The organism is Thiothrix eikelboomii (genome assembly GCF_900167255.1).
GTDB classification, from domain to species: domain Bacteria; phylum Pseudomonadota; class Gammaproteobacteria; order Thiotrichales; family Thiotrichaceae; genus Thiolinea; species Thiolinea eikelboomii.
Genome location: NZ_FUYB01000019.1, coordinates 1 through 55,138, shown reverse-complemented (window position 1 = coordinate 55,138; position 55,138 = coordinate 1). Strand labels below are relative to the sequence as shown.

Sequence of the window (55,138 nt, the reverse complement as noted above, 5' to 3'; positions counted from 1 at the left end):
TTACCGTTATGGCCAGTGTTATCTTTGCTGGATTGATCGGTTCGGTAGAGGTGCCACTTACTGGTGCACTGGGGCTGAACTGGGTATTGGCCGCCCTGATAGTCATCACCATCGGGGCAGGGTTTGGTGCCGTAAACGGCGGACTGGTACGTGCCGGTGCTGACCCACTGATCGCTACGCTCAGCTTGGCAATCATGCTGGGTGGTCTTGTCAGTGGCTATGCGCAAGGTCGTGCTATCGTTGCGGGTATGCCTGCTGGCTTGACCGACCTTGGGCGTTTATCCTTTGGTCCTTTCCCGATGCTCTTCCTCACTGCGGCCGTAGTCTCCATCGCGGTTTGGTTTTTGCTTGAGCGTACATCGTTTGGGCGTCGTCTCCATGCGATTGGGGTCAATCCGACAGCAGCCCATCTGATTGGAGTTCGGGTAGACCGGACGATATTTATTGCTTTCGTTTTAGGTGGTCTGATCGCAGGTATCGCGGCGGTGGTGTTGACGGCTAGACAGGGCGGCGGTGTGCCAGTGAACGGGCTGAATCTTGTGCTACCAGCACTGGCCGGTACCTATTTGGGTGCCACGACGATTCGCCCAGGCGAGTTCAATATTCCTGGCACTTTTATTGGTCTCCTTTTCGTCAGTGTTGCTGTATCTGGGCTGACGTTGCTGGGTGTTGATGCTTGGGTACAACCGGTCTTCACTGGTGGCGCGTTGGTTGCTGCGGTATTGATTGCTCATTGGTTTCAGAAACTAGCTAGCAAAGACAGCTAACACCTTTCATACGAGGACAACAAGATGCTCGACGACAAGACCCTTGGTCACTTACGCCACATCGTGAACCTGTCTCGCCAGATGCCAAACGATTGGTCCGACATGGGACCCTATGACCCCAGTCAGGAAGGCGACGACGCCTATCGTTATCAACTGGCCTACATGACCTATACATTGTCATTGACACAGTTTCATCACACCCCAGCCTACCGCGAACTCTGGCGCGACACGATGGCTCGACTGATTGGCAAAATGATGCGCTGGGAGGTCTGGGGCTATTGGGAGCTAACCAGCCGTGGCAGCAAGGTGCTTGACCCCGATATGAGTGCGCTTGGTGAAGGGTGGATCGACCCGGTTATCCGCCAGAATGTCATGTATTCAGGCCACCTTCTCATGATGGTAGGTCTTTACGACATGTTTTACCGTGATAGGCGGTTCGATACACCCGGTTCGTTGACCTTCCAGTTCCGCCCAGTTTTCCGAGGCATGGGCCCAGAAGATTTCCCCTATGATCACAGCAAACTTGCACAGGTGATCTATGATGAATTCGCACGTAACGACTTCATTGGCTGCGAGTGCGAGCCGAATGGGATCTTCGTCTATTGCAATCAATTCCCGATCTTGGGATTTATGCATTATGACCATACCCACGGCACAGACTTGGCGACCCGCACAGTGCCTAAGTTCAAGGATCAGTGGCAGAGGCGTAGCACCATGTTTGGCAAAGACCCTAAAGCCGATCTTCCGATATTGTTCCGCAAACGGCAAAACGACTTCATCTATGAGGAATCCGAAGATAACAATGAAGGCATTACGGCTGTTGCTTGGGCTTCGGTCATGCACACTTGGGCACCAGAATATGTTGAGATGGTCTATCCGCGTGCTCGTGACCAGATTCTACGCCGTATGGACGATGGCACACTGGGCGTGAATCTTGCGGGCTACTTTGCTAAGTACAAAGAATACCAGCACAATCCAGGTCACCATGCGACTGATCCGATGATGGTCGGGGTTCATATTTTTGGGACGTTGGCACTCGCCGCCGCTGAAGTCGGTGACACAGAAACGCTGAACGGTCTTCTAGCCTACGCCGATAAATATCTCGCACCAACTTGGAAGAATGGCGGTTACTTCTATCCGCGTAACGATGACCTTTCAAGCGTAGGTTACACAACTGCCCTGATCGGTAATGCCCTGATCGCGGGTGCACGGATTTGCCCCCGCGACGGATTTCGGCAAATGTATGATAAGCCGTGGAACGATGCCATGCTTGCCGCTCCCGAAATCTGCGAAGTAGATTTCCCTGCCGTTCTCGTTCGCGAAGCCAGCTACCCAAACGATGGAACGCTATTGCGCATCATCCTCGCTCCTGGTCGTGCGGGATCCGAGCATCAGAGGGTGGCGTTCCGTGGACTTGACCTGACACGCACTGTTCGGATGATTGTGGATGACGTAGAACTGATCCTGCCCGCAGACCAAAACGAAGTCGCGACTCAGGATCTCTCTCTACGTTCAGAACGCACCGAGGGGATATTGCGATTAACCCTCATGGTGAACCGAGACCGTAGGATCGATGTCCGCTGAACTCGATAAAGTGGCGCAAGATTGCCCAGCAGATGCCATTGCCAACCCCGCTAAAATTTTTGTAAAGGCAGAAGGTGTTGAAATTACCGATAACCAAGGACATACCGTTCTGGATGCTGCAAGCGGTCTGTGGAATGTCATTGCCTAACATCTTCAAAAAAGACCGATGAGGTATACGGATCAGCAATCGGATGCAGTGTGGTTGGCCTCATTGATGGTATCTTGGTTAAGGATGTGCTGATCCCCAACACCCGTCCGGTATCCCGTACACCCGAGCCATACCATGACGATAGACCCACTCACCTTGGCAGAACCAGAACCGGATATTTCACCTGAATGCTTGCCATCAGAACCTCACAGGAAAAAATCCTCCTCTTACTGCAAGTCCGACTTCAACTCATCTAAATCATGACTCTTTAATCTTGTGGTCAGCTTGAATTTCCTCACACCTCATCTACTTGATCTTTGCTTAGCTCATATCAGCAAACTCATCTAGAGGTGCTCCTGCCAAACGTTGATGTAGATTTTTGTAGGCAGGCTCGTTGCTATTAAAATAAGTGATTTATGAATGAAGATAAGGAAACCACATGATCGTTACGACTACTTCCAATGTTGAAGGCAGAAAGGTTATTAAATACTGTGGTGTGATCGCCGGAGAGGCAATTCTTGGTGCGAATATGTTTAAGGACTTGTTTACGGGGATTCGTGATTTGGTCGGTGGGCGTTCAGGGACTTATGAGCGTGAACTCCAACGTGCACGGGAAATTGCTCTGAAAGAGTTGCAAGAGCGTGCGCAAGAATTAGGTGCGAACGCAGTGATTGGAGTAAATATTGCTTATGAGGTCTTGGGTTCGGGGGCTAGTATGTTGATGGTTTCAGCGAGCGGTACGGCAGTTGTTTTAGAATAAGCTCTGTCCAATCGGTAAATTAGTCCTATTGCTACAAGCTTCATGAGCTGCGTATGATGCAGTGATGAGTGTAACAATTTTAGTAGCAGTGATTTGCCAACCACACATGGAGCGTGTATGAGTTCTCAAAGCGGTATTTTGCGCAAAATGCATACTCAACTCGCTGATCCGGTTGAGTATCAGTTGGTACTCAATAATACCGAGTTCCCCTTAGCTCCTTGGCTAGGTAAGCCTATTGCCCTCAAGCATACGGGTAGAATTTATTGTATTCATTGTGAGCGGCTGACCAAAAAGAGTTTTAATCAAGGCTATTGTTATCCTTGTTTTATGCGCCTAGCCCAGTGTGATACTTGCATTATTAAGCCTGAATTGTGCCATTACGCAGCGGGTACTTGTCGTGAGCCAGCTTGGGGTGAGCAACATTGTATGCAGGCACATTTTGTCTATTTAGCGAATTCTTCGGCCTTAAAAGTCGGCATTACTCGCCAAGGCCAAATCCCTACCCGTTGGATTGATCAAGGCGCTGTGGCAGCTTTACCCATACTCAAAGTGCAGTCACGTTATTTATCCGGTTTAATGGAGGTCGCTTTTAAAGCGCATGTTGCGGATAAAACCCATTGGCAGCAAATGCTCAAAAGTGAAGCGGAGTTTATTGATTTAGTGGCAGCACGAGATCAACTGTTGCCACAAGTACAGGATGCCCTCAGGGATTTACGGCATCGCTTTGGCGAAGTGGCAGTGGAATTACTACCAGAGGCAGCAGTGACGGCTATTCGTTATCCTATTTTACGTTACCCGAGCAAAGTGAAATCTTTAAGTTTTGACAAAGATCCACACGTGGCAGGTAGTTTAGAGGGAATCAAGGGGCAGTATCTAATCTTGGATACGGGCGTAATTAATCTGCGTAAATTTGCGGGTTATGAGGTCGAGTTTTCTACCTCAACTTGAGGCTGTGGGCGGGTAGCGAGTTTTTCTAATACGTGGCTCACCGCAAATAAAGCGAAGCTAGCGGTGACGGTCATGACTGACCCTAAACCACCCGCACAGCTCAAGCCCGTCGCAGCGTTATCACTCGGTCGCTCTGTGCTCATTGCACCTGCTGCGGTTGGGAAGCGCATTTGCTCTTCTGACCACACACAAGCGACCTCAAACCGCCGTTTGGGATTGCGGCTGAAATGATAGTCTTGACGTAATTGCTTGCGAACTCGAGCTAATAAAGGATCTTGTTGGCTGCGGGCTAAATCACCGACCCGAATTTGACTTGGATCACGCTGCCCACCTGCACCACCTAAACTAATAATACGTATTTTATGGCGTTTGCAATAAGCGATTAACCCAGCTTTAACTCGAAAATTATCAATACAGTCGATAACATAATCCATTTCTGTGTGAATAAACTGTGGAATGGTCGCTAGTTCGATAAAATCTTCTATTAAATCGACTTGGCAACTTGGATTAATATCAAGAATGCGAGCTTTTAATACTTCAATTTTTGGTGCACCAATCGTACTCGATAAAGCGGGTAATTGGCGATTGATATTTGATTCGCTAACATTATCTAAATCAATCAGCGTTAATCGACCAATGGCACTGCGGGCTAAGGCTTCGACGGCCCAAGAGCCAACGCCACCGACCCCTACCACACAGACATGCGCAGCCTGAAAACTGTCTAGTCCTCGTGCTCCATACGTGCGTGCAATACCACCAAAGCGGCGGCTAATATCCAGTTCGTATTCTGTTTGCATGCGTTAAATTTAGCATTTTGGTACAAACTTGAATAGTAGGGTAGCGCATTAGCTGTTTTTAATTCAGTAGGGAGTTCAGTTTATCGCCTTAGTTTGGCAGTTTGTCGGAATTAGACTTGGGCTTTAGTTTGTTAAACATAGGTGAAGCTAGTAGGCTCTAGGCTATTGAGCATCAAGATTAATTGGGATTCGTTGGGCCATCATTAGACTGAACCTAGGAGTAAGCGGTGAGGTTTTATCAGCGGTTAATAATAAAAATATCAATACTATCCGTGCTCTTGAGTTATTCACTAGCACAAGGAAGTGATGGGCGGTTTCCGATTCGGTCTTTCCAAATTGCCCCTGCAAAGGATTTAAAGGTTTTCAATGACCACTTAAAAGCGGTGATAGTCCAAGACGCTCGGGTGAAGAGTTCGCCCCTCGCTTTACTCAAACGCTTGACGGTCGAGCTAGATGGAACAATCAAGGCCTATCATTGGTGTGGCAAAGCGAAGGCAGGGCAACAGATTTGCACTCTCCGTGAGGAAAATATTCCTAATCGTTCGGTGGCTGGCGTTTTGCAGAAAATTACGTTTAAAACCACGCAAACGGGTTGGTATGCGGCTAGTATCCAGCGTGCTTGGCGTTGCCAACCGGGTAAAGGTGAGTCTAAGTTTTATCAGACCAAGCTCTGTGATTAGGTGTGATTAGACGGTCGTTGCAAATGTTGGGTGAGATTATAAGCCAGAATCTGCCAGTTTTGTTGTTGGCATTGAACCAAGGCGAGGCTAGCATTCTGTAAGACGGTTTTACCACTACCGATTTCACCGCCACTGAACCGAGCCAGTAGGCTATTAATTAAACCACCGTGAGTGACAATTAGAATACGGGCTTGGGGTTCATCGACTAAGAGTTGTAAACCTGCTAAAGCTCGTTTTTGTAAAGTTTCGAGGGTTTCTTGCTTAGGAATCACCCCATCAGGGAAGGAGTGCTGGCGTTGTGCCGTGGTCATGCCAGAGCACTCGCCGTAGTCTCGTTCCATAAAAGCATCCATGATGTGCACTGGGCTTAGCTTAAGCTGATCTGCAATAATTTCAGCCGTTTTATGCGCTCGTTTTAACGGGCTAGTGATGATTCGGTCCCAAGCCCATTGTTGTAAATACTCACCGGTTTGCATGGCTTGAAGGCATCCAATGGCATTGAGTTCCGTATCTTCATGACCTTGAATACGTCCGGCTGCATTCCAATCGGTTTGCCCATGACGAATTAAGCAGATGCAAGGTGCATTCACATCGGCGGGGGGTAAATGCTTAAACACTGGCTAAGTTTCCTTTATCTTCTAGCCACGCTTTGCGATCAGCAGCACGTTTTTTCGCAAGCAGCATATCCATCATCGCTTCGGCAGCGGCACTATCTTCTAGTGTGAGCTGCACTAAACGGCGGGTATCCGGTGAAATAGTCGTTTCCCGTAATTGTAGCGGGTTCATTTCCCCTAAACCTTTGAAACGGGTGACGCTAATGATGCCACGTTTTTTCTCTGCGGCTAATAAGTCTAAACGCGCTTGGCGCTCAGCATCATCCAAAGCGTAATAGACCTCTTTGCCTATATCAATCCGGTATAACGGGGGCATCGCCACGAACACATGACCCGCCTCGACTAAGGAACGGAAATGACGTACAAACAATGCACAGAGGAGGGTAGCAATATGTGCACCGTCTGAATCTGCATCCGCGAGTATGCAGACTTTGCCGTAACGTAATTGGCTTAAGTCAGCATGCCCCGGCTCGACACCAATCGCGACCGAAATATCATGGACTTCTTGCGAGGCTAACACTTGATCCGAATCGACTTCCCAAGTATTAAGAATTTTACCGCGAAGCGGCATGATGGCTTGGAATTCACGATCACGCGCTTGTTTCGCAGAGCCGCCTGCTGAGTCGCCTTCAACTAGGAATAATTCAGTACGGCTAATATCTTGTGAGCTGCAATCGGCAAGTTTTCCGGGTAAGGCAGGGCCACTCGTGACTTTTTTGCGCACGACTTTTTTACTCGCACGCTGGCGGCGATTGGCATTATTAATCGCCATTTCTGCAAGTTGCTCGCCCATACGAGTATTTTGGTTTAGATAGAGGCTAAACGCATCTTTCAGCGAGCCTGCTATGAAACTGGCGGCCTCCCGCGAGGATAAGCGTTCTTTGGTTTGCCCTGCAAATTGCGGTTCTTGCATTTTGAAAGACAAGACATAACTAATGTTTTCCCAAACATCATCCGGTGTTAGCTTCAAGCCACGTGGCAGTAAATTACGGAACTCACAAAACTCGCGTAAAGCATCCGTGACGCCCGTCCTTAGGCCATTCACATGCGTTCCCCCTTGCAGAGTGGGAATCAGATTGACATAGCTTTCTTGAGTGAGTTCACCACCGTCAGGTAGCCATAATAAAGCCCAGTCGACGGCTTCACGGGTTGCTTTTAAGGCGCCAGTAAAAGGTTGTGTGGGTAGTAGTTCAAAACCTTTGACCGCTTCCATCAAGTAGTCACGTAAACCATCTTGATAATGCCACTCGCTGGTTTCCTTGCTTTCTTCATCGGTAAAGCGAATTAATAAGCCGGGGCAAAGCACGGCTTTCGCTCGTAAGTTATGCTTGAGTCGGGGGATCGAGAATTTGGGTGAATCGAAATACTTAGGGTCAGGCCAAAATTGTACTGAGGTGCCGGTTTCTTTCTTGGCAACTTTGCCAAGGGCTTCGAGTTCACTGGCTTTATTGCCGTCAGCAAAGCTCATCGACCAGAGTTGACCGCCCCGCTTAATCTTGACGTCTAAGCGTTGGGATAGTGCATTCACCACCGAAACTCCGACACCGTGCAAACCGCCCGAGAATTGATAGTTTTGGTCAGAGAACTTACCACCTGCATGTAAAGTGCAGAGAATCACTTCCACCCCCGGCTTACCTTGTTCCGGGTGAAGATCCACGGGCATCCCTCGTCCATTATCGGTCACTGTCACCGAACCATCGGTATGTAGAGTGACCTCGATGCGATTAGCATGACCGGCGAGTGCCTCATCCACACTATTGTCGATGACTTCTTGGGCGAGATGATTCGGGCGCGTGGTGTCGGTATACATCCCCGGACGTTTGCGCACGGGGTCAAGACCCGTCAAAACTTCAATTGCAGAGGCGTCGTAACTCGTGCTCATAAGGAGGGCTTTACCTTTAAATTTATACTTGGTTTTTGCATAGAGCCGCGAATTATAACGAGTTTTCGGGGCTAGGGGTAATTAGTGCTATAGTTTGGAAATTAGTTTTTTTCGGAGCCTGAGTATGGTTGCTACTGCGCTATCTACCTTACTAACAGTAGATGCTTATTTGCAAGGTGAAGCCGATGCAATGATTCGTCATGAGTATGTCCGTGGTGAAGTGTATGCAATGGCGGGAGCAGGGGATGGGCATGTACGCATTAGTGGTAATGTATTTGCTTTATTGAAAGCAGATTTGCGCGGTTCAGGTTGTAGTGTCTACATGGCAGATATGAAAGTTCGTGTGAAGGAAGATGAAGCATTCTTTTATCCTGATGTGATGGTGACTTGTGATCCGGCCGACTTAAAACGAAATTATACGAAGCATGCACCGCGTTTAGTCATTGAGGTTTTATCAGCTAGTACCGAAGGTTATGACCGTGGCTTGAAATTTGCCTTGTACCGTGAAATCAGTAGCTTGCAAGAATATGTGCTGATTGATCCGCGCAGTTATCGGGTTGATGTGTTTCGGCGCAATGTACATAATCGTTGGGAGTTGTTTGCATTTACGACGATAGAGAGTCAAGTGGAGTTTGCCAGCTTGAATTTCAGAGTTGCCATGCAAGCGATTTATGAGGATGTGGATTTTGAGTTGGTTGGGCAAAAAGATTAATACCGAACCCAGCACTGCCTATTATTAAACCGAACTACTAGAGCGAGCCTAACTCCTAAATTTTGGCATGAATATCAACCCCGAATTCCACTTTGTTGATGAGCAATCCAATTACGGTATCGTGCATCAGCTCATCCTTTGAAAAGCAGAGGGTCTTACGCGCCAAACGCTTGACCCACGTCCCTCACGTCCTCAGATTGAGGTTTGTCCGCTCGATTTTCTGGGTATTACGCTTGCCAACTGCGTGCGGGTCAGCGTCCAAGTGGCGTTCATAAGCACCCCAATCATCGGTCTAATAACGGGCAATCCCAAAGGGGTCGATCCGTGCTTTGAGCTGTTTAAAAACGACATCATGATGGGGATTGTTTTTACTTTCGCAAGAGGTCTAGTGTTATCTGTGCTTTTTAGATGTCAATAATGCATGCCAAAACCCGTCAAATTCTCGCTGGGCTATTGCTAGGAAATAGCAGTATATCACCAACAGCCTTGATGGTTATACCACGTGAGGATTCGACCAAACCGTTTAATCTAACTGGAATTTTGTTTGGCTTTGAAAACGGGTCAAGTGTCAAAATGGTCCATCGCATAGTCAAATTATCTTCAGACATAATTGGTAGAAGAAAATCAAACTCAAAATGAGTACCAACCATAGGGCAGAGTTTTGAAAAGTGAGATGCCACCATTGAGGTGAACAGGCTCATAATGTGGGGACCACTGGCGATAATGCCGCCAAAGCGTGAGGCGGCTGCATAGGCTTCATCATGGTGTAAGGGGTTTTCATCCTGCAAGAGCGTCGCAAATTTTGAAATATCTTCCTTAGAAACAGCAACCGACGATTCAAACGAATAGCCTTGGTAAATAGAGGTTTCATTAAGGATGATCGTATGATTTTCTGTGCTGGGTATTTGCATGCATCAACTCCAAGAATAAATAGAAAGTCTTCAGTATTTATGAGTGGGTGTGGTGCATCAGTGGCCACTATAGTTGACTAGTGGTGTTGCTACATCTTGCTAGACTAGTCATCTAAGTTCCATCCGTATTTCCAAGCAAGCACCTACTTCACAAAACTTTACAAACCCGCCGTAATCCAGCAATACAAAGTTTGCAGAATAGTTCCATGCCAGCAAGACAGCTGGCTCAGCCAAGCAAGCTGATTTAATTAAGCAACTGGAGTTACTCTCATGAACGATGTAAAAAATACCAATGAAACCAACCCCGAACTTGCGACTGAGGGTGTAAATGCTAAGCTCAATACCGAAGCCGCCACTGAGGCGAGCCAAACAGGGAACTCGAACAAACGGGGTGGCTGTGGCGAATGGTCTAAGTGTGGTGGTTCTTGGCAGCAAGGTAAGCGGCGTTGGAAAGTATTCGCAGCGGCAGCTTTGATTGCGGTGTTTGGGTTTATGCTCGGTAAAGCAAGTAGCCATCATCACAGTCGACATCATGGCTACCAACAGTCAATGCAATCTTATGACAATCTGGGGCAGAAATTACCCCTGAGTATGATTCTAGATGGGATTGAGGCTACCCCTGCCCAACGGGCTAAAGCCGTCGAGTTACTGCGCTAATACCAACGATTAGTGCTGAATAACAGGGTTTAAATAGCAAGCGGAGCTAGGTGACTGGCTCTGCTTTTGTAATGGATAATGAATGGATGCCTGAGCGACTTTTACTTATTGACGATGATCTGCGGTTAAGCCAAATGCTGGTGCAATATTTAGGCGATGCAGGCTATTCTCTGATTTGTGCATCGACAGGGCGAGAGGGTTTAAAGCTGGCTCAGCAAGACGAATGGTCGCTGATTATTTTAGATTTAATGTTGCCGGATGCAGATGGCTTAGATTTGTGTCGTCAGTTACGGGTGGGAAGCACTGCCACCATTCCTATTTTGATGCTTACCGCCCGGGGCGATGCCACGGATCGAATTATTGGCCTTGAAATGGGAGCAGATGACTATTTACCCAAACCCTTTGAGCCTCGCGAATTACGTGCTCGGATTAAGGCTATTTTGCGTCGTGGTTTGCGGGATACGACCCAACGTCAAGCTTTGCGTTTTGGCCGCTTAGAGCTAGATCGAGAGGCGCGAGAGACTCGGGTTGATGGGCAGTTACGTGAATTAACCAGTTACCAGTTTGATCTATTAGTCGCTATGGCGGAGCGAGCAGGACGGGTCTTAAGCCGTGAACAATTAATGGATATGGTGAAGGGTGAAACACTCGAAGCCTTTGATCGTTCAATTGATGTGCATATCTCAAGAATTCGCGCAGCGATTGAGGATAATCCCAAGCAGCCAAAACGGATCATTACCTTACGCGGGGCAGGCTATATCTTTGCACGCAGCCAAGACGGCGAGGATCAGTGATGAAGCGGCGGCCTTGTACTCAAGAGTTTCACCCGTTTCGTCATCCGTCTCAACGCTGTGAGCCACGTCGCTTTGGACGTTTGCGGCGGCGTTTATTTTGGCAAATCTATCTAGTCGTGATTAGCAGTGTGGTGCTGGTTTCAATGCTAGCAGGGGCTGTGTTTCATTTTCGTGAGCAAGGTGCTCATTTACCGTTATTCCCGTTGTTATTAATGACGGCGCTGATTGTATCTTTGGGGGCTTATCCGATTGCTAAGCGCTTAACTTACCGCCTAGAAGCCTTAAAGCAAGGGGTAGAGGCTTTGGGTGCTGGGCAATTAGCGACGCGGGTTGCTGTGCAGGGTTGCGATGAGGTGGCGATTTTAGCCACGAGTTTTAATCAATCGGCTGAGCGGATTCAGGCTTTGCTGGCCAGTCAACGCCAATTATTGGCGAATGCCTCACACGAATTACGCTCGCCCTTAGCCCGTATGCAAATGAGCCTAGCCATGTTGGCTGAACAACAAGGTTTAGAGCAGACGGTTCAAGTACAAACCCTGCGCCAAGATATGCAGGAGCTGAATCAATTAGTCGAGGAAATTTTGCTGGCCAGTCGTTTAGATACTTTGGAGATCCCATTAGAGCAAAAAATGGTGGATGTCTCGGCTTTGCTTGCTGAGGAATGTGCACGGTTAGACCTAGACTGTGACGCAGAAGCTTTAGAACTAGTCGGCGAAGAACGTTTGCTCCGGCGTTTAATCCGTAATCTTTTAGAGAATGCAATCCGGCATGGTGGCGGGCAAGTGGATGCTCGTTTGGTGAGCAAACCGCCCGCCCACGTGAGTTTACAAGTCTTAGATCGTGGGGCGGGTATTTCGCTAGCTGCTCAAGCACAGATCTTTGAGCCTTTTTATCGACCCGCTGGGTATGGCGAAGGGCAGGGTGGTTGGGGTTTAGGCCTCAGTTTAGTGCGGCAGATTGCCCTTCGGCATGGTGGTTCAGTGGCTTGTAGTTCGCGTGTTGGTGGCGGAACAGCCTTTGAGGTTTTATTGCCGCATCAACGCCGTGAATCTGCTTAAACGGGTATTTAAATCCTGTTGCACCGCCTAACCGCTCGCGCCACAATGCATCGCATGAAAATGTATGAACACTACTCATTAAAAGCACTCAATACCTTTGGGGTTGCCGTGCAAGCGCGTTATTTCTGTAGCTTACGCACACTCGGTGGGCTTAAATCAGTGATGTTGTGGCGACGTGAGCATCCCGAGCTACCCGTGTTGTTCTTAGGCGGTGGTAGCAATATGCTATTTATTGCAGACTTTCCGGGTCTAGTTGTGCAAGTAGGTTTGGAGGAGCGTCGGCTGCTTGCTGAGGATAAAGATTTTGTCTATGTGCGAGCTGGTGCAGGTGAGAATTGGCATGAGTTTGTGCGCTGGACGATAGCACAAGGTTATGCGGGTTTAGAGAATTTATCGTTGATTCCGGGGACAGTCGGGGCTGCTCCTTTGCAAAATATTGGTGCGTATGGGGTCGAGCTGAAAGATCATTTTTATGAATTAGATGCCTTGGATTGGCGTACTGCCGAGCTGCGTAAATTCAGTTTAGAAGACTGTGCCTTTGCTTATCGAGATAGTCATTTTAAATCCGTCGAGCCGGGGCGTTGGCTGATTGCCGCAGTAACTTTCCGCTTACCTAAACAAGCTAGCTGGAAAACAAATTATGCCGGTGTCAGTGAGCAGTTAGCAGGGAAAACCCTCGATGCACGCACGATTAGTGCGGCGATTATTAGCCTACGTCAAAGCAAGTTGCCTGATCCAGCGGTGATTGGGAATGCAGGTAGTTTCTTTAAAAATCCCTTAGTGTCGGCTGCAAAGTTTGCTGCGCTTAAAGCAAACTATCCTAACTGTCCGGGTTGGGTACAGGGCGATCAGGTAAAATTATCGGCAGGTTGGTTGATTGATCAAGGTGGCTGGAAGGGTAAGCGCGTAGGCGATGCAGGGACTTATGAGCAGCATGCTTTGGTGCTAGTTAATCACGGTCAAGCCAGTGGCGCTGAAATTTGGCAGTTTGCACAGCGGATTATGGCTGCTGTGCAAGAGCAATTTGGCGTGAGTTTAGAACCTGAGCCGAATCTGATCGGTGGCTGAGTATCATTTGAGGTCTGAAACGATCTTAAGGTTCAGCTAGTGGCTCAGAGGCGCTGAGGTGGATTTGTCCAACCGGATGACGGATCATTAAGGCTTGGTGGCAATGAGGGCAGTTTAGATGGGTTTGTAGCCAAGCGGTTTGTTTGACCTCTTCAAAAATTAAGCGTGCATCGGCATGGCTAATGCCAATCTTTAAGCGTAAGTGTTCCAAATGGCGTAGATCGGCAAATTTTAAATGATCTTGCTCTAAAGCTTGAATGACTTCCATTCGAAAGATATTCCGGCGATGGATGAGTTCATTCATAAAGCCTGAAGCGAGAATGGCCGTGGGTAAAGCGGCAATCGCTACTCCTGTGATAATAATAAAACTAGCTAAGAGTTTGCCTAAAGGAGTAAGTGGTACCACATCCCCATAGCCAATCGTGGCTAAAGTCACGGTCGACCACCAGAGCGCACGCAAAACGCTGCCAAACTCTTCGGGTTGTTGTTCGCCCTCAACAAAATGCATGCTCGCCGCTGCCAGTAAAATTAATACACAGAATACTAAAATAGCCGAGATGAGGTTTTCAGCTTCTTGCTGTAACACTTTGATGAATAAGGCTATTGATTGAGAGTGGCGGGTGAGTTTGAAAACCCGCAATAAACGTAAGCTACGCAGGATACGTAGATCTGTCACTCCAAACATTGTACCTAAATAAAAAGGTAAAATAGCCAATAGATCAATCACAGCCATTGGCGTGATCAGATAGCGTAAGCGCCCCCATAGCGCTGACTGGTATTTTTTCTGGGGTGATTGTGGGCTTAGCCAAACCCTAAGGACATATTCGATAGTAAAAACCAGCACGGAAAAAAGTTCAAAATAGTTAAAAGCCTGAGCGAAGCGTTGGTAGATGGCCGCTTCAGAGGCCAAGACAACAGCAATCACATTCAAAATGATTAAGCTGGTCAAGCTATAATCCAGCCACCGAGCGATGGGGCTACTATCAGCTTGCTCTAAGCAAGTATACAATTGCGAGCGTGTCGGCCACATGGGTGTTGTTCTCATTTAGCTACGGGGGATATAGATAAGATAACGTGATTTTGTGGTATAAGACCAACATGATTTATAGACCTCCAGCCGATACTGGCTTAGACCTTTACTACCTAGATGAATACTTGCTCGTGGTGAATAAGCCAGCCGGTTTATTATCGGTTCCAGGGCGGGGCGAAGATAAACAAGATTGTCTGATTAACCGTGTCATGCAAGCTTATCCTGATGCGTTGATTGTGCATCGCTTGGATATGGATACTTCGGGTTTGCTACTGATGGCACGTGGCAAGGCCATGCAAAGTGCTTTAAGTATTTTGTTTCAACAACGAACGGTACATAAGCGTTATCTCGCGGTAGTGGGCGGGCAACTCAAGCAGGAGGAAGGTGAAATTAATTTACCACTGCTGTTAGATTGGCCAAATCGTCCTAAGCATAAGGTCGATTTTGAACAGGGCAAGCCTTCACTGACCCGTTATCGCTTATTATCCTATGATGCGAATACAGATCTAAGCCGTGTTGAGCTAGAGCCTTTTACGGGGCGTTCGCATCAATTGCGGGTGCACCTGATGAGTTTAGGGCATCCGATCGTAGGGGATGAGTTATACGCCCCTGCTGAATTAAAAGCTAAAGCAGATCGCTTGTTATTACATGCTTGGCAGTTAGGATTCCAGCATCCCGTGACGCAAGTAGACTTGAAGTTTGAATGCTTGCCTGCGTTTTAATGGTCATTTTCAAAAAATAAGCCTTGTGAAAATCAACGGTCATTTACCTTAGTTCAGGCCTCGTGTTGGTTACATCTTATTCGCTCGTACCCATCTCTAAGTATTTAGCTTTTCGATAATCACTCGGTGGTAGACCCGCTAATTTTTTAAAAAAGCGTGAGAAATAAGCGGGATCTTTAAATCCTAAAGAGTCGGCAATTCGCTCTAAAGACTCTTGGGTATAGATTAAACGTCGTTTAGCTTCTAGCAATAAACGTTCTTGCAGCAGACCTTTAACGCTACTCCCCGCTTTTTCTTGGCATAAGCGATTTAAGCTAGATACCGAAGTATGTAAAGCATCCGCATAGGTTTGTACCTCCCATTGCTCACGATAATGAGCCTCTAGTAACTGCCTGAAGTGTTGAAAGGTTTGACTACTTTTCGGATTGCTGTGCATTTGTGTATCGGTGTACTGCAATTGTCGCCACAAACTCATGAGCAGGGTCGCCAGCAGCCAACTCAGCATGGCTTCTTGACCGGTATAGGCTTGCTTTAGTTCTTGGCGAATCAGTGCTAAATACGTTTGAACTTGCGCAAAAAGTACATCTTGTTCTTCAAAGTTGACCGTATGTGGGTTGGTTAATAAGGCGGTTAGACTTTGGAATTGTTGGGTCTGTAAGCTGAATAAAGAGGCTTCTGCACTCAGGACGATACCTTGGGTATCGGCTGGAAATTGAAAGCTATGCACGCAACCGGGGGGAATGCTAACCGCCCAATTACCCTTGAGTTCTTGACTAGATTCATCTAATTGAACTTGTAACTTACCCTTGATTAATAACAAAATTTGAAACAGTCGTGTATGTCGATGGGGCTTGATTAACCAATCATGTTCGCGGCTACGATCAGCAATATCTTCAATATGGACTAAGCCGGGCTGTTGTTTTAGGCTGCTTTCGCCATAGAGGGCAAATTGTGGGATCGGCTGTTGTCGAACACGGCGCATAATTCTCTCTCATCCATCTTACTAGGCTTAGTTTAGAAGATTGCTTCAAAAGTACAAGCGTTTGCTAAGCCTGTTCATTCTTTGAATAGAACTTATACCCGATGATGCAAGCTCATGTTTTAGGAGGAGTTAGATGAATATTTTAAAAACTCAAGTGGCAATTATTGGCGCAGGACCGTCTGGTTTATTACTCGGGCAATTACTGGCTAAGCAAGGCATTGAAACTGTCATTTTAGAGCGCGTAACCGGTGATTATGTGTTAGGGCGGATTCGTGCGGGTATTTTAGAGCAAGGCTTTGTGGATTTAGTGCGTGAGGCGGGTGTGGCTGAACGTATGGACCGCGAAGGTGAGGTTCATGAAGGGTTTGAAATAGCAGTGAATGGCCAGACCACGCATATTGATTTAAAGGGTCTCACGGGTGGTAAAGTAGTCGTTTGCTATGGGCAGGTAGAAATCACCAAAGATTTAATGGATGCACGCGCTGCCGCAGGTCTAACCACTTATTATGAAGCAACCAAAGTGCAACCACACCATGTCAAGTCTGAACAACCCTCGATTAGTTTTGAGTATCAAGGCGAGCAATATGAGCTGCAATGTGATTATATTGCGGGTTGTGATGGTTTTCATGGAGTGTCGCGTCAGACGATTCCTGCTGAGCTTCGTACCGAATATGAGCGTGTCTATCCATTTGGTTGGTTAGGTCTGTTAAGTGATACTCCGCCTGTCAGCGAAGAGCTGATTTATTGTAAGCATGATCGGGGTTTTGCTTTAGCCAGCCGTCGTTCGGCTACTCGCTCACGCTATTATTTGCAAGTACCACTCACCGATAAAGTCGAAGACTGGACAGATGCAGCTTTCTGGGAGGAGTTAAAACAGCGCTTACCACCGCAGGCAGCTGCAGCCTTAGTCACAGGGACTAGCCTTGAAAAAAGTATTGCGCCCTTACGTTCTTTTGTGTGTGAACCGATGCAATATGGACGCTTATTCTTAGTCGGTGATGCCGCGCATATTGTGCCACCTACGGGGGCGAAGGGCTTAAACTCGGCAGCTTCAGATGTAGCGACCTTGTATAAAATCATGCAGCGGGTCTATCAGCAGGGCGATCAAGAGTGCATTAGTCAATATTCACCGATTGCTTTGCGTCGCGTTTGGCATGCAGAACGCTTTTCATGGTGGCTAAGTAATATGCTGCATAATTATCGTGATATGGATTTGAGTGATATGAAAAGCGGTACTTTTAGTCGGTTTATGGATTCAGAGTTGGATTATTATTTGAGTTCAGATCTAGGGCGTAGAGTGATTGCTGAGCAATATGTGGGCTTGCCGTATGAAGAACTAGCCTATTAATTGCATCTAGGTTGTTCCGCTATTAATAGACTGACTGATTGGGTCGAGAGCAAATAGTGTAGATAAATGCGTCATATCGGGTTCAGCAATCATTTTCTCAGGCCCGCCATGAACGGTATCGAAGTCCTCTAGCCAAACTCGTCCAATTTTATCGCGCCGAATATGGAATTTACCTGTACAGACGCGGCAGAAGGTCGCGAGTTGATCATCCGGTGGCATCTCGACGACAGGGCCGCAATAGGGGCAGGACAGCAAAGGTCGGTTTAGGTCACTGTGCCCAATGATGTGCAGCAGTTGCTCTTGATCAATCCTCAAGAATTCATCCACTATAGTGGGGTCAAACTGGATGTTTCGCGCACTCCAGATGAGTTCTAGAGCCTCTTTCAGCGGCATACCGTCACGATAAGGACGGTTGGAGGTCATCGCATCTAAGGTATCGCACAGCCCGATGATCCGAGCACCTAGGATAATACGAGTGCTGTCTAACTGCTGCGGATAACCACAGCCATCCCAGTGTTCATGGTGATCACGCGCCAGAATAGCAATAGGCTGTGAAAGCTCATATCGAGCTAGCATTCGATAGCCAGCTAAACTATGTGCTTGCATTTGTAGGATCTCGCTAGATTCCAAGCGTCCTTTCTTGTTCAATACCTGATCTGGAACAGTTATTTTGCCTAGATCATGTAAATAAGCACCGAGTGTCAGTTGGAATAAGTCGGTACTGTTCATGCCTAAACTTTGCCCTAATCGTTTAGAAAACTGAGCAACACGCCAGAGATGACCAGCAGTATAAGGATCACGTGCCTCAACGATTTGAGCCATGTATAACAGATGTTGCAGACTGGCATCTGCCACTTTAGATTCCATCATCATTGTTATTTATTTTGCATGAGAAATTTATATTGAAAACAATATCACTATTATCTAAGCAAAAAAAGTTCGTAACAAAAAAAATTTGTTAAATATTTTAAATTCTAAAGTAAATTGCTCAATAAAAAGCCTACCGGAAGCTAGGCTTTTTTATACTGGAGCGAGCTGAGTTAAACTACAGAACCATCAGGATTAGCCCCTTCAATCACATTCTCTTTTGGAATCAAATGCTCACGTTTTAGGCCAAATAACATGACTAAAGGTGAAGCGACTAACACCGAAGAGTAAATACCGAACATAATCCCAATCGTCAGTGCAAGTGAGAAATTATGCAGAGCTTCACCACCAAAGAAAAACATCGCTAAGACCATAATTTGGGTCGAGGTATGCGTAATAATCGTTCGGGACATGGTGGCAGTGATCGCATTATCAATAATATCGAGAATGCTGGTATCGCGCATTTTGCGAATATTTTCCCGCACCCGATCAAAGACGACTACCGATTCGTTCACGGAATAACCCAAAATCGCCAAGACACCCGCTAAGACGGTTAAATCAAACTGCCATTGGAAGAAGGCAAATACACCAAGAATGATCACTACGTCATGCATATTCGCAATGGTGGCAGCCACTGCAAACCGCCATTCAAAGCGGAAGGAGAGATAAATAATAATGCCCGCCGCAACGAGCAGTAGGGCTAAGCCACCATTCTCATACAACTCTTGACCGACTTGGGGGCCAACGAATTCGACGCGGCTGAGTTGAACATCCGGTGCATCGGCCTTGAGGGTTTTCATCACCTGATCACTGACTTGAGCACCAGATTTGCCTTCTTCAACGGGTAGGCGAATCAAGACATCTTGAGTGGAGCCGAAGTTTTGGACAAAGACCTCTGAGAAGCCTTGATTTTTCAGGGTTTCTCGAATGTGCTCAATCGGTGCAGCCTGTGCATAACGAACCTCGACCACGGTGCCACCAGTAAAGTCGACCCCTAAGTTGAGGCCACGATATAGCAAGAAAAACACCGCAAAGATAAAAGTACCTAAAGAAATTAGGGTCGTTACCTTCCCATATTTCATAAAGGGAATGTCTTTTTTGAAATGGAAAAATTCAAGCATGATCAATCCCTTATATTGAAATATCAGTTAAACGTTTGCGATAGCCATACACTAAATTGGTTAAGGCACGCGAAACAGTCACCGCACTAAACATGGAGGTCAAAATACCTAAGCAGAGTACCACCGCAAAACCACGGACTGGACCAGAACCCAACATAAAGAGGGCAATCCCTGCAATTAAATTAGTTAGATTCGAGTCTAAAATCGTGCCCCAAGCGCGTTCATAACCCGCATTAATGGCCACTTGTGGGGATGCACCACCCCGTAGTTCTTCACGAATCCGTTCATTAATCAAGACGTTGGCATCAATCGCCATCCCTAGGGTTAGGGCAATCGCTGCCATACCCGGTAGCGTTAAAGTCGCTTGAATCATCGAGAGCAGTGCGAATAATAAAAAGCCATTCACTGCTAAAGAAATACTCGAAATAACCCCAAATACACGGTAATAAATCACCATGAAAATAACGACCGCTACAAAGCCCCAAATATTAGATTTAAAACCTTTTTCGATATTCTCTTTGCCCATGCTTGGGCCAACGGTACGTTCTTCAATAATATAAAGCGGTGCAGCTAAGGCACCTGCCCGCAGTAGTAAAGCTAAATCACGGGCTTCTTTGGTTGAATCCAGCCCAGTAATTTGGAAGCGCTTACTTAACTGCTCTTGAATACGTGCTACATTGATGACTTCTTCCGTTTTGACAGGCTTACGGACTTTCTGTCCATCTACTTCGACTTCTTGGAATTTAGTTTCAATATAAACCACGGCCATGAGTTTTTGGACATTCTCACCGGTCGCTTTACTGAAACGGCTAGCACCATTGCCATCTAAAGTAATATTCACTGAAGGTTGGTTATTTTGATCAAAGCCAGAGCTAGCATCAGTAATGTATTCACCCGTGAGCATGACTTTGCGCTTTAAGAGAATCGGTGTGCCGTCACGCTCTTTATAGAGCTGTAAACCAATCGGCGCACGTCCAGAGCTTTGGGCTTGTTGAGGATCATTGCCAGCATCATCGACTAAGCGAAACTCTAAAGTGGCGGTTGCCCCTAAAATTTCCTTAGCACGTACAGTATCTTGCACCCCGGGCAATTGCACCACAATCCGGCCTTTGCCTTGTTGTTGAATAACCGGTTCAGCGACCCCTAATTCATTGACGCGCTTACGTAAGGTGGTGATGTTTTGTTGAATCGCAAAGCGTTCAATATTTAATAGATTCTGGGGGGACATGGTGGCGGTGAGGATAAAGACACCATCCGCTTCTTTCCTGTCCCAGATCAGCTCATTATTGATATAGGGCTTACTTAATACGGGGGCTGCTGCATCCCGCTCTTGCTCAGTTTTGAATTTAGTAACTAGTTGATCCCCTTCACGTGCGATGCCTAAATAGGTTAATTTGGCTTCACGTAAGCTATCACGAAATTCATCTTCATAGCGCTCATAGGCTTTGTCCTTGGCTGCATTCATATCCACTTCCATTAAGAAGTGCACCCCACCACGCAGGTCTAAGCCTAAATACATCGGATTAGCATGCAGAGCGCGTAGAAACTGCGGAGTCGATTGAGCCAGATTAAGGGCAACGATATATTTATCACCTACCGCTGTCTTTAAAGCTTCTGAGGCTTGCAATTGCACATCAGTATCTGCGAAGCGGAATAAGGCCTGTGAGCCATTATTTTCACTGGCGCGGAAGCTTAAACCTTGATCTTTTAAAACTTGTTCAAAGCGCTGCATCTCAGCTGGATCAATGGGCTGTTCAGTTTTAGCGCTGATTTGAACAGCGGGTTCAGAAGGGAAAAAGTTAGGGATGGAGTAGATAATGCCGATCAAAAGAATGATCGCAATCATCACATACTTCCAGACTGGATAGCGGTTCATTGTTATATTCCAAAACAAGCCCCTAGGCTGAGAAGCTCAACAGCACAGCCTAGGCGAGCGGGTCTAAAAGGAGAAAAATCAAGCGTTTTTCAAAGATCCTTTGGGTAGTACAGAGGCAATAGCTTGCTTTTGTACTTTGATTTGCACATTGTCAGCGATTTCGACTTGGATAAAATTATCACCAATGTGTGCAACTTTACCTAACATCCCGCCGCCAGTGACGACTTCATCCCCTTTGCTGAGCGCTTCTAACATAGTTTTATGATCTTTGGCACGCTTTTGCTGGGGACGAATGATCATAAAATACATGATGGCGAAAAACACGCCCATCATCAAGACCATTTCAATTAAACCACCTCCTGCAGGACCGGCTGGTGCTGCTTGAGCCATTGCATCAGAAATAAAAAAACTCATAACTATCTCCTTAAAACTCAAAATAGAAGCGCGCATTGTGCAGTTCTATAGGCACTTACGCTAGTTCCCACGCAAAACTAAGCAGGCTTGGCAATTGCTTGGCTTGCAGGCGGCACAATAAAATTCGATCTACCCCTAAAGCAATGCCTGCAGAAAAAGGCAGACCTGCTTGTACGGCAGCAATAAAGCGCAGATCCAGCGGCAGCGCTTGGGTTTGCTGCTTGGCATCTGCGACTAAAACACGCTCTAATTGCGCTGCATCTGTCTGCTCTTGATAGCCATTGCCCAGCTCTAAAGGCCCTAAATACACCTCAAAGCGCTCAGCGACCCATTGACCCTCTTCTAAGCGCACCCGTGCTAAAGCCGCTTGCTTAGCAGGATAATGACAAATAAAGGTCAAACGGTCGTTTGGAAAGCTGGCCTCAATACAATGAGTAAACAGTAAATCCAACCAAGCTTGCTGACTTAGCTCACCTTGAACATCAAGTTGCTGTTGTTGAGCGCAAGCTTTTAATTGCTCAATAGAGGCTTGATGGGGATCAAGTCCTAAGATTTCAAGAAAGGCTTGGCGATAACTGAGAATACGCGGTTCAGTGGTTAACTGTGGCAGCACTAAATGCAAAAGCTCAGTGACTTCCTGCATCAGTTGCTGATAAGTAAAACCAACCCGATAATATTCCAGCATGGTAAATTCTGGATTATGTTTGCGCCCCGCTTCGTCTTGCCGCCAGACTTTACAGAGCTGATAAATATCACCGCTACCCGCTGCTAATAAGCGTTTCATGGGATATTCAGGGGAGGTATGTAAATAGCGCAAGCCTTGCGGAGTATTAACACTAAAACTACTAATCTGGGGGTCGGTATTGCCCGCTTGTGATAGCGCAGGCGTTTCAACTTCCAAGACTCCACGCGCATGGAAAAAAGCGCGTAACTGCTGATAAAGGCAGGCACGCGCTTTGAGAGCTTGAATCGAGGCTGTTGGTTGCCAGTTCACCCCATTTATCCTTTCAGCACTTATTTTACGCGGGAAATATATTCACCGGTACGGGTATCAATGCGGAGGACTTCATCCTGATTCATATATAAAGGTACTTTTACCACGGCACCAGTTTCTAGAATCGCAGGCTTAGTACCACCACTAGCGGTATCCCCTTTTAGACCGGGGTCGGTTTCAACGATTTTGAGTTCGACGAAATTGGGGGGAGTGACCGTTAACGGGACTTCGTTCCATAAAGTGACAACGCAAACTTCATTGCCACGTAACCATTTCACTGCATCTTCCATCGACGTAGCGGGGGCTGCAACTTGCTCAAAAGAACCATCGGTGGCCATGAAATAATAGTCATCCCCTTCTTTATAGAGGTATTCCATTTCACGGTCGACCACATCCGCAGCCTCAACCGAATCACCGGATTTCCAGGTTTTTTCGACGGTACGACCCGTTTTTAAATTTTTTACACGAACCCGGTTAAATGCTTGTCCTTTACCCGGCTTTACAAATTCGTTCTCAACGATGGTATAAGGGTCGCCATCAATCATTAGTTTGAGTCCAGAACGGAACTCGTTGGTGCTGTAGCTTGGCATAGCCTTGTTGCTCTCCAAAAATCACTCAATTTATACAAGGTGCGTATGATACCCGGAATCGTTGTAAAAAATCAGACTAAAAATACAAGTTCATTAACAAGTTCCTCTTGGCAAGCTGCTTTAGCAGCCGCAGTACGCGATCCTTTTGAACTGATTCGCCTTTTAGAATTAGAGGGGCAGGGTGTAGACATTAGTTTAGCAGCGGCGCGTCAGTTTCGCTTATTAGTGCCACATAGTTATCTGCGACGCATGAAAAGAGGTGATTGGCATGATCCGCTCTTACGCCAAGTTTTACCCTTGGCAGCTGAAATGCAACCTGCAATGGATTTTCTCATGGATCCTGTGGGGGATGCTGAGGCAATGGTTTCAGAGGGAGTGCTGCATAAATACCAAGGCCGAGTGCTATTAGTGACCACCGGCGCTTGTGCGATTCACTGTCGTTATTGTTTTCGTCGCCATTTTCCTTATAGCGCAGCCAATCCAGCGCGGGATCACTGGCAAGACGCGCTCGATTATATTGCAAGCCATCCGGAGATTACTGAGGTTTTATTAAGTGGGGGAGATCCCTTAACTTTATCGGATGAGCGTTTGAGTCTGTTATGCGAACGTATTGCTGCGATTGAACATGTACAGCGGATTCGTTTACATACTCGTTTGCCCCTTGTTTTGCCTGAGCGGATTGATGAGCGTTTATTAACTTGGCTAGGTAAGTTTAATAAGCAAATCATTATGGTGATACATGCTAATCATGCTCAGGAGTTTCAAGATGCAGAAGTACAAGCGGGTTTGAAGGCTTTGCGTGAAGTCGGCGTGCTGTTACTGAATCAGAGCGTCTTGCTGCGGGGGGTGAATGATAGTGTGCCTGCTTTAGCCGCTTTAAGTGAGGCTTTGGTGGCAGCGCATGTCCTACCTTATTACCTACATATTTTGGATCGGGTGCAGGGTGCTGCGCATTTTGAAGTCCCTGAAGATGAAGCAAAAGCTTTGGTTGCTGAATTAAGGTTAACTGTACCGGGGTATATGGTTCCGCAATTAGTTCGAGAGGTTGCAGGTGAGGGGGCAAAAACACCCTTGTAAGCTTTATTAATCAAGGCACAAAACCTACACTAGTTGCAATCGAGGAGCAGGAGTCTAGTCATGGCAAATACTGAGCATTCAGCTGCTGTTGCAGCTTTTAGCGAGCGTTTTGGTGAGTTATTTACCACCAATCTAACCTTACGTGAGCAGCATGCTCATACTCAGACTTGGTTACCTAATCAACCGGCTGAAGGGGTTTTATTTGTCACTGATAAGCAAATGGTGGTGGATGCGGTCAAATTATGTGCGCAATACCATTGCCCCATCATTCCTTTTGGGACAGGTACTTCGCTCGAAGGGCATATTAATGCGCCACAGGGCGGGATCTGTATTGATCTATCACGGATGGATCAGATTTTGCATATCCATGCCGAAGATCTGACTGCTGTCGTCCAACCCGGTGTCACTCGGGAGGCTTTAAATCAAGCTTTACGCCATACGGGGTTATTCTTTCCGATTGATCCGGGGGCGAATGCGAGCTTAGGTGGTATGGCTTCAACCCGTGCTTCCGGCACGAATGCGGTACGCTATGGCACGATGAAAGATGTCGTACTGAGCTTAGAGGTTGTGACAGCGCAGGGTGAATTGATTCGTACCGCTAGTCGAGCTAAGAAAACAGCAGCAGGCTATGATTTAACCCGCTTATTCGTAGGTTCTGAAGGGACTTTAGGCATTATCACGGAGCTGAGTTTAAAAATTTTTGGCCGTCCTGAGGTGATTGCTGGTGGGGTTTGCGCCTTCCCTAGCGTGTTGGCGGCTTGTAATGCGGTGATTATGACGATTCAAGCCGGGATTCCTGTTTCACGGATTGAGCTATTAGATGCCCTACAAATTCAAGCCTGTAACCGCTATTCCAAGCTGACAATGGTCGAACAACCCACCTTGTTTGTCGAATTTCATGGCAGTGAAGCCAGTGTGACCGAGCAAGCGGAGGTGTTTGCAGATATTGCTGCTGAGTTGGGTGCGGCTGAATTTAATTGGAGTAGTGATCAGCAAGAGTTAGCCCAATTATGGAAGGCAAGGCATAACGCTTTCTTTGCCGCCCAAGCCTTGCGCCCGGGGACGCGAGCTTATTCCAGTGATGCTTGTGTGCCAATTTCACGTCTAGCAGAATGTGTTGAGGCTACTCGCCAAGATTTAGCGGCATCCGGCATGGTCGCGACGATTTTGGGGCATGTGGGTGATGGTAATTTCCATATTATTTTGCTGGTGGATTTGAATAATCCTGCCGAAGTAGAGCAAGCTGAAGCTGTCGTGGCGCGAATTAGTCAACGGGCGATTGCAATGGAGGGGACTTGTACTGGTGAGCATGGGATTGGGCAGGGCAAGCAAAGCTATTTGCAGGAAGAGCTAGGGGCTACGGTTGATCTGATGCGTAGGATTAAGCAGGCACTTGACCCACTTAATCTGATGAATCCGGGCAAAATTTTTAGTTAGACTGTTTACTGATTATTTGCCTAATAAAGGTAAAAGCCACGGCTTATGTTGAGCAATTTCTGCTTGACTGAGGCCACTTAACTCATAAGGAAACACCAACCAAGCTTCAGTTAGGTGCAGCACAAAATCAGGTTGTAAATGCGTTGCATTAAACCCCGTGCGCTGCCATAGGGTGGCGATTTTCACTTGCTCAGGCATATTGCGCTTCAAATGAGTTTGCAAGCGTTTGAGCACTGCTTCAATCGAGTGGCCTGAGCTAAACACATCGTCAACGATGAGCAAACTATCTTCACGATTGAGGGTTTCTAATAAATATTGTGTGCCGTGCACACGTATCCCTGCACCTTGATCGGCCACCATTTGTTGATAATGCGGCTGACCTCGATACGAAGTGCGTAGCGCAATATGGTTGGTATTCACGCCTAAAGTTTGTAGGCATTCTTGTACATAAATACCCACCGTACTGCCACCACGCCATAAACCTACAATAAAACTTGGTCGAAAGCCGCTCGCATAGATCTTTACCCCTAAGCGAAAGGAGTCAAGGATTAATGTTTCTTCATCAAGGAAGCGTTTTTCCATCTGTAGATTGTGCCTGTGAGTTGATTAGCTGATAATCAGATAAGCTGAGCTTGGAAGCAAGCTCCAGCCAACTAAACTAAAGAAATTAGATAAACTGATTTAGATAAACTAATAAGGAGCTAGAGTGATGGCAGAGTGGCGCAAAGTTGCAAAAGGTTTCGTTTTAGGCGATGGTCATATCAGTACCAAAGAAGTCGATCTGCTCAGAACCTTAGTGCTCAAAGACGGCGAAGTGAGCAAAAGTGAGTTAGAGTTTTTGCAAGAAATTAAAGCAGAGGCCAAGACCGCTGTGAAGGCACTCGATACACTCATTGAAGAATGCCAAGGCATGCTTAAGTAATGGGTTAAAGCCATGAGTACGAAACGTTATCTCAGTGCGCAAGGTTTGTTGGAAGACTCGTTTCGGTTAGGCCATCAAATCCTAGAGAGTGGATTTGAGCCGACGTTTATTATTGCTATCTGGCGCGGCGGTGTACCAATTGGCATCGCCGTGCAAGAGTATTTAAGTTTTCATGGCATCCACGCGGATAATATTGCGATTCGTACTGCTTCTTATTCGGGAATTGACCAACAAGCCCGCCAAGTACAGGTTTTCGGTCTAAATTATCTGGTAAAGAATGTGCAGTATCATGACCGCCTACTGATTGTAGATGATGTGTTTGACACAGGTCGCTCGATTGAGGCGATTATCAATGAATTAGAGCGCAAAGCTCGTTTAAATACCCCAGAAGATATTCGGGTGGCGGTTCCTTATTACAAGCCAAAGCGACGGCAAATTGAGCGTAAGCCGGATTTTTACCTGTATGAAACAGCAGACTGGTTGAAGTATCCGCATTCTTTAGAGGGCTTGAGTCCGTTGGAGATTCAAGAGCATCGCCCCGAAATTTATACGATTTTGCAAGATTATTTACCGAAAACTAGCATTGAATAACGGCCTAAATTTGGCAACTTATCCGTTCATCGTCGTGTCAGTGCAATTCGTATTGCTTAAAGCTTGACAGGCATTAGGGGCGCGATTATTATTCGCAGCCTGTTCAGCGGGAATAGCTCAGTGGTAGAGCACAACCTTGCCAAGGTTGGGGTCGCGAGTTCGAATCTCGTTTCCCGCTCCAGAATTCTGGAGTATATTCTGAATTAAGTGTAGGCTGTCAAGCCAGTCAGGCGGGAATAGCTCAGTGGTAGAGCACAACCTTGCCAAGGTTGGGGTCGCGAGTTCGAATCTCGTTTCCCGCTCCAAAATTCAAGTTAGGCTGGGTGGCAGAGTGGTCATGCAGCGGATTGCAAATCCGTCTACGCCGGTTCGATTCCGACCCTAGCCTCCAATATAGCAATGCCCAGGTGGCGAAATAGGTAGACGCAAGGGACTTAAAATCCCTCGGATGGTAACATCCGTGCCGGTTCGACTCCGGCTCTGGGCACCACTTCTAAATGTTTAAAATCATATAGTTAAGCTAAATATTTTAAATACTCAATCTATATTCAATCTTGATGTTTAGGCTAAAAAAAGTATTGGTTTAGGCTAAAATTCACTTCACTGCTTTATTTCGTTTTAGTTTTTTATCATAGCGCTGGCGCATTGCTTCGGTTTTGTGACCTGCCACCGTCTTATCTTCCGAATCCCCTACTCCTTTGGCTTTTAGCTGCTGCATTGTCCAGTACACATGCCCTATGCCGCATTAGCAACTTCAGATCAGGCCGAGTGGACACCCTATATTATCGGTGCTTCAGTCATTTGGTTGTTCATGTCTTATGGATTCTCAGCTAAAACGGCAGACCCAAGTGGTTATGGCATAGCCTTCTTTATAGTGATCATTGTGGGTAGTATTTTTTATCTTCGATCTTGTGTAGGAAGTTAAAAGCGTAATTGCTTAGTATCAAAGCCCTCCTCACCGAGGACTTTTTCCCCGCAACCAATCCGCCAAGTTGCGCTCATCTACTTCACCCAGCACGACCTTAACGATCATGTCGCCTGCTTCTGCGGGGCTGTCATACTCCAACAGCACGCCATTCAGTGCCAGAATCGTATCCATTGTCGCAAAAGCGGTGCGTTTGTTCGCATCATTGAAGGCATGTGCAACCGCAATACAAACCGCGTAGCCAGCAGCCAGCTCAAAAATATCGCTAATCTGACCATAGCGCACACGGTTCAACACGCGGCCCACCACCGCTTCCACCGATTTATCGGGCGCTTGCCCTTGTAGCTCATGCGCATGGATCACTGTCCGGTGAATCTGGATCACATCTTGGGTGGACAGTAACTTCATTTGTCCTCCAAATACTGCAGCGTATCCACAAGGGCAGGGCGGCGCTGGCTAAGAATGCTGTGCAGATCATCAGGTGAGGCGAATTCAAGTTCTTGAGGGGGTGAACTGGGGCGCTTGGCTACTTGGTCAAGGTACTGCTTGATCAGCCACTCAACAAGATTTCCGCTAGTCCGGTGCTGGGTTTTGGCGGTTTCACCTAAACGGCACTTGAGGTCTTCGTCAATGCGGAATGTTAACGTTACTTTTGCCATGTTTTTCTCTTGACTTGATGAATCATGGCGCTTATTTTGAATCGTAAGACAACATCTTACAAGTTTTAAATAAATCGCCCTGCAACAGTGCTGGAAACACCGAAGCAGGGCTGACCACACCAACCTAAACGCTGAAATGAGAGGTTAATATGGCTATTGCCATATCTTATCACCCATTCATTGGACAATAAAACGATAATGCAACGTCCTGAAGATGGTTACATGAATGCTACTGCAATGTGCCAAGCGACAGTCAAGCAGTTTGCGGACTACAATCGGCTTTCAGCAACCACCGCTTTTCTAACAGCCTTATCGACCGACATGGGAATTCCCATATCGGAACTAATTCAAACAGTTAGAGGTGGAAATGGGCAGCAGGGGACTTGGGTTCATCCGCATGTAGCGATCCACCTTGCCCAATGGCTGTCCCCTGAATTTGCCGTCAAAGTCTCGCGCTGGGTGTTTGAATGGATGGGTCAGGGCAAGTCAAACCTCAGCCAACACCCCGATTTCATCTCCATCCACAAATCCGCCCTCGACACAGGCGCTTGCATCGTCACCCCCAACAGCTACGGCAGCGTGACCGCCACACCTGTTAGCCCAGAGGCGATTGCCCTAATGCCTGCCTTGTCCACCTTCCTTGAAGCGGCCAAGCGCTGCGGCTTTTTGCTGGTCAAGCCGGATCAATTAGTTCAAAAAACGAACCCGTCTCTCGGCGTACTGCGATTCGTGGCCCGTGTCAGCCGGTCGATAAGCTCAAGTTGCTCCAAGATGAATACCAAATGGAGTACGTCGAGCGCGATGTCGAAATGGCATGGCACAAAATGGATCAATGGTCAGGTCGTTTCCCTGAGTTTTTCCGCCGCTTCATGGCACTGTGTAATAAGCGCCGTGCTCAAGATGTGCTGATTACCGAAAAAGCCGTAAAGCCCCTTTGAGGTGGGGGATATAAGGCTATCAACGTGAGCTGATTAAAGCGGTCTATCCTGTTGCTTGATGTATTGCTTAAGAACGGTCAAGGGCGCACCGCCAACACTGCCGACCCGTGCGAATAGCCATAGACTCACTCTTTAATAATTCATTAAGGCTAGTTATAATAAGCCTTATGACAGAAAAGACCAATCTCAAAACACTCAAAGTACGCATCAAGGATAAGCCCAAACCACTCCTTGAACGAATGGCGTTTGAGGTGAATCAGGTCTGGAATGTCGCGAATGAAGTCACGGCGAATTATTCCGAGATACCTATTCCCGAAGTGGGTTGGGTAAGCTGCCGTTTTTCAGCCTTCGACCTTCAAAAGCAATTGAAGAGCCTTAAAGCAGAGCGGGGTTTTATCCTTCACTCCACCACGGTTCAAGAAGTGATTGCGGCTCACTATAAAGCCCGTCGTCAATTCAAAACCGATAAGCTGCGCTGGCGGGTATCCGGTGGAGCGCGGCGATCCTTGTGATAGGCAATGTCAGCAGTTCTAAATTAGCCAAAACCAAAATGGCTAAATCCGTACTGGATGCAGGTTGGTACACCCTCAAAACACAGCTTGATTATAAATCGAAAGCGATGCAAGCCGTGTTTCTCGAAGTTAACGAATCGTACACCACCCAAACTTGCTCGTGTTGTGGCTGTATCAGCCCCCACAGTCCGAAAGGTAGAGCGGGACTTGGAATAAGAGAATGGACTTGCCCTGAGTGTGGGGCTGTGCATGATAGAGATATTAATGCAGCAAAGAACATTCTCGCGGCAGGACATTGCCGCCTCGCCGGAGGAATCCTCGCGCTTTAGGGTGGGCAGGATGTCAATGTTTTGTTTTCAATAACTTTAAACGAGTAGGTCGTATGTCCCAAACGATAATTAAACCACAGCTCAATATCATCGGTTGCGGCCATGTTGGTCAAACCTTGGCTTATCTTTGGGTACAAGCGGGTTTATTGACGATTTCACAAGTGTTAAATAGCTCGGTGCAAACGGGGCAAGCGGCAGTTGAGTTTATTGGGCAAGGTCAGGCTATAAGTTCTATTCAAGACTTAAAGCCTGCGAATTTATATTTGCTCGGTTGCCCTGATAAAGCTTTAGTCGCTTGCTGCACTCAGTTGGCTTTAGCCAAAGTGCTGCGTACTGGCGATATTGTCTTTCATTGCAGCGGCGCGATTTCTTCGGAGGTTTTAAGACCCTTAGCGGAGCAGGGGGCTTGGGTGGCGAGTGTGCATCCGATAAAAAGCTTTGCACAACCCCAACAGGCTGTTCTATCGTTTCGGCCGACTTATTGTGGTGTGGAAGGCGATCTTGTCGCGCTAGAAGTACTAAATACCTTGTTTGAGTCTATTGGTGGTTTGAGTTTTCAGTTAGTAGCTGAACATAAAACGCTCTATCATGCTGCTAGTGTCTTTGCGAGTAATTATTTGGTCGCCTTACAAAGTATTAGTTTGCGAGCCTTGGCTCAGGCTGGAGTTGAAGAAACCTTAGCCTTGAAAATTTTGCAGCCAATTGTGCAAGAAACGGTCGCTAATGTGTTTAATTTAGGTCCTATTGCTGCCTTAACTGGTCCTATTGCGCGTGGTGATGCTGTTGTAGTGGCTAAACAATTAGCCGCTTTACAAGCTAGCCAACCTCTAGAGGCTGAACTTTATCGCTTATTAGGTTTAGAGGCCTTAGCGCTGGCTTATAAAAAACACAAAACCCCAATCGAAGACTTACAGCAAGTGCATACTGTATTAAGCCGAATTGATTAAAGCCAAACATAAAGCTTCGGTAATGGGATGTTTTAATTTTAGCTCTACATCCAGATAAATAGGGCTAGAATTGCATTCTAGTAGGTAGTAGTCGCCCGTTGCAGTGTGTTTCAGGTCGATTCCCGCATAAGTTAAACCCAATAAAGCCGCAGCACGTCGACATTGTAGCTCGACTAAACGGGGTAAGCTCACTTCTTGATAGGTAATTTTGCCCTGTTGGTAGTTTTGCTCCCCACGAAAATCAATCGTACCGGCTGGCACACCGACCGCCGCACAAGACACAACCGTATCCTTCACCACAATAATTCTTAAGTCTTCGCCATGAATACGCTCTTGCAAAATCGCAGGGGCAGCGACAAGGTTCTCTAATGCGTTTTGCTCAAGTAGCTGATTCGCAGATAAGGTCAAAGAGCCACCTGCCGCTGGTTTAATAATACAATCACCCTGTGCTTCAATAAATAATTTAGCTTCAGCGGGATTATTGGTAATTAAGGTAGCGGGTAGCTGACAGCCGGCTGCTTGAAGTTGGCTCACTTGATAGGGTTTGCGGCGGGATAATAAAGTCTGTGATGGTGGGTTAAATAGGGGGATGCCAGCTTGTTCATACATCAGCAGCAAGCTTAATAAGGTATCACTACGATCTCGCTGCAGCCCGTAGTGTTGAAACCAATTATCCCAGTTTAAATGCTGGTGTTGTGTACTACGAAAAGCAGCCTCGGTTGGAATATCAGGTGCTTGTGCACAGACTAAGACCGCATTGATCTGAGTCGGACTAATATCTTGGTCTTGCCAACGCACCTGCTGGCCTTGCCAGCTTAAAGCCGCATAGCGGCCATCTTGCCCGTAAGGATCAAGCACAATGACCTTAGCCCCTAAGTCTTGAAGAGTTTTGATTTGATGGGCGGTTTGGGTTTGCTTGGCGTAGCCGATCATTAGAATATTTATTGTCATAAACTCATTTCATTTAAGCAAGTAAGAGGCTTGGATTAAATGCCTCTTACTGTTTTAAGGCTTGGTCGTTTGCTTAGTGTATTCAGCTAGCTAGGCTTGGTTTTGGGCAAACAGCAATCTGAGGCGTTTGATGATTGCCCTCTTCTCCCAAAGCTTTAGTCAAGCCGCCATCTTCTTCACCGAGGGCTAAAGTGGTGACATCGGGTGGGTTTTTAATGCCGCCATCTTCTTCACCGAGGGCTAAAGTGGTGACATCGGGTGGGTTTTTAATGCCGCCATCTTCTTCGCCGAGGGCTAAAGTGGTGACATCGGGTGGGTTTTTAATGCCTCCATCTTCTTCGCCGAGGGCTAAAGTAGTGACATCGGGTGGGTTTTTAATGCCGCCATCTTCTTCACCGAGGGCTAAAGTGGTGACATCCGGTTTAGGGGTTGGTGTGGCTGGTGTACTTGGTTTAGAGCCTGAGTCTCCATGACCTAAGCCGAGTTTTTGTAGAATATTCTGCAATAAAGAGCTAATTAAACTATTTGCATTCGAGAGCTGCTCGGAGTTGCCAGAGACACTGGTTTGATACTGTTTGGTCGCATGAGCCGAAACAGGTGTCGTTGCTGTTTTGTTTTCATTCGTAGCGGGTGTGCGCCCCGGTACTTGATAGTTAAAAATTCCTTTAGTCATATTATGTTTCCTTATTCTTTAAGTTCTGAAACGGCTGTTCTAGTCTAAAAAATAGTGGGGAAACATGACAAGTGAAACATTATGAGTGGCGCGGGTCAGTCGACGATAGCAATGAGGGTTGTTAATATAGAAAATGGAAGCCCGATACCTCTGAAAATCAACGCTTAGGAGAGTACGTTTTTGATTGGAGGAGGAAATCAGTTCTCTCGGGTAATCAGGCTTCCTGAATGCTCAGTTATTTTTATTTGAGCCAGTTCCTATTATGCATAGCTTAGCTTGCTGCTAGCTGAGTAGCTTGACTTTTACGAAAAAATTCTATTTTTTTATAGTTAGACAGGTACTAAGCCAACTGTGCCTTCAACCGATACAAGGCTTCTAGAGCTTGCTTCGGTGTCAGCTCATCGGGTTCTAGAGCTTGGACTGCTGCTTTGATTTTTACGGCGAGTTCGTCTGTTGGCTCAGGGGCTGTACTGAATTGTAAAGGCAAACTCTGGCCGATTTGGGGAGTATTGGCAGAATTCTTTTCCAGTGAACGGAGTTTTTTCTTGGCTTGAGCGATGACAGTTTTGGGTACTCCGGCTAATTGTGCAACTTGTAAACCATAACTTTGATTGGCAGGTCCGTCTTTGACGGCGTGTAGGAAGACAATTTTGTCACCATGTTCGACGGCATCAATATGCACATTGGCAATCGTGTTGATTTGTTCGGCGAGATGCGTCAATTCAAAATAATGCGTGGCAAACAAAGTAAAGGCTTTGCGTTCGCGGGCGAGAAAGTCAGCAAACGCCCAAGCCAAAGATAAGCCATCGAAAGTACTAGTACCACGTCCGATTTCGTCCATTAATACCAGACTGTGGGCTGTGGCATTGTTAAGAATATTAGCCGCCTCAGTCATTTCTACCATGAAGGTGGAGCGTCCGGTGCTCAAGTCATCGTGTGCGCCAATGCGAGTGAAAATACGATCAATATGGCCAAGGCGTGCCGATTCTGCAGGTACATAGCTGCCAATATGTGCCATCAGCACGATCAACGCCACTTGACGCATATAAGTCGATTTACCGCCCATATTCGGACCGGTAATCATCAACATGCGCCGCCGTGCATCCATATATAAATCATTGGGTACAAAGGGCGTGTCTAAGGTGCGCTCTACCACAGGGTGACGACCACCTATAATTTCAATCCCAGCGCCTTCTACGAGTTTTGGGCAGTAGTAATTTAAGGTATTAGCGCGCTCAGCAAAATTCGCTAGCACATCTAGTTCAGCTAAGGCTTGAGCAGTTTGGCGTAAAGGGATTAAATAGTCAGCAAGTTGTTGCAGCAGTAATTCATATAAAGCCTTTTCACGCCCTAAAGAGCGCTCTCGGGCAGATAGGACTTTATCTTCAAACTTTTTTAGTTCAGGTAGAATAAAACGCTCGACCCCTTTCAGTGTTTGGCGGCGAATATAATCAGCTGGAATCCGATGCAATTGGCTTTGAGGAATCTCAACGTAATAACCATGCACGCGATTATAGGCGACTTTGAGTTTGTCAATGCCCGTCCGTTGCTTTTCACGCAGCTCTAAATCTAGTAAGTATTGATCAGCATTTTCGCTGAGATTACGTAATTCATCTAAGTCTGCATCATATCCCTGTGCAATCACGCCACCATCACGAATCACAACGGGTGGGTTTTCAATAATAGCCCGCCGCAGTAGTTCGTGTAGGCCATAATGCGTGTCGAGCTGTTGTTGCAAATGCGTAAGTTGCACATCATCCAGCTCAGTGATCGCTGCATGCAGCTGTGGCAAAACGGCCAGTGAATCGCGTAGGGTCGATAAATCCCGTGGGCGGGCTGTACCTAAAGCAATCCGCGAAGCAATGCGCTCAATATCGCCCACACTGCGTAGTGTGCTTAAAATGGCTTCGTAGTGATAGTTTTCCAGTAGAGTACCGAGGGCTTGATGGCGTAAACGTAATACATGGCGATCTCGTAGCGGCTTGTTTAACCAACGACGCAATAGACGGCTTCCCATACTGGTCGAGGTTTTATCCAAGATCGAAACGAGGGTGTTTTTATGCTCACCACTTAAACTGTGCTCTAGTTCTAAATTACGGCGGCTCGCAGCATCTAAAATAATCCCATCATCACTTTGCTCGACGGTCAGGCTATTCAAATGAGGTAGGGCAGTACGTTGGGTTTCTTGCACATAATTGAGCAAAGCTCCCGCTGCCGCAAGTGCGAGCGGCAGATTTTCACAACCAAAACCACTTAAGTCATGTACCGCAAATTGCTTGAGTAACAAGCGGGTGGCGGTTTCTAAATCAAAATGCCAAGCGGGTCGTGCGGTCGTTACCCGCCCTCTTACCCATTCTAAGCGCCAATCTTCATCATGCAGAATTTCTGCCGGTTGCAAGCGCTCAATTTCATTTTGCAAAGAGCTGAAACTGTCGATTTGTTGTACAGTAAAGCGCCCACTGCTTAAATCAATTGCCGCTAAGCCAAACGCTTCTTGCTGCTTATGCAGGGCAATTAATAAATTATCACGCCGATCTTCTAGTAAATAATCATCAGTGAGTGTGCCGGGGGTGAGTAAGCGCGTAATCTTACGTTCGACGGGGCCTTTTGACTTGGCCGGATCACCCACCTGTTCACAAATCGCTACCGATTCACCCGCTTTTAACAGTCGAGCTAAATATTGCTCCACGGCATGATAAGGCACACCCGCCATTGGAATCGGTTCACCCGCCGAATTGCCGCGTGCGGTCAGGGTAATATCTAATAACTGCGCCGCCTGCTTAGCATCCTCATAAAACAACTCATAGAAATCACCCATGCGATAAAACAGCAAGATCTCGGGGTATTCCGATTTTAGTCGGAGGTACTGTTGCATCATAGGGGTGTGATGGCTTAGGTTTTGGCTCATGGACTAGTCAGCAAATGGGGGGCTGTGATTTTAGCAGATAAGCATAAAGAGCTGGAAGCCCAGTCAGTTAGCATGTCATGATGCTCGTCACTTGCTCTTTAGCATGCATATTTTTTTGAAGCTGATTATGCCCCAACTCACCATTATCAACCCTTCCTCTGAATTAATCACGCATCAAGCTCAGCTACGTGCTTGTACCCTTTGCCCAAACATGATTCGCCCAGTGATCACTGGCCAACCCGTCATGTCACCGATCATGCTCATTGGGCAAGCACCTGGGATTCATGAGGCCAAAGTCATGCGCCCGTTTGGTTGGACAGCGGGCAAAACTTTATTCCAGTGGTTTAGCAGTATTGGTTTGGACGAGAGCGATTTTCGGGAGCGTGTGTATATGGCAGCGGTGTGTCGTTGTTTTCCGGGGAAAAATCCACAGGGCAGTGGAGATCGACTGCCTTCAGAAGAGGAAATCAGTCATTGTGCGCGTTGGTTAGATGCGGAGTTGCGTCTGATGCAGCCACAATTGCTGATTTTGGTAGGCAAATTAGCGATTAAACAATTTTTGTCGGCCAAGAAATTAGAGGATGTGGTAGGGAAGATGCATCAACGCCAATTAGCCGGAAAGAGAGTAGATCTATTGCCCTTGCCGCATCCTTCAGGCTTATCGACTTGGCCACGTACTGAACCCGGCAAAACTTTATTACGGCAGGCTTTGCAACTTTTGCAGGATTATCCGATTTGGCAGCAGCTTCTTGAGGCTAAGCTAAAAGCTGGCTAAAGAAACTGCTTTATCTGGGCCTGGCGTGCTATGCTTGAATGAGTTATCCGCTGCCACTGGTGAGAAAAGTATGAGTAATCCCGACGCTGAATACGAAGCTAACTACGATAGTTTTATCGCTGAAATTAAACAAACCGGAGAAGTCTGGGGTTTATGTACTGATGAGGATGATTGGGCGGTGTGTGCCTCTTCTGCTTATGAAGACACCGATGTGATGCCGTTTTGGTCGAATCAGGTTGCTGCACAAGCACAATGTGTAGGTGAGTGGGCGGTGTTTCATGCTCAAGCCATTCCCTTGGAGGATTTTGTGAATGATTGGCTGCCGGGGATGCATGAAGATGATGTCTTAATCGGTCCTAATTGGGATGAGAATCTTGAAGGTTTAGAAATTGAACCAGCGGATGTTGCGGCTGAATTAGACGACGAAGCTCAAGATAGCGATGCTTAAGATTGGTCAAACTAATCGGCTAAGCGTGTCGCACTTAGCCGATGTAGGTGTCTATCTCGATGGTGGCCGTTATGGTGATATTTTATTGCCACGGCGCTATGTTCCTAAATCATGTCAAGCGGCTGATGAATTAGAAGTCTTTATCTATCTTGATTCAGAAGATCGTTTGATTGCAACGACTGAACGACCTTTTGTGCAGGTTGGTGAGTCTGCTTATTTAACAGCGGTGGATAACAGTCGGCATGGCGCATTTTTTGATTGGGGCTTGAGTAAGGATTTATTAGTCCCTTATAACGAGCAAGAGCGCCCGATAGAAGTCGGGAAGTCTTATGTCGTCCATGCTTTTTTAGATGAGCGCACCGAAAGTATTGTGGGTACGACCCGCCTAGCCCAGCATTTAAGTGAATTGAGTTATTATTTTAAGCCCGGTCAGCTTGTTGATTTGTTGATTTATGCCCGTGATCCATTAGGTTATCGTGCGGTCATTAATCAAACTCATCTTGGTTTATTGTATAACAGTGAGGTTTTCCAAACTTTACGTATAGGTGAGCTTGTACAAGGTTATATTCACCAAATTCGCCCCGATCGTAAGCTTGATCTCACCCTCCGTAAGCCCGGTGTCATTGTTGAGGATGCACTCGCCCAACAAATTCTGGCACATTTAAAGCAGCGTGGCGGTAGTTCGCCATTGACTGACAAAACTCCACCTGAGCAGATTTATGCAGAATTCAAGGTCAGTAAAGCGCATTTCAAACGGGCTTTAGGTTTGTTGTATAAACAAAAAATGATTCTACTCGCCCCTGATAAAATTACCTTAGTCTAGAGCTAGCCGCGTGTGCTTAGTGCCCTGCTTTTAAGGAACGCCATACAAGAAGTAGAGGGATTTCACAATTCAGTGCTTCTCCTCTATAGTGTGACCAAACTTATACAAAGGTGTGACAGGGTTGATGATTAAGCTAATCAAGCAGGCCAGCATGCAGGCAGAAGCTCTGTTTTCCATTGGAGCAGTTTCCGAACAAACCGGTGTACATTCGGTGACTTTACGGGCGTGGGAACGTCGGTATGGTTTACTGCAGCCCTCGCGAACACCTAAAGGGCATCGCCTTTATAGTCAGCAAGATATTCATCGAGTCAAACAAGTCTTACGCTTATTAGAACAGGGCATTCCGGTGAGTCGTGCCCAAGAAATACTCCGCAAACAGGTTGCCGAAGGTAAGCTGGAGCTGTCGGAGCAGATTAAATTAGTCGCCGGTGAAGATCCGTGGAAGCAATACGGCAATCTATGCCTCCGTTATATTTATAAATTAGATGCCAAAGCTTTAGAAAAAGTCATTGATGAAGCGGTTGCTTCCTATTCATTAGAAATTGTTGCACACAAATTATTTTTGCCTTTGTGTAAGGATTTATACGGTCAATGCTGCCTATTGACCTCGACTAAGGCGGATCATGCTTTTTGGTATCAATTTCTATCCGCTAAGTTGGGTGCGTATTATTTACATACCCATATGCAGTCGCGGAATAATGGCTTTCGAGTGATTGTGATTGGTGTCACGTGTCAGATGGTCTACTTACAAACCTTAATGCTCGCCTGTACCTTAGGGATGCAGGGGTTTCAGGTGAGTTTATTGGGTGCAGATTGCCACCCTGAGCATTTACCGCTAGTGCTAGAGCGTTCGCGTTTTGATGCGGTTATTTATTGTAATCCTACTCCAGAAGTGTTGGCTGGTTTGGAAGTCTTATCACGCATCACGACCACAAATCTATTAGTGCAATATCTGCAGCCTGATAAGCACCCTGAATTGCCCGCGCCTATCCAGCTGTTACCGATGGCCTTTAACGAGGCCGCTGTGCAATTAGAGGGGGCTTTATTGGCAGGGCGTGACAGCCCTAGTGATTACTCAAGCTTTAATAACCACGGATCATAACGACAAATGACTTGTGCCTTGGTTTGGTTTCGCCAAGACTTACGTTTGGCAGATAATCCTGCTTGGTTTGAGGCTTGCCGCAGTTGCCAGCAAGTGATTCCCCTCTTTATTGATGATCCAAGCCCGCAAACCCCTAGTCAATTAGGGGCGGCTAGCCGTGTTTGGTTAGCACAAAGCTTGGCAAGTTTGGCTAAGCAGTTGCAGGCAAAGTCGAGCCGTTTAGTCTTGCGCCAAGGTCTGGCATTAACGGTGTTGCAGGATTTAATCAAGGAAACCGGAGCCAGCCATGTTTTCTGGAATCGTTGTTATGATCCAGTGAGTTTAGAACGAGATAAGCAGATCAAGGCTCGGCTCAAAGAACAAGTACAGGTGCAAAGTTTTAATGCTGCTCTACTGAGAGAGCCTTGGCAGGTGCTGAAAAGTGATGGACAGCCGTATAAAGTTTATACCCCGTTTTGGAAGGCGCTGCTTAAAACAGGGATCACCCAAGCACTGTTACCTGAGCCAGCTATTATTCCTAGCCCCAAACAATGGCCGCACTCGCAAGTTTTAGCTGAGCTGAAGCTGTTACCGACGTTACCTTGGGATCAAGGGATGATGGCTCATTGGCAAGTCGGCGAAACAGCAGCTTACGCCAAACTACAAGCATTTTTAGCAACCACCGTTCAGCAATATCAAACAGCACGTGATCGACCTGCAGTCGTGGGTACTTCGCGGTTATCACCGCATTTACATTTTGGCGAGCTTGGGCCGCGCCAAATCGTCTTACTCGCTGAGCAGTATCTAGCAGAGTATCCAGAGGCGAGTAGCGGGATTCAAACTTTTCTGCAAGAAATAGCTTGGCGCGAGTTTGCCGGTTATTTGCTCTATCATTTTCCGCAAACTCTGCATGAGCCTTTAGATCAGCGGTTTAATCAATTTCAGTGGGCGACACAGTATCAAGTGCAGTTGCAGCGTTGGCAGCAAGGGCAAACCGGTATTCCTATTGTTGATGCAGGGATGCGGGAGTTGTGGCAAACGGGGTGGATGCATAATCGAGTACGGATGATTGTAGCTTCTTTGCTCACTAAAAATTTATTGATTCCTTGGCAAGAAGGTGAAGCTTGGTTTCGGGATACTTTAGTGGATGCGGATTTAGCGAATAATGTTTTAGGTTGGCAATGGGTAGCAGGTTGTGGCGCAGATGCAGCGCCTTATTTTCGGATTTTTAACCCAATTTTGCAGGGTGAGAAATTTGATCCAGCTGGGGAGTATGTGCGGCGTTGGTTGCCAGAGCTAGCAGGTCGGGCAGTGAAGGAGATTCACCACCCACGAGTGCTCGGTGATGGTTGGAACTATCCTTTGCCCATCACCGATCTAAGCTTGAGCCGTCGACTTGCTTTAGAGCGTTATGCTCAGATGCGCGCTTAGCGGAAAGTTACAAAAGCGCCTGATTCACCGGAGGCACTCCGTACTCGCATTAAATTAGCACGTGCTTCAGATTCATTACCAAACGGCACACGAACTTTATATAAACCATCAACCGAATCAACGACAGCAGTCAAGCCACGACTGGCCATCGAGCTACGCACTTGTTCGGCTTTGCTACTGCTGCCCGATGCAAACACTTGAACCGCTGCTCGCCCTGAGCTATTACCGAGGTTACTGCCGCCACCGCCACCTGCGTAATAATCACCACCACCATAGCCAGCACTGCCACCACCCGTATTGCCAGTATTGCCGCCTGCATAATAGTCACCGCCACTGCCAGCAGGATTCGCGCCACCGCCATTGCCAGCGGTATTCGTGCCATAACTATTGTAGCTATCATTGTTGCCACCACTGTAGTCATAACCCCCGCCATTAGTCGTGCTCGCCGTATCATAGCCCCCGCCTTGTTGCTGGCCTGCTTGATCATAAGCACCGCCATTTCCACCTGCATAGCTATCATAACCGCCACCCGTGCCATAGCCACCGTTATTGGCAGGTTGCTGTGGCTGAGCCGTCTGTGGTGGATAATAAGCACCACCACTACTGCTCCCTGGTTGTGCTTGAGTGTAGCCCCCGCCATAACCACCGCCGCCACCGGTTAAAGGCCCCGCTTCAGGGATCGGACCCGTAGAACCACTATCAGCGGTATCTTCATAAGGGGTGTTGCTGCAAGCAGAGACGAAGAACATAGTTGCTGACAAAACTAAAGTCAGACCTAAAGAGTGTTTCATAATTGTTTTTAGCCCTCAAATAAATTGTTATTGCTTGATAAGACAAGACTATAGCCGCACAGTTCACCGGACAAGCTAATCTATTGAAAGTGATTATAGCCGTCTGGAAGATTAACTAACGGATAATCGAGACTAACTTGTTCAATTTGCTGCGTGATCTCGCCGATCACACTGAGCTTTATTTGGTTAACTATTTGATATTGCTTTAATTGTTCTAAATGCTGCTGAGGGAGTGTAAATAGTAGCTCATAATCGTCTCCGCCCGTTAAAGCCAAGCCAAGCGCAGTCGATAAATTAAGCTTGTGCAAAGCTCCACTTAAGGGGATATTTTGATGATACAGCTTAGCGCCGACTTGTGAGCGTTTTAATAAATGCTTTAAATCGGCGACTAAGCCATCGGATACATCCATACAGCTAGTCGCATAGTCACGTAACCAACACCCTAATTCAACTCGAGGGCTAGGATAATTCAAACGTTGGATGCAATCAGCAGCATCTTCATGGGCTAAATTTAAACGCTGTTGGATGACAGCTAACCCTGCTGCTGCCTCCCCTAAGTTGCCAGAGACAAGAATTAAATCGCCGACTTGTGCACCTTGTCGCAGTAAAGCTTGGTGTTTGGGCGCTGTTCCCATCACTTGAATCGTGATACTCAAAGGACCACGTGTCGTGTCACCACCAATTAAAAAAATCTGATGCTCGGTGGCCAACTCGCGTAAGCCACGGGTAAATTCTTCCAGCCATGTTTGATTAACCGCAGGAAGAGTCAACGCGAGGGTGAACCAACGTGGATGCGCACCCATCGCGGCTAAATCACTTAAATTTACCGCTAAGGCTTTATAGCCCACAGCATGAGCGGGGGTAGCCACGGGAAAATGCACTCCTTCCACCAGCGTATCCACTGAGATAATAAATTCTTCGTGAGGAGGGATTTGTAGAATAGCCGCATCGTCGCCTACGCTAAGGCGTACCTCGCTAGGGACGGGAGTCCAAGTGAAATAGTGCTTAATTAAATCAAATTCATGCATGTTGAAAATCAGAGAGTTCAGTGAGTCTAGTCCAAATGTAGAAAGCCCCATTTTCATGGGGCTTTCACCTTTCCCAATGGTGCTAGAGACAAACACCATCAACTGACTCTGACCGAAGGATGCTTGCCTTTCCTTGTACCCTAACCGACAGGCATCCTCAGTTCAAGTCTAGTGTGAGACGGCTCATTTGACCGTAACTATTGATAAAAAGGTATTTTTTTACGTCAAGAGGTACAAAGCCGCACGCAGTTCAGCGGTTTTCCTTGCTAAGCTTACTACGGCAAGCCTTTGAGGTTTGCTATGATAGACTTTTCTTAAAATAATGATGGATAAACACAATGCTGGATCCTAAGCGATTAAGAGCTGAACTTGACGACGTAGCCAAGCAGTTAGCACGGCGCGGTTTTAAGTTAGATGTGGATGCAGTGCGCGCACTGGAAGGGCAGCGTAAAGCACTGCAAACGCACACTGAAGAATTGCAGAATCAACGTAATCTGCGCTCCAAAAGTATTGGTCAGGCAAAAGCACGTGGTGAGGATCTTGCGCCTTTAATGGCTGAAGTATCGAGTTTGGGTGAGCAATTAAAAACCGCTGAGCACGATTTAGCGAAAGTCCAAGCTGACTTGGAAGCTATTGCTTTAGGTTTACCAAATATTCTTGATGCTTCTGTTCCAGACGGGGCGGATGAAACTCAAAATGTGGAAGTCCGCCGCTGGGGAGAACCGCCAGCTTTTGATTTTGAGCCTAAGCAACATTTTGAACTAGGGGCTAGCCAAGATTGGATGGATTTCAAATCAGCCAGCAAATTAACAGGCGCACGTTTTGTGGTATTACGGGCAGCGATGGCGCGCTTGCATCGTGCACTGATTCAATTCATGCTGGATACCCATACTCAGCAACATGGCTATACCGAATTATATGTTCCTTATATGGTGAATGCAGATAGCTTGCGTGGTACGGGGCAATTGCCGAAGTTTGAAGAGGATTTATTCAAGCTGAATAATGAGCAAGGTTATTATCTGATTCCCACCTCGGAAGTCCCCGTCACGAATCTTGTGCGGGATACGATTGTGGAGGCCACGTGTTTACCCCTTAAATTCACTTCACATACCCCCTGTTTCCGTTCTGAAGCAGGCTCACACGGTAAGGATACGCGAGGTTTAATCCGCCAACATCAATTTGAAAAAGTTGAGATGGTTCAAATCACGCGCCCAGATCAATCATGGCAAGCTCTAGAAAACATGGTCGGGCATGCTGAAACGATACTGCAAAAGTTAGGCTTACCCTATCGTATTATTACCCTATGTTCAGGTGATACTGGTTTTTCAGCCGCTAAGACCTATGATTTAGAAGTGTGGTTACCCGGGCAACAAAAGTATCGTGAGATTTCTTCTTGCTCGAATACTTTAGATTTCCAAGCCCGTCGGATGTTGGCTCGTTATCGCAATCCAGATACCGGTAAAACCGAATTACTGCATACCTTGAATGGTTCAGGGGTGGCGGTGGGACGTGCATTGGTGGCCGTTGTCGAGAATTATCAAACAGCGGATGGCCGGATTCGTATTCCAGAAGTATTGCGTCCGTACATGGGCGGAGCTGATTATCTAGCCTAAATCTAGCCTAATGTGATGCGTTTGCTGCTAGTTGTTCTTATCCTGCTGTATGGTTTGACTGCTTGCAAGGAGCAGTCAAATCCTGAGTCGCAAGCGCAGCCCTTAAACTTCGATCACACCTTGGTTTTAAATAATCAGCCGATTAAAGTCGTAGTGTTTGATACGCCTGCTGAACGCGCACAAGGTTTAATGTGGGTCAAGGCCTTGCCAACAGGGCAGGGTGCTTTATTTGTATTTGAGCACGAGGCTGAAGTGGCGTTCTGGATGAAAAATACGCTCCTACCCTTGAGCTTATTATTTTTTAATCAACAGGGTGAGTTAATTAAAGTGCTGCCAGCGCTGCAACCTTGCCAACAAACGTATTGCGAGCGAGTGCAGGTAGCCAATACCCAATTTGTTTTGGAGTTAGAGGATAATGCCTTGACTCGAGAGTGGCTTAAATCATGGCAGGATTCGGGGCAGCGTTTCCGTTTCACTTTCCAAGATTGAGTGCTGAATTTGAGTACTTAATGTGAACACTTATGCCTCAGCTATTCCTAAGCTAGTATTTAAATGCTAAAACTTTATTGGTTTTTGCTACCTTTTGAGCGTATTTATGCGATAAACTCTCCCTTCAACAAAGATACCCGCAGGAGAGTGCTTCTTAAGGAAGCCGCCGAAGGCGCATAGCCCGTAAACGCTCAGGCAAAAGGACTGTGGGTGATGGTTGACTCTGGAGAGTGATGCGGCTGCATCCACCGAAGGGTAGTAACTTATTGCTCATCAATAAGGAATCTCTCAGGTAACAAGGACAGAGGGGCGGTAGATTAACAGTCTGCCGCCCTTTTTTATTGTTAACGGGAGAATCAAGTGCAACGAACCCCTTTCTATTCACAGCATCTCGAGGCTGGCGCGAAAATGGTTGATTTCGCGGGCTGGGAAATGCCGATTCACTATGGCTCACAGCTGCAAGAACATAAACAGGTCCGCAGTGATGCGGGTATGTTCGATGTCTCACACATGGTGGTGTTAGACCTACAAGGTAGTGAGGCGAAGCCCTACCTCTTAAAGCTGCTGGCCAATAATGTCGATAAACTCAAAGAACCCGGTAAAGCCCTGTATAGCTGCATGCTGACTGCAGAGGGTGGGGTGATTGATGATCTCATCGTTTATTATTTATCGGCTACCTCTTATCGACTGGTCGTGAATGCAGCCACGCGCGCTAAAGACCTTGCTTGGATGCAAGCCCAACTTCAGGGCTTCGATGCTAGCTTAACCGAACGCTCAGATTTAGCCATGTTGGCGGTACAAGGACCGAATGCACGCGCTAAAGTATTTTCCCTGATGCCTACAGATGAAATCGCTATAGCTGAGCCACTGCAGCCTTTTTATGGCGCACAAATTGGGACTTGGTTTATTGCACGCACCGGTTATACCGGTGAGGATGGTTTTGAAATGATGTTTCCTGCTGAGCAAGCAGCCAAGGTTTGGGCGGCTTTAATTCAAGCAGGGATAGCCCCGACCGGTTTAGGGGCGCGGGATACCTTGCGGCTAGAAGCAGGGATGAATTTATATGGCACGGATATGGATGAAACGACCTCGCCATTGACCTCTGGTTTGGCTTGGACGATTGCTTGGCAGCCTGCTGAGCGTGATTTTATAGGTCGTCAAGCCTTAGAAGCTGAGAAGGCGGCGGGCGTGCAGCAAAAATGGGTGGGTTTAGTGCTAGAAGGTAAGGGTGTACTCCGCAATCACATGAGGGTTATTTGTGAGGCGGGCGAGGGTGAAATTACCAGTGGCAGTTTCTCACCCACGCTGGGGCTAGCAATTGCTTTAGCCCGTGTGCCAGCAGCCTGTGGTGATCACTGTTTGGTCGATATTCGTGGTAAATTACAGCCCGCTAAAGTGGTTAAACCCGTGTTTGTGCGTCATGGTCAGTCAGTTTTAAGTTAATTGTTAAGTTAATTAGGAGATTTCAGATGAGCAATGTTCCAGCTAATTTAAAATATGCCGATTCACATGAATGGATTTTGGATCATGGTGATGGCACGGTGACCATTGGTATCACTGACCATGCTCAAGCCTTATTAGGTGATTTAGTGTTTGTGGAGCTGCCAGAGATCGGCTCAATTCTCTCGGCGGGCGATGAATGCGGAGTGGTGGAATCAGTAAAAGCAGCCTCCGATATTTATGCCCCGATTGGCGGCGAAGTTTTTGAGGTTAATCATGAGTTAGACGATAGCCCTGAATTAGTCAATACTGATCCCTATGAGGCGGGTTGGATTTTCAAATTAAAATTAGAAAATTCAAGTGACCTAGCCGCTTTACTGAGCGCTGACGCTTATGGCGAATTGGTTGCTTCCGAAGCTTAATCACCCACTGAGTAAGACACATGATGACAGATTTAACCGTTGCTCTCAGTGAGTTAGAGCAGCGCGCTGATTTTATTGCTCGCCATATTGGTCCGTCTGCCTCGGATACCCAAGCCATGCTCGCAACAGTGCAGGCAGATTCACTGGAGGCTTTGATTAAAAGCACAGTGCCAAGCGCTATTCTCACTGCTGCGCCTTTAGGGTTTGAGAATAGCCGCACTGAAGCTGAGACGCTGGCTTATCTCAAGCAGTTAGCTGCCCAGAATAAGCTGAATAAGTCGTATATCGGCATGGGCTATTATGACACGCTAGTACCCCCAGTGATTTTGCGCAATGTGATGGAAAATCCCGGCTGGTATACGGCGTATACCCCTTATCAGCCAGAAATCTCACAAGGGCGTTTGGAGGGGCTGCTGAATTATCAGCAGATGGTGATGGATTTAACAGGCATGGATATTGCCAATGCCTCTTTGTTGGATGAAGCGACCGCAGCAGCAGAAGCGATGGCTTTGTGTAAGCGCTCGAATAAGCTGAGGTCGGATAAGTTCTTTGTCAGCGATGAGGTTTTGCCACAAACCATCGACGTGCTGAAAACGCGAGCAGAGTATTTTGGCTTTGAGCTGGTGATTGGCAAAGTGCAGGATTTGGCACAGCAGAACGTCTTTGGTGTCATGCTGCAATATCCAGCGGTAAGTGGCGAAATCGGCGACATTGAAGCGACGATTAAACAAGCCCATGCTCAAAAAGCTCTAGTGTGTGTGGCGACAGATCTGATGGCCTTGGTCTTGCTGAAGTCACCCGGTGAGATGGGCGCTGATGTGGTAGTCGGCAATTCGCAGCGTTTTGGTGTGCCGATGGGATTTGGCGGGCCACATGCGGCTTTTTTTGCGACTAAAGAGGCTTATAAGCGCACTATGCCGGGGCGGGTGATCGGCGTGTCGATTGATAGTCATGGTAAGCAAGCCTTGCGGATGGCAATGCAAACCCGTGAGCAGCATATTCGCCGTGAGAAAGCGACCTCGAATATTTGCACAGCCCAAGCTTTGCTAGCGAATATGGCGGCCTTCTATGCAGTTTATCACGGCCCTGCAGGTCTAAAGACCATCGCTTGCCGTATTCATCGCTTGACCTCAATTTTAGCGCTAGGCTTGCAGCAAAAAGGCGTGAAGCTATTGCATGATACTTGGTTCGATACGTTGGTCGTGGAGAGTGTAGGTGCTTATGAGCGGGCTTTAGCCGCTGGCATTAATTTGCGTAAACTCTCTGATACACAGGTGGGGATTAGCTTGGATGAGCGCAAGACCCGCGCGGATCTTGCCGAGTTATTGGATGTATTGCTCGGTGCAGGGCATGGTTTAACGGTGGATGCCTTGGATCAACAGGTGCTGGCCAACAACTTCACGGGTCTGCCTGCTGGCTATCAACGTACTAGCGCTTTCTTAACTCATCCGGTATTCAATGCCCATCATTCCGAATCGGAAATGTTGCGCTATTTGAAGCGTTTGGAAAATAAAGATTTTTCCTTAACGCATGGCATGATTCCACTAGGTTCATGCACGATGAAGCTGAATGCCACGGCTGAAATGATGCCAGTGACTTGGCCAGAATTTGCTGATCTTCATCCGTTTGCTCCCAATGAACAAACCGTGGGCTATCGCACCATGATTAAGGAATTGGAAGCTTGGCTGATTGAAATCACGGGTTATGATGCTATTTCGATGCAGCCGAATTCGGGGGCGCAAGGCGAGTATGCGGGTTTGGTTGCGATTCGTCGTTATCAGGCGAGTATTGGGCAAGGGCAGCGGGATGTCTGCTTGATTCCAAGCTCGGCACATGGCACGAATCCGGCCTCAGCCGCGATGGTCAATCTCAAAGTCGTGGTGGTGGAGTGTGATGCCAATGGCAATGTCGATCTAGCCGATTTACGGGCTAAAGCTGAGCAATATGCTACGAATTTATCTTGCTTAATGGTCACTTATCCATCTACACATGGTGTATTCGAGCAGGATATTGTTGAGATTTGTAGCATCGTTCATCAGTACGGTGGGCAGGTTTATATGGACGGTGCGAATATGAATGCACAGGTTGGTCTGTCTAAACCCGGTCAATTTGGCTCGGATGTATCGCATCTGAATCTGCATAAAACCTTTGCGATCCCACACGGCGGTGGTGGCCCTGGGATGGGACCGATTGGGGTAAAAGCGCACCTCGCACCCTTTTTATCCAGCAATGTGGTCAATCCGCCGGATGGCATTCCACATGGGAATAGCGCGATTTCTGCTGCTCCTTATGGGAGTGGTTCAATCCTGCCGATTTCATGGACGTATATTAAACTTATGGGGGCAGATGGTTTAAAGCGTGCGACTGAAATGGCGATTCTTAATGCTAATTACATCATGCAACGGTTATCTGAGCATTATCCAGTGTTATTCCGGGGCGCGAATGGGCGGGTAGCTCATGAGTGTATTATTGATATTCGCCCACTGAAAGCAGCCTCAGGTATTGATGAATCGGATATTGCCAAGCGCTTAATGGATTATGGTTTTCACGCCCCTACCATGTCGTTTCCAGTCGCGGGTACGTTAATGATTGAGCCGACCGAATCTGAACCTAAAGAGGAGTTAGATCGTTTTTGTAATGCGATGATTGCGATCCGTGAAGAGATTCGCAAAGTGCAAGAGGGTATTTGGCCGCCGGAGAATAATCCATTGGTGAATGCACCGCATACCTTAGACGATTTGGTGAAGGGTTGGGAGCGTCCATATAGCCAAACAGAAGCAGTATTTCCGCAAGGGGTTATTCCCACTGCAAAGTATTGGCCGACGGTTAATAGGATTGATAATGTCTACGGGGATCGGAACTTGGTGTGTTCATGTCCGCCGATGGAGAGTTATCGGTAGATTTGAATAGTGATTGAGAAAAGGGAAGAGACTAGCGCTCTTCCCGAGCTGGAGTGATAAAAATGAATCAGCAGTGTAATAATTAGCTTCATGGCTTTTTGTTCTCAATGATTACTTGTTGATATAGTTCAAAGGTTTTTTGCCCCATTGTTTCTAATGAGAAGTCATTAATGGCTCGGTAACGAGCTTGTTCTCCTAATTGTTGCCTTAATATTGGGTTAGCCAATAATTTATTTAATCCATCAGCAAGAGCATTTACATTATTCGGCTCTACAGTTAAGCCAGTAGTTCCATGCTGGTTAACAAAATCAACACCATTATTTAAGCGAGTACTAACGATGGGTTTTCCTGCCGCCATCGCCTCGACCTGTACAATACCAAAGGCTTCAGCTGAAGAGGTAGCGGGTAAGCAAAAAATATCACAGGCTTGATAATAAGCCAGTAAAACCTCATCGGGCACAAGACCCAAAAAATGAATGCGTTCATGCAGCCCTTCGCTTGCAGCTAATTTTTTCCAAATTTCTGTTAGTGGCCCTAAACCACCAATAAGTATTTGTGTATCGACAGGTAATTGGTGCACGGCTCTAATTAAAATATCAAAGCCTTTATAATACACATGACGGCCCAGTGCAAAAATACGCAAGCCGGGAAACTGATTTTTTATTTTTTCAGTTTTTGGATGTGATTTTAGAAACCTATTCAAGTCAAAACCATAATGGATGATTGAAAGCTTATTCTCATGAAGGTGAGATAACTCTGGTGAACTTGTAATATGAGCTGGAGTTGCCACAACAATGGTTGCTGCCTGATTGATAGCCTTGTTTAGTAAAGGATGATAAAAGTGCTTTAATATTTTTTGACGTGTAATATCAGCATGCCAGCTAATAATACGCGGTATATCAGAGGGAAGAGCCAAAGATGCCAGATGTGACATAGGGTCTGGAAAATGCAGATGTATCAAATCAAACTGATATTTTTTGTGCAGCTTAATGGCTTCTGTAACTAAAGTCGGGGAAATTGCCAAGCTACCATCTATATTTAGACTGGGGGTTCGAATAACCGGATACCCATGAAGTGAAAGCTGAGCTTTAGTAAAGTCTCTGCTAGGCACTAGATGGACAAACTCAACCTTATTGTTTAAGGCTGCAAATAAATGCGCAATATGAGTTTGTATACCTCCTGGGAATTTATCATAAAACCGTCCGAAGCAGAGTATTTTCATGAATGACTAATCAGTATAAAGAAAGAGTTTTCTGATAAGCTTGGTAGGTTTGGGCAGCGCAAAATTGCCAAGTCATAGGCTGAGCGAGCTTAAGTGCTTGCCGACCCAATTTTTTTCTGTAAGCAGGATCATCAATTAATCGGTTAATTGCGTTAGTTAAAGCTTGTTGATCGGTCGGGGCAATAGTTACCCCACCATCTCTAACAACTTCAGGTAATGAAGAAACAGCGGAAATAATAGGTGGAACACCACAAGCCATCGCTTCTAAAGGGGGAAGGCCGAACCCCTCATAGATAGATGGATAAATAAGCGTTGTTGCACCGGCTGTAATCGCTGCCAAATCAGTGCGTGGAATATAGCCGAGTAGTTTGATTTCCTCTCTATTAATTGATCTTTGTAGCGAATAATCTAGTTCACTGAGCTTCCATCCTCTCATACCAATAATAATCAATGGAAATATCTTTCTCAGATCACTAGGTAACTGTTGGTAAGCCTGTAAAGCAAAATTAAGATTTTTTCTGGGTTCTAATGTTCCTACAGCTAATAAATACCTATTATAAATCAGCCCATATTTTTGCAAGATAGCTTTCACATCTTCTTCAGTGTGTGGTTGAAACAGCGCATCTACTCCAAGGTGAATCGCTTGTACCTTATCTGGTTTGACAGAAAGTAATTGTATGATTTCTTGGCGAACATACTCTGAATCCGTCAGAATATAATTAGCATTTTCTAGTGATTTTTCAAAATACTTATTTAAAGCACGAACTCGATTAACTGGATGTAGCTCAGGGTAATGTATCCATGATAGATCGTGAACGGTAACTACTGATGGCCCATCAAATGGCATTAGTAGATAATTAGGCTCATGATAAAGATCAAATTTATTATTTTTTGTATGTTGAGTGAATCTAAGTTTTTGTAGAAAACGACTTAGTTCATAAGAGCAAGGTACGTAGTCTCTAATACTGCTACGTAACTGATTGCTGTAGGCCACGGGTGAATCGAGAATTGTTTTCTGCCAATATAGGGCATAAAAAAAATCAAGGTCAATAGTACCCGATTTAATAAGCTCTTTAGCAAGATTTAATACATATTGACCTATCCCCGTAAGAGGGGATAAGAGTGCAGTAGCATTTAAAGCCAGTTTAAGACTCATGAAAATTGCTTTAGATTAGCCATTTTAAAAGGATGTACCTTGTTGTACTCGTCGTAAGTCTGCTTCTACCATCATGCAGCACAATTGTTCTAATGTCGTTTGAGGCTTCCAACCGAGCTTTTCTTGAGCATGGGCAGGATTTCCAATTAACAAACCGACTTCGGCAGGGCGATAGAATTTAGGATTGATTTTGACTAATACTTTACCACTACACGTATCAATACCTTGTTCGTTTTCTTCTTTGCCTTGCCAGTCTAATTGAATAGCCACCGCTTTGAAGGCCATATTAACAAAGTCACGAACCGTTTCAGTACGGTGAGTGGCTAATACAAAAGTGTCAGGCTCATCGGCCTGCAACATCCGCCACATTCCCTCTACATAGTCTTTTGCATAACCCCAATCGCGTTTGGCATTTAGGTTACCTAATTCTAAGGTTGCTTGTTTAGCTAAATGGATGCGAGCAACGGCATTGGTGATTTTGCGAGTGACAAACTCTAGGCCGCGTAGGGGCGACTCATGGTTAAATAAGATGCCACTCGTGGCAAACATATCGTAGCTTTCGCGGTAGTTGATGGTCATCCAATGCGCATAGAGTTTAGCGACACCATAAGGACTGCGCGGGTAGAAAGGTGTCCGCTCACATTGAGGAATGGCTTGGACTTTGCCGAACATTTCAGAGGTACTGGCTTGATAGAAGCGAATCTTGGGATTCACAATGCGGATAGCTTCTAGCAGGTTAAGCGGACCTAAGCCGGTAATTTGGGCTGTTGCCATCGGCTGATCGAAGGAGACACCCACGAAGCTTTGTGCGGCAAGGTTATACACTTCGGTCGCTTCAGTTTGTTGCAGTAAGCGAATGCTAGCACCTAAGTCGGTTAGATCATATTCGACTAAATACAGCTTAGGATGTTGGCGAATGCCTAATTCTTCAATACGCCAAAAGTTGGTGGAGGCAGTACGGCGATAAGTACCGTAAACTGTATAGCCCTTTTCGAGTAGTAATTGTGCTAAATAAGCACCGTCTTGACCAGTGATGCCCGTGATCAGTGAGATAGAGGACTTACCCATTGACAGTGGTCTGAGTATTGTGAGTTGAGCGAATGCTAGTGCACAAATTCTAATCTAAATCACTATACATCGAAATTACGCCGACCTTGAGTAAATAAGGATCGGCAGTCACCTGCCAGCCAGTATTTTCTAGGGTTTGCCTGGTATTGCGGTGATAAATATCGCGTGCTGGCATAAAGTATTTCTATGAGTTAAGGGACTTGACAGTCTAGCAAAAGGCTTGGCCGCATGCGAGGCATCCGAGCAGTCTTTTAGGCTAGTGATCTTATCCCTCATTTAGGGGAGCAAAGTTCAAGCAACTCACCGTATTTAAGGGAGTTTCCAGCCCCGAAGTTTCCTGCATACTTTGATACATGGTCACTAACAACAGTTGAACCGTCTTCAGTTCAGAATTAGGAGTCTTCCCCATGAAAATTCGTCATTTACTTGCAGGTATTGTTGCTTTAACCGTCACAGCAATGGCTGGCACTAGCTTGGCTGATGGCCGTAGCTCAACTTATATTGATCACCCGATCACTAATATTCCCCACCACAGCCAGCCGCGTGTGAGTGCGAGCATTAGTGTGGTGAGTTCTGATGATTTAGGGCATCGTCCCGCTATTCGAGTTGTGAATAGAAGCCACAGCTATTACAGCAATAAATTTGAACAGCGTTGGGGCAAAAGCTGGAAGAAAAAAGCACACTACAAGGTAGTGGTAGTCAAGCCCGGTGATAGTCTCTCTAAAATCGCCGCCCGTTATGGCACGACCGTTAAGCGCTTGATGAAATTAAATAATATCAGTGCTTATGAAGCAAATCATATTGAAATTGGGCAGATGCTGCGCGTCGCTTAATAGCTAGACGCTTAAGCAGTCAGGTGAGTGCGTGTTCGGACTCACCTGTTAAATTCAAACAGGCTCAATGGCTTCACTCAGCTGTTTTATATCTGCCGCAAATCTTGTTACGGTCTCTTCTTGCGTATCCCAAGCACACATAAAGCGACACCCCCCTGCACCAATAAATTGATGAAAACGCCAACCTTTAGCCTGCAAGCCTTTGATTACCGGTAAAGGTAGTTCAGCAAAGACCGCATTCGCTTGACGTGGAAACATAATCCGTACTTGAGGTAGCTCTTTAAGGTAGAGATAGAGTCGCTCTGCCATTGCATTCGCATGTTGAGCATTGCTAAGCCAAGTATTATTTTCTAATAAACCTAACCAAGGCGCAGATAAATAACGCATTTTAGAAGCGAGTTGCCCCGCTTGTTTCACTCGATAAGCAAAGTCTTCTGCTAAATGAGTATCAAAAAACACCACAGCCTCGCCAATCGGTAAACCATTTTTCGTACCCCCAAAACACAAAACATCCACCCCAGCCCGCCAAGTGATTTCAGAAGGATGCACATTTAAAGAGGCGACAGCATTGGCAAAGCGGGCGCCATCCATGTGGAGCTTTAGGTGTCGGCGTTTAGCAATCGCGGCTATAGCACGAATTTCTTCCACACTATAGACACTGCCGACTTCGGTGGCTTGAGTAATCGAGACGACTTTAGGTTTAGGAAAATGCAAATCACTGCGTTTGGTGACAATCGCTTCGATAGTATCCGGGGTTAATTTGCCGTTTTCACCTTTGCCCACCAGTAGTTTAGAGCCATTAGAAAAAAATTCAGGGCCACCACATTCATCGGTTTCAATATGAGCCAGTTCATGGCAAATCACTGAATGATAGCTTTGACATAAAGCTGACAGGGCTAAAGAATTGGCGGCGGTGCCATTGAAAACAAAGAAGACTTCACAATCGGTTTGAAACAGATCACGCAGGGCATCACATACCTTTTGTGTCCAAATATCATCACCATAAGCTAATTCATGGCCTGAATTATTCGCCTGTTGGAAGTAATCGAGTGCAGCGGGGCAAATACCTGCATAATTCTCTGTACACGACAAAACATTTAACCCATTGATTTAGTGAGTTGACTACCTATAAAGATGAAAGTCCATCGCCCCTATGTTTTACTCTCTAGTTACCACACAGGAGAGCGAAATGGATCTGAGCGATGGACTGAGAGACAGTTTAAAAGCCTATTTAGGTTGGGGCAAGCCCCGTCTGGATTGTTTTGTATCAATGCTGCTGGCGCTGCTGAATGCGCGTCAAATGAATCTGAGCTTGTTGGCCGTGCATATAGACAGCGATACAGAAATTGCCTCTCGCTATCGACGGATGCAACGTTTTTTTAGCCAAGTGTTCTTTGACTACAATGATATTGCCCACCTCATCAT

The 55,138-nt window shown here is 46.6% G+C and carries 58 protein-coding genes, 4 tRNA genes, 2 pseudogenes and 2 riboswitches (1 of these 66 cut by a window edge); of the genes and pseudogenes, 37 read left to right on the top strand and 27 right to left on the bottom strand.

The window, feature by feature from the left end:
* The 5 genes from B5D50_RS15640 to B5D50_RS15625 form a co-directional block, all read left to right on the top strand.
* Nucleotides 1-767 carry the 3' portion of an ABC transporter permease gene (locus tag B5D50_RS15640; protein ID WP_078923586.1) on the top strand. It extends 79 nt beyond the left edge of the window, so the window shows 767 of its 846 coding nt (coding positions 80-846); the start codon falls outside the window, past its left edge; it ends in the stop codon at nucleotides 765-767.
* A 24-nt stretch (nucleotides 768-791) separates the two neighbouring features.
* Nucleotides 792-2,351 carry a linalool dehydratase/isomerase domain-containing protein gene (locus B5D50_RS15635; protein WP_078923585.1) on the top strand — a complete coding sequence of 520 codons (1,560 nt, stop codon included), beginning with the start codon at nucleotides 792-794 and terminating at the stop codon, nucleotides 2,349-2,351.
* Nucleotides 2,341-2,499 carry a hypothetical protein gene (locus B5D50_RS20375; protein ID WP_159448654.1) on the top strand — a complete coding sequence of 53 codons (159 nt, stop codon included), beginning with the start codon at nucleotides 2,341-2,343 and terminating at the stop codon, nucleotides 2,497-2,499. The genes B5D50_RS15635 and B5D50_RS20375 overlap by 11 nt, the downstream gene beginning before the upstream one ends.
* A gap of 439 nt (nucleotides 2,500-2,938) precedes the next feature.
* A complete protein-coding gene (locus B5D50_RS15630; RefSeq protein ID WP_078923584.1) occupies nucleotides 2,939-3,259 on the top strand; it encodes a heavy metal-binding domain-containing protein in 321 nt (106 codons plus the stop codon).
* A 117-nt stretch (nucleotides 3,260-3,376) separates the two neighbouring features.
* Nucleotides 3,377-4,207, top strand: coding sequence for a DUF2797 domain-containing protein (locus tag B5D50_RS15625; protein ID WP_200807112.1), 831 nt, complete (start codon nucleotides 3,377-3,379; stop codon nucleotides 4,205-4,207).
* Here B5D50_RS15625 and tcdA read toward each other — a convergent pair.
* Complete coding sequence (gene tcdA, locus B5D50_RS15620; protein WP_078923583.1) at nucleotides 4,177-5,004, bottom strand: tRNA cyclic N6-threonylcarbamoyladenosine(37) synthase TcdA; 828 nt, start codon at nucleotides 5,002-5,004, stop codon at nucleotides 4,177-4,179. The two genes, B5D50_RS15625 and tcdA, sit on opposite strands and share 31 nt — an antisense overlap.
* A gap of 278 nt (nucleotides 5,005-5,282) precedes the next feature.
* On the opposite strand from tcdA, the gene B5D50_RS15615 reads away from it, so the two are divergent.
* Entirely contained in the window at nucleotides 5,283-5,684 is a 402-nt protein-coding gene (locus tag B5D50_RS15615; protein WP_143594382.1) for an MBT domain-containing protein, read from the top strand.
* Here the strand turns inward: B5D50_RS15615 and B5D50_RS15610 are convergent.
* Both B5D50_RS15610 and parE read right to left on the bottom strand, forming a co-directional pair.
* Entirely contained in the window at nucleotides 5,681-6,301 is a 621-nt protein-coding gene (locus B5D50_RS15610; RefSeq protein WP_078923581.1) for a histidine phosphatase family protein, read from the bottom strand. The two genes, B5D50_RS15615 and B5D50_RS15610, sit on opposite strands and share 4 nt — an antisense overlap.
* Entirely contained in the window at nucleotides 6,294-8,180 is a 1,887-nt protein-coding gene (gene parE / locus B5D50_RS15605) for a DNA topoisomerase IV subunit B (RefSeq protein ID WP_078923580.1), read from the bottom strand. The genes B5D50_RS15610 and parE overlap by 8 nt, the downstream gene beginning before the upstream one ends.
* 124 nt (nucleotides 8,181-8,304) lie before the next feature.
* Between parE and B5D50_RS15600 the strand changes: the two genes are divergently transcribed.
* Nucleotides 8,305-8,892 carry a Uma2 family endonuclease gene (locus B5D50_RS15600; protein WP_078923579.1) on the top strand — a complete coding sequence of 196 codons (588 nt, stop codon included), beginning with the start codon at nucleotides 8,305-8,307 and terminating at the stop codon, nucleotides 8,890-8,892.
* Between the two features lie 55 nt (nucleotides 8,893-8,947).
* Here the strand turns inward: B5D50_RS15600 and B5D50_RS20870 are convergent.
* Nucleotides 8,948-9,244, bottom strand: a pseudogene (locus tag B5D50_RS20870) (IS1 family transposase); the annotation flags it as partial.
* A gap of 82 nt (nucleotides 9,245-9,326) precedes the next feature.
* Complete coding sequence (locus tag B5D50_RS15585; RefSeq protein WP_078923577.1) at nucleotides 9,327-9,803, bottom strand: MaoC family dehydratase; 477 nt, start codon at nucleotides 9,801-9,803, stop codon at nucleotides 9,327-9,329.
* A 270-nt stretch (nucleotides 9,804-10,073) separates the two neighbouring features.
* On the opposite strand from B5D50_RS15585, the gene B5D50_RS15580 reads away from it, so the two are divergent.
* From B5D50_RS15580 to murB, 4 genes are all read left to right on the top strand, one after another.
* Entirely contained in the window at nucleotides 10,074-10,460 is a 387-nt protein-coding gene (locus B5D50_RS15580) for a hypothetical protein (RefSeq protein ID WP_078923576.1), read from the top strand.
* A gap of 86 nt (nucleotides 10,461-10,546) precedes the next feature.
* Nucleotides 10,547-11,254 (top strand): response regulator, encoded by a 708-nt coding sequence (locus B5D50_RS15575; RefSeq protein ID WP_078923631.1) that lies wholly within the window; start codon nucleotides 10,547-10,549, stop codon nucleotides 11,252-11,254.
* The gene (locus B5D50_RS15570; protein WP_078923575.1) at nucleotides 11,254-12,312 is read left to right on the top strand and encodes a sensor histidine kinase; all 1,059 of its coding nucleotides are present in this window, start codon (nucleotides 11,254-11,256) and stop codon (nucleotides 12,310-12,312) included. The genes B5D50_RS15575 and B5D50_RS15570 overlap by 1 nt, the downstream gene beginning before the upstream one ends.
* A gap of 54 nt (nucleotides 12,313-12,366) precedes the next feature.
* The gene (gene murB / locus B5D50_RS15565) at nucleotides 12,367-13,380 is read left to right on the top strand and encodes a UDP-N-acetylmuramate dehydrogenase (RefSeq protein WP_078923574.1); all 1,014 of its coding nucleotides are present in this window, start codon (nucleotides 12,367-12,369) and stop codon (nucleotides 13,378-13,380) included.
* Nucleotides 13,381-13,405: 25 nt separating this feature from the next.
* Here the strand turns inward: murB and B5D50_RS15560 are convergent, their stop codons facing one another.
* Nucleotides 13,406-14,410: an ion transporter gene (locus B5D50_RS15560; RefSeq protein WP_159448652.1), complete on the bottom strand. Its 1,005-nt coding sequence runs from the start codon at nucleotides 14,408-14,410 to the stop codon at nucleotides 13,406-13,408.
* A gap of 68 nt (nucleotides 14,411-14,478) precedes the next feature.
* On the opposite strand from B5D50_RS15560, the gene B5D50_RS15555 reads away from it, so the two are divergent.
* The gene (locus B5D50_RS15555) at nucleotides 14,479-15,132 is read left to right on the top strand and encodes an RluA family pseudouridine synthase (protein WP_078923572.1); all 654 of its coding nucleotides are present in this window, start codon (nucleotides 14,479-14,481) and stop codon (nucleotides 15,130-15,132) included.
* Between the two features lie 76 nt (nucleotides 15,133-15,208).
* Here the strand turns inward: B5D50_RS15555 and B5D50_RS15550 are convergent, their stop codons facing one another.
* Nucleotides 15,209-16,114: a helix-turn-helix domain-containing protein gene (locus B5D50_RS15550; protein ID WP_078923571.1), complete on the bottom strand. Its 906-nt coding sequence runs from the start codon at nucleotides 16,112-16,114 to the stop codon at nucleotides 15,209-15,211.
* 133 nt (nucleotides 16,115-16,247) lie between these two features.
* Between B5D50_RS15550 and pobA the strand changes: the two genes are divergently transcribed.
* Nucleotides 16,248-17,462, top strand: a complete 1,215-nt coding sequence (gene pobA / locus B5D50_RS15545; protein WP_078923570.1) for a 4-hydroxybenzoate 3-monooxygenase — start codon at nucleotides 16,248-16,250, stop codon at nucleotides 17,460-17,462.
* A gap of 6 nt (nucleotides 17,463-17,468) precedes the next feature.
* Here the strand turns inward: pobA and B5D50_RS15540 are convergent, their stop codons facing one another.
* The 6 genes from B5D50_RS15540 to efp all read right to left on the bottom strand — a co-directional run bounded on the left by B5D50_RS15540 (nucleotide 17,469) and on the right by efp (nucleotide 23,324).
* Complete coding sequence (locus B5D50_RS15540) at nucleotides 17,469-18,335, bottom strand: HD-GYP domain-containing protein (RefSeq protein ID WP_078923569.1); 867 nt, start codon at nucleotides 18,333-18,335, stop codon at nucleotides 17,469-17,471.
* 167 nt (nucleotides 18,336-18,502) lie between these two features.
* Nucleotides 18,503-19,450 (bottom strand): protein translocase subunit SecF, encoded by a 948-nt coding sequence (secF, locus tag B5D50_RS15535; RefSeq protein WP_078923568.1) that lies wholly within the window; start codon nucleotides 19,448-19,450, stop codon nucleotides 18,503-18,505.
* Between the two features lie 10 nt (nucleotides 19,451-19,460).
* Nucleotides 19,461-21,326, bottom strand: a complete 1,866-nt coding sequence (gene secD / locus B5D50_RS15530; RefSeq protein ID WP_078923567.1) for a protein translocase subunit SecD — start codon at nucleotides 21,324-21,326, stop codon at nucleotides 19,461-19,463.
* Nucleotides 21,327-21,404: 78 nt separating this feature from the next.
* Nucleotides 21,405-21,776, bottom strand: a complete 372-nt coding sequence (gene yajC, locus B5D50_RS15525; protein ID WP_268807819.1) for a preprotein translocase subunit YajC — start codon at nucleotides 21,774-21,776, stop codon at nucleotides 21,405-21,407.
* A 19-nt stretch (nucleotides 21,777-21,795) separates the two neighbouring features.
* Nucleotides 21,796-22,734, bottom strand: a complete 939-nt coding sequence (epmA, locus tag B5D50_RS15520) for an EF-P lysine aminoacylase EpmA (RefSeq protein WP_234975899.1) — start codon at nucleotides 22,732-22,734, stop codon at nucleotides 21,796-21,798.
* Nucleotides 22,735-22,754: 20 nt separating this feature from the next.
* Nucleotides 22,755-23,324: an elongation factor P gene (efp, locus tag B5D50_RS15515; RefSeq protein WP_078923563.1), complete on the bottom strand. Its 570-nt coding sequence runs from the start codon at nucleotides 23,322-23,324 to the stop codon at nucleotides 22,755-22,757.
* Between the two features lie 45 nt (nucleotides 23,325-23,369).
* Here efp and epmB point away from each other — a divergent pair, with 45 nt between their 5' ends.
* Both epmB and B5D50_RS15505 read left to right on the top strand, forming a co-directional pair.
* Nucleotides 23,370-24,401, top strand: a complete 1,032-nt coding sequence (gene epmB / locus B5D50_RS15510) for an EF-P beta-lysylation protein EpmB (protein ID WP_078923561.1) — start codon at nucleotides 23,370-23,372, stop codon at nucleotides 24,399-24,401.
* Nucleotides 24,402-24,461: 60 nt separating this feature from the next.
* The gene (locus B5D50_RS15505; RefSeq protein WP_078923560.1) at nucleotides 24,462-25,838 is read left to right on the top strand and encodes an FAD-binding oxidoreductase; all 1,377 of its coding nucleotides are present in this window, start codon (nucleotides 24,462-24,464) and stop codon (nucleotides 25,836-25,838) included.
* Between the two features lie 12 nt (nucleotides 25,839-25,850).
* On the opposite strand, the gene B5D50_RS15500 is transcribed toward B5D50_RS15505, so the two are convergent.
* Nucleotides 25,851-26,420, bottom strand: coding sequence for a phosphoribosyltransferase (locus tag B5D50_RS15500; protein WP_078923559.1), 570 nt, complete (start codon nucleotides 26,418-26,420; stop codon nucleotides 25,851-25,853).
* A gap of 127 nt (nucleotides 26,421-26,547) precedes the next feature.
* On the opposite strand from B5D50_RS15500, the gene B5D50_RS15495 reads away from it, so the two are divergent.
* The 6 genes from B5D50_RS15495 (at nucleotide 26,548) to B5D50_RS15470 (ending at nucleotide 27,841) form a co-directional block, all read left to right on the top strand.
* The gene (locus B5D50_RS15495) at nucleotides 26,548-26,760 is read left to right on the top strand and encodes a hypothetical protein (RefSeq protein WP_078923558.1); all 213 of its coding nucleotides are present in this window, start codon (nucleotides 26,548-26,550) and stop codon (nucleotides 26,758-26,760) included.
* 12 nt (nucleotides 26,761-26,772) lie between these two features.
* Entirely contained in the window at nucleotides 26,773-27,351 is a 579-nt protein-coding gene (locus B5D50_RS15490) for a phosphoribosyltransferase (RefSeq protein WP_078923557.1), read from the top strand.
* A gap of 106 nt (nucleotides 27,352-27,457) precedes the next feature.
* Nucleotides 27,458-27,532: transfer RNA gene (locus tag B5D50_RS15485), tRNA-Gly, on the top strand.
* 49 nt (nucleotides 27,533-27,581) lie between these two features.
* Nucleotides 27,582-27,656, top strand: a tRNA-Gly gene (locus B5D50_RS15480).
* A 12-nt stretch (nucleotides 27,657-27,668) separates the two neighbouring features.
* A tRNA-Cys gene (locus tag B5D50_RS15475) sits at nucleotides 27,669-27,742 on the top strand.
* Nucleotides 27,743-27,752: 10 nt separating this feature from the next.
* Nucleotides 27,753-27,841 (top strand) — tRNA-Leu (locus B5D50_RS15470).
* A gap of 105 nt (nucleotides 27,842-27,946) precedes the next feature.
* Here the strand turns inward: B5D50_RS15470 and B5D50_RS20765 are convergent.
* The 3 genes from B5D50_RS20765 to B5D50_RS15460 all read right to left on the bottom strand — a co-directional run bounded on the left by B5D50_RS20765 (nucleotide 27,947) and on the right by B5D50_RS15460 (nucleotide 28,935).
* Nucleotides 27,947-28,069, bottom strand: coding sequence for a hypothetical protein (locus B5D50_RS20765; RefSeq protein WP_268807818.1), 123 nt, complete (start codon nucleotides 28,067-28,069; stop codon nucleotides 27,947-27,949).
* Between the two features lie 237 nt (nucleotides 28,070-28,306).
* Nucleotides 28,307-28,684 (bottom strand): type II toxin-antitoxin system death-on-curing family toxin, encoded by a 378-nt coding sequence (locus B5D50_RS15465; protein WP_078923556.1) that lies wholly within the window; start codon nucleotides 28,682-28,684, stop codon nucleotides 28,307-28,309.
* Nucleotides 28,681-28,935, bottom strand: coding sequence for a CopG family ribbon-helix-helix protein (locus B5D50_RS15460; RefSeq protein WP_078923555.1), 255 nt, complete (start codon nucleotides 28,933-28,935; stop codon nucleotides 28,681-28,683). Before B5D50_RS15460 ends, B5D50_RS15465 begins: the two co-directional genes overlap by 4 nt.
* A 156-nt stretch (nucleotides 28,936-29,091) precedes the next feature.
* Between B5D50_RS15460 and B5D50_RS20530 the strand changes: the two genes are divergently transcribed.
* The 4 genes from B5D50_RS20530 to B5D50_RS15445 all read left to right on the top strand — a co-directional run bounded on the left by B5D50_RS20530 (nucleotide 29,092) and on the right by B5D50_RS15445 (nucleotide 31,661).
* Nucleotides 29,092-29,844, top strand: a complete 753-nt coding sequence (locus tag B5D50_RS20530) for a KilA-N domain-containing protein (RefSeq protein ID WP_327193417.1) — start codon at nucleotides 29,092-29,094, stop codon at nucleotides 29,842-29,844.
* Between the two features lie 196 nt (nucleotides 29,845-30,040).
* Nucleotides 30,041-30,385, top strand: a complete 345-nt coding sequence (locus B5D50_RS20935; RefSeq protein ID WP_456119737.1) for a hypothetical protein — start codon at nucleotides 30,041-30,043, stop codon at nucleotides 30,383-30,385.
* Nucleotides 30,382-30,714, top strand: a complete 333-nt coding sequence (locus B5D50_RS20930) for an RNA-guided endonuclease InsQ/TnpB family protein (RefSeq protein ID WP_456119736.1) — start codon at nucleotides 30,382-30,384, stop codon at nucleotides 30,712-30,714. The genes B5D50_RS20935 and B5D50_RS20930 overlap by 4 nt, the downstream gene beginning before the upstream one ends.
* A 53-nt stretch (nucleotides 30,715-30,767) precedes the next feature.
* Complete coding sequence (locus B5D50_RS15445; RefSeq protein WP_078923553.1) at nucleotides 30,768-31,661, top strand: Rossmann-like and DUF2520 domain-containing protein; 894 nt, start codon at nucleotides 30,768-30,770, stop codon at nucleotides 31,659-31,661.
* Here B5D50_RS15445 and B5D50_RS15440 read toward each other — a convergent pair.
* The 3 genes from B5D50_RS15440 to mutS form a co-directional block, all read right to left on the bottom strand.
* Entirely contained in the window at nucleotides 31,644-32,612 is a 969-nt protein-coding gene (locus B5D50_RS15440; RefSeq protein ID WP_078923552.1) for an ATP-grasp domain-containing protein, read from the bottom strand. The two genes, B5D50_RS15445 and B5D50_RS15440, sit on opposite strands and share 18 nt — an antisense overlap.
* 82 nt (nucleotides 32,613-32,694) lie before the next feature.
* A complete protein-coding gene (locus tag B5D50_RS20525) occupies nucleotides 32,695-33,285 on the bottom strand; it encodes a hypothetical protein (protein ID WP_200807111.1) in 591 nt (196 codons plus the stop codon).
* Nucleotides 33,286-33,625: 340 nt separating this feature from the next.
* Complete coding sequence (gene mutS, locus B5D50_RS15430) at nucleotides 33,626-36,163, bottom strand: DNA mismatch repair protein MutS (protein WP_407701255.1); 2,538 nt, start codon at nucleotides 36,161-36,163, stop codon at nucleotides 33,626-33,628.
* Between the two features lie 157 nt (nucleotides 36,164-36,320).
* On the opposite strand from mutS, the gene B5D50_RS15425 reads away from it, so the two are divergent.
* The 5 genes from B5D50_RS15425 to B5D50_RS15405 all read left to right on the top strand — a co-directional run bounded on the left by B5D50_RS15425 (nucleotide 36,321) and on the right by B5D50_RS15405 (nucleotide 40,751).
* Entirely contained in the window at nucleotides 36,321-36,968 is a 648-nt protein-coding gene (locus B5D50_RS15425; RefSeq protein WP_234975898.1) for a uracil-DNA glycosylase family protein, read from the top strand.
* Nucleotides 36,969-37,038: 70 nt separating this feature from the next.
* Complete coding sequence (locus B5D50_RS15420) at nucleotides 37,039-37,416, top strand: DUF2750 domain-containing protein (protein ID WP_078923629.1); 378 nt, start codon at nucleotides 37,039-37,041, stop codon at nucleotides 37,414-37,416.
* The gene (locus B5D50_RS15415) at nucleotides 37,409-38,239 is read left to right on the top strand and encodes a CvfB family protein (protein ID WP_078923550.1); all 831 of its coding nucleotides are present in this window, start codon (nucleotides 37,409-37,411) and stop codon (nucleotides 38,237-38,239) included. Before B5D50_RS15420 ends, B5D50_RS15415 begins: the two co-directional genes overlap by 8 nt.
* A gap of 124 nt (nucleotides 38,240-38,363) precedes the next feature.
* Nucleotides 38,364-39,341, top strand: coding sequence for a MerR family transcriptional regulator (locus B5D50_RS15410; RefSeq protein ID WP_078923549.1), 978 nt, complete (start codon nucleotides 38,364-38,366; stop codon nucleotides 39,339-39,341).
* Nucleotides 39,342-39,347: 6 nt separating this feature from the next.
* A complete protein-coding gene (locus B5D50_RS15405; RefSeq protein ID WP_078923548.1) occupies nucleotides 39,348-40,751 on the top strand; it encodes a cryptochrome/photolyase family protein in 1,404 nt (467 codons plus the stop codon).
* Here the strand turns inward: B5D50_RS15405 and B5D50_RS15400 are convergent.
* Nucleotides 40,748-41,542, bottom strand: coding sequence for an SPOR domain-containing protein (locus tag B5D50_RS15400; protein ID WP_078923547.1), 795 nt, complete (start codon nucleotides 41,540-41,542; stop codon nucleotides 40,748-40,750). The two genes, B5D50_RS15405 and B5D50_RS15400, sit on opposite strands and share 4 nt — an antisense overlap.
* Before the next feature lie 80 nt (nucleotides 41,543-41,622).
* Nucleotides 41,623-42,570, bottom strand: a complete 948-nt coding sequence (thiL, locus tag B5D50_RS15395) for a thiamine-phosphate kinase (protein ID WP_078923628.1) — start codon at nucleotides 42,568-42,570, stop codon at nucleotides 41,623-41,625.
* Between the two features lie 338 nt (nucleotides 42,571-42,908).
* Here thiL and serS point away from each other — a divergent pair, with 338 nt between their 5' ends.
* From serS to gcvP, 5 genes are all read left to right on the top strand, one after another.
* Complete coding sequence (gene serS, locus B5D50_RS15390) at nucleotides 42,909-44,183, top strand: serine--tRNA ligase (protein ID WP_078923546.1); 1,275 nt, start codon at nucleotides 42,909-42,911, stop codon at nucleotides 44,181-44,183.
* Between the two features lie 15 nt (nucleotides 44,184-44,198).
* Nucleotides 44,199-44,672 carry a DUF192 domain-containing protein gene (locus tag B5D50_RS15385; protein WP_078923545.1) on the top strand — a complete coding sequence of 158 codons (474 nt, stop codon included), beginning with the start codon at nucleotides 44,199-44,201 and terminating at the stop codon, nucleotides 44,670-44,672.
* 130 nt (nucleotides 44,673-44,802) lie between these two features.
* A riboswitch (glycine riboswitch) is annotated at nucleotides 44,803-44,889 on the top strand.
* A riboswitch (glycine riboswitch) is annotated at nucleotides 44,890-44,987 on the top strand.
* Between the two features lie 45 nt (nucleotides 44,988-45,032).
* Complete coding sequence (gene gcvT, locus B5D50_RS15380) at nucleotides 45,033-46,115, top strand: glycine cleavage system aminomethyltransferase GcvT (RefSeq protein ID WP_078923544.1); 1,083 nt, start codon at nucleotides 45,033-45,035, stop codon at nucleotides 46,113-46,115.
* Between the two features lie 26 nt (nucleotides 46,116-46,141).
* On the top strand, nucleotides 46,142-46,534 hold the full coding sequence (gene gcvH / locus B5D50_RS15375) for a glycine cleavage system protein GcvH (protein ID WP_078923543.1): 393 nt from the start codon (nucleotides 46,142-46,144) through the stop codon (nucleotides 46,532-46,534).
* A gap of 20 nt (nucleotides 46,535-46,554) precedes the next feature.
* Nucleotides 46,555-49,434, top strand: coding sequence for an aminomethyl-transferring glycine dehydrogenase (gcvP, locus tag B5D50_RS15370; RefSeq protein ID WP_234975897.1), 2,880 nt, complete (start codon nucleotides 46,555-46,557; stop codon nucleotides 49,432-49,434).
* 88 nt (nucleotides 49,435-49,522) lie between these two features.
* Here the strand turns inward: gcvP and B5D50_RS15365 are convergent, their stop codons facing one another.
* From B5D50_RS15365 to B5D50_RS15350, 4 genes are read right to left on the bottom strand one after another with little or no spacing between them, the layout of a single operon-like run.
* Entirely contained in the window at nucleotides 49,523-50,656 is a 1,134-nt protein-coding gene (locus tag B5D50_RS15365) for a glycosyltransferase (protein ID WP_078923541.1), read from the bottom strand.
* Nucleotides 50,657-50,666: 10 nt separating this feature from the next.
* Nucleotides 50,667-51,812, bottom strand: coding sequence for a glycosyltransferase family 4 protein (locus B5D50_RS15360; protein WP_078923540.1), 1,146 nt, complete (start codon nucleotides 51,810-51,812; stop codon nucleotides 50,667-50,669).
* A gap of 24 nt (nucleotides 51,813-51,836) precedes the next feature.
* Nucleotides 51,837-52,880: a GDP-mannose 4,6-dehydratase gene (gmd, locus tag B5D50_RS15355; protein WP_078923539.1), complete on the bottom strand. Its 1,044-nt coding sequence runs from the start codon at nucleotides 52,878-52,880 to the stop codon at nucleotides 51,837-51,839.
* Nucleotides 52,881-52,929: 49 nt separating this feature from the next.
* A complete protein-coding gene (locus tag B5D50_RS15350) occupies nucleotides 52,930-53,055 on the bottom strand; it encodes an element excision factor XisH family protein (RefSeq protein ID WP_078923538.1) in 126 nt (41 codons plus the stop codon).
* Between the two features lie 232 nt (nucleotides 53,056-53,287).
* Here B5D50_RS15350 and B5D50_RS15345 point away from each other — a divergent pair, with 232 nt between their 5' ends.
* A complete protein-coding gene (locus B5D50_RS15345) occupies nucleotides 53,288-53,713 on the top strand; it encodes a LysM peptidoglycan-binding domain-containing protein (RefSeq protein WP_143594381.1) in 426 nt (141 codons plus the stop codon).
* A 54-nt stretch (nucleotides 53,714-53,767) separates the two neighbouring features.
* Here B5D50_RS15345 and B5D50_RS15340 read toward each other — a convergent pair whose 3' ends face one another.
* Complete coding sequence (locus tag B5D50_RS15340) at nucleotides 53,768-54,805, bottom strand: threonine aldolase family protein (RefSeq protein ID WP_078923537.1); 1,038 nt, start codon at nucleotides 54,803-54,805, stop codon at nucleotides 53,768-53,770.
* Nucleotides 54,806-54,902: 97 nt separating this feature from the next.
* On the opposite strand from B5D50_RS15340, the pseudogene B5D50_RS15335 reads away from it, so the two are divergent.
* Nucleotides 54,903-55,138 (top strand): annotated as a pseudogene (locus B5D50_RS15335) (hypothetical protein); the annotation flags it as partial.

Coding starts and splice junctions, on each gene's coding strand:
- B5D50_RS15495 (WP_078923558.1), top strand. CDS start 26,548: ATGGCAGAGTGGCGCAAAGTTGCAAAAGGTTTCGTTTTAGGCGATGGT.
- B5D50_RS20935 (WP_456119737.1), top strand. CDS start 30,041: ATGACAGAAAAGACCAATCTCAAAACACTCAAAGTACGCATCAAGGAT.
- B5D50_RS15505 (WP_078923560.1), top strand. CDS start 24,462: ATGGCAAATACTGAGCATTCAGCTGCTGTTGCAGCTTTTAGCGAGCGT.
- pobA (WP_078923570.1), top strand. CDS start 16,248: ATGAATATTTTAAAAACTCAAGTGGCAATTATTGGCGCAGGACCGTCT.
- secF (WP_078923568.1), bottom strand. CDS start 19,450: ATGCTTGAATTTTTCCATTTCAAAAAAGACATTCCCTTTATGAAATAT.
- B5D50_RS15490 (WP_078923557.1), top strand. CDS start 26,773: ATGAGTACGAAACGTTATCTCAGTGCGCAAGGTTTGTTGGAAGACTCG.
- epmB (WP_078923561.1), top strand. CDS start 23,370: ATGATACCCGGAATCGTTGTAAAAAATCAGACTAAAAATACAAGTTCA.
- B5D50_RS15635 (WP_078923585.1), top strand. CDS start 792: ATGCTCGACGACAAGACCCTTGGTCACTTACGCCACATCGTGAACCTG.
- parE (WP_078923580.1), bottom strand. CDS start 8,180: ATGAGCACGAGTTACGACGCCTCTGCAATTGAAGTTTTGACGGGTCTT.
- B5D50_RS15550 (WP_078923571.1), bottom strand. CDS start 16,114: ATGCGCCGTGTTCGACAACAGCCGATCCCACAATTTGCCCTCTATGGC.
- B5D50_RS15410 (WP_078923549.1), top strand. CDS start 38,364: ATGATTAAGCTAATCAAGCAGGCCAGCATGCAGGCAGAAGCTCTGTTT.
- B5D50_RS15600 (WP_078923579.1), top strand. CDS start 8,305: ATGGTTGCTACTGCGCTATCTACCTTACTAACAGTAGATGCTTATTTG.
- B5D50_RS15560 (WP_159448652.1), bottom strand. CDS start 14,410: ATGTGGCCGACACGCTCGCAATTGTATACTTGCTTAGAGCAAGCTGAT.
- secD (WP_078923567.1), bottom strand. CDS start 21,326: ATGAACCGCTATCCAGTCTGGAAGTATGTGATGATTGCGATCATTCTT.
- B5D50_RS15500 (WP_078923559.1), bottom strand. CDS start 26,420: ATGGAAAAACGCTTCCTTGATGAAGAAACATTAATCCTTGACTCCTTT.
- B5D50_RS15350 (WP_078923538.1), bottom strand. CDS start 53,055: ATGCCAGCACGCGATATTTATCACCGCAATACCAGGCAAACCCTAGAA.
- B5D50_RS15365 (WP_078923541.1), bottom strand. CDS start 50,656: ATGAAAATACTCTGCTTCGGACGGTTTTATGATAAATTCCCAGGAGGT.
- B5D50_RS15420 (WP_078923629.1), top strand. CDS start 37,039: ATGAGTAATCCCGACGCTGAATACGAAGCTAACTACGATAGTTTTATC.
- B5D50_RS15405 (WP_078923548.1), top strand. CDS start 39,348: ATGACTTGTGCCTTGGTTTGGTTTCGCCAAGACTTACGTTTGGCAGAT.
- B5D50_RS15580 (WP_078923576.1), top strand. CDS start 10,074: ATGAACGATGTAAAAAATACCAATGAAACCAACCCCGAACTTGCGACT.
- B5D50_RS15445 (WP_078923553.1), top strand. CDS start 30,768: ATGTCCCAAACGATAATTAAACCACAGCTCAATATCATCGGTTGCGGC.
- B5D50_RS15360 (WP_078923540.1), bottom strand. CDS start 51,812: ATGAGTCTTAAACTGGCTTTAAATGCTACTGCACTCTTATCCCCTCTT.
- B5D50_RS15575 (WP_078923631.1), top strand. CDS start 10,547: ATGCCTGAGCGACTTTTACTTATTGACGATGATCTGCGGTTAAGCCAA.
- thiL (WP_078923628.1), bottom strand. CDS start 42,570: ATGCATGAATTTGATTTAATTAAGCACTATTTCACTTGGACTCCCGTC.
- B5D50_RS15415 (WP_078923550.1), top strand. CDS start 37,409: ATGCTTAAGATTGGTCAAACTAATCGGCTAAGCGTGTCGCACTTAGCC.
- B5D50_RS20525 (WP_200807111.1), bottom strand. CDS start 33,285: ATGACTAAAGGAATTTTTAACTATCAAGTACCGGGGCGCACACCCGCT.
- B5D50_RS15625 (WP_200807112.1), top strand. CDS start 3,377: ATGAGTTCTCAAAGCGGTATTTTGCGCAAAATGCATACTCAACTCGCT.
- B5D50_RS20765 (WP_268807818.1), bottom strand. CDS start 28,069: ATGCAGCAGCTAAAAGCCAAAGGAGTAGGGGATTCGGAAGATAAGACG.
- B5D50_RS20375 (WP_159448654.1), top strand. CDS start 2,341: ATGTCCGCTGAACTCGATAAAGTGGCGCAAGATTGCCCAGCAGATGCC.
- B5D50_RS15460 (WP_078923555.1), bottom strand. CDS start 28,935: ATGGCAAAAGTAACGTTAACATTCCGCATTGACGAAGACCTCAAGTGC.
- efp (WP_078923563.1), bottom strand. CDS start 23,324: ATGCCAAGCTACAGCACCAACGAGTTCCGTTCTGGACTCAAACTAATG.
- B5D50_RS15630 (WP_078923584.1), top strand. CDS start 2,939: ATGATCGTTACGACTACTTCCAATGTTGAAGGCAGAAAGGTTATTAAA.
- tcdA (WP_078923583.1), bottom strand. CDS start 5,004: ATGCAAACAGAATACGAACTGGATATTAGCCGCCGCTTTGGTGGTATT.
- B5D50_RS15570 (WP_078923575.1), top strand. CDS start 11,254: ATGAAGCGGCGGCCTTGTACTCAAGAGTTTCACCCGTTTCGTCATCCG.
- B5D50_RS15585 (WP_078923577.1), bottom strand. CDS start 9,803: ATGCAAATACCCAGCACAGAAAATCATACGATCATCCTTAATGAAACC.
- B5D50_RS15400 (WP_078923547.1), bottom strand. CDS start 41,542: ATGAAACACTCTTTAGGTCTGACTTTAGTTTTGTCAGCAACTATGTTC.
- B5D50_RS15425 (WP_234975898.1), top strand. CDS start 36,321: ATGCCCCAACTCACCATTATCAACCCTTCCTCTGAATTAATCACGCAT.
- B5D50_RS15385 (WP_078923545.1), top strand. CDS start 44,199: ATGCGTTTGCTGCTAGTTGTTCTTATCCTGCTGTATGGTTTGACTGCT.
- gcvH (WP_078923543.1), top strand. CDS start 46,142: ATGAGCAATGTTCCAGCTAATTTAAAATATGCCGATTCACATGAATGG.
- gcvP (WP_234975897.1), top strand. CDS start 46,555: ATGATGACAGATTTAACCGTTGCTCTCAGTGAGTTAGAGCAGCGCGCT.
- gmd (WP_078923539.1), bottom strand. CDS start 52,880: ATGGGTAAGTCCTCTATCTCACTGATCACGGGCATCACTGGTCAAGAC.
- B5D50_RS15555 (WP_078923572.1), top strand. CDS start 14,479: ATGATTTATAGACCTCCAGCCGATACTGGCTTAGACCTTTACTACCTA.
- B5D50_RS15440 (WP_078923552.1), bottom strand. CDS start 32,612: ATGACAATAAATATTCTAATGATCGGCTACGCCAAGCAAACCCAAACC.
- murB (WP_078923574.1), top strand. CDS start 12,367: ATGAAAATGTATGAACACTACTCATTAAAAGCACTCAATACCTTTGGG.
- B5D50_RS15345 (WP_143594381.1), top strand. CDS start 53,288: ATGAAAATTCGTCATTTACTTGCAGGTATTGTTGCTTTAACCGTCACA.
- mutS (WP_407701255.1), bottom strand. CDS start 36,163: ATGATGCAACAGTACCTCCGACTAAAATCGGAATACCCCGAGATCTTG.
- B5D50_RS15465 (WP_078923556.1), bottom strand. CDS start 28,684: ATGAAGTTACTGTCCACCCAAGATGTGATCCAGATTCACCGGACAGTG.
- yajC (WP_268807819.1), bottom strand. CDS start 21,776: ATGCGCGCTTCTATTTTGAGTTTTAAGGAGATAGTTATGAGTTTTTTT.
- serS (WP_078923546.1), top strand. CDS start 42,909: ATGCTGGATCCTAAGCGATTAAGAGCTGAACTTGACGACGTAGCCAAG.
- B5D50_RS15540 (WP_078923569.1), bottom strand. CDS start 18,335: ATGATGATGGAATCTAAAGTGGCAGATGCCAGTCTGCAACATCTGTTA.